The following is a 57,671-nucleotide window of genomic DNA, read 5'->3' on the forward strand; positions in this document are numbered from 1 at the left end:
ATCAGCAACATGGCCGGGATTGAGCCCGCCAGTAAGTCCAGAAACGGCTTCCACCAGACAGATATGCCGATAAGGCCCAAAACGGCCGCAATTGCCCCACCAATTAGCGTCTTCATAAAAAAAGTCCTCCTTTTAAGTATGTTCTCAATTCTATATGCGGCTTCAATGGAAATTCGTACCTTCGCCTGCTTTGTTTTAATTCAATGGTCCATACGGGAAAAAGCATCGGGTTTCAGCCCGCAACCGATCGTTCTAAAATGAAAAAACCGCCCCACCTTCATGGCGGCCTCCGCTTGATTTGAAGCTTTCTCCTCCTCGATTTGGGCGCATAAACACCAAATTTTCGAAACGGTATCATAACAACTATTGATGCGCAAGAATATTTTTACCCGAAGTGGTCCATCCGCATGAACCCATCGGCGACGCTTACGCATTTTTTGGTTTAACAGATTGAATTTTTTATTAAAAAAATGATGGCACCCCTCGGATTTAGCCGTTGCATTTGCCGTATATATCTGTTATCTCCGAGGCCGAAAAACAGTGAATTCATCGGAATTTGTTATGATGCATCTATTCAAAATCTGGCTTGAAAAAATTACTAATACTTACAACCGATGGGCAGGTTACGCCCTTCGGAACACCCATCACCATTATTTTTGCGAATTGCCCGCGCAAATCAGCTGGCCCGCCCATTTGCTCTTGAAACTGTTTTATCGCGGTCTGACCGTCAATACGGAACAAACGGCCGCGATTCAAAAGATCGAACCGAACGCTATTATTATCTATGCCAACAAGTTTCAGAGCAAATTCGAATACCTTTTCTATTATACGCGATATAAGGAACACAAGTTACCGATTCCTGAAATCGGGTTGGGATACAAAACAAGGCTGTGGCAGCCGCCAACACGCGTGTTTCGAATTTTCTTCTCCTATTTTGACTATTTTCTACGCCATCGCCGCCTGCAAGACCCCTATGAAACCGGCTATATACAAGAGGCTCTGATCTCCGGGAAAAGCGCCTTTTTAACTCTGATTGAAGAAAAGGGGTTTTACCGCCGTTTCGTGAAAGCGGAAACTGATCCGGTACAATACCTCATCGATGTGCAGCAGCAGATAGAACGTCCCATCTATATTGTTCCCCATCTGATGTTCTTTGACAGAAAACCACCGCGACAAACAACCGGAATAGTGGACATTTTTTTCGGAACGGAAGCCAAGCCCGGAAAACTTAGACGCTTTTTCACGCTGTTCAAAAACCCCGAAAAAATTTTTTTTGAAATTTCGACACCGCTCAATCTGAAGGAATTCATCAATGAACCGGGGAACCGGTCGCTTTCATCCTATCATCTGGCAATTCACTTGCGCCGCAAATTAATCGTTCAGTTCAACCGCCACCGTCAAAGCATCACCGGTCCGGTCCTGAAATCCAGGGAAGAGCTCAAGGAAAACATCCTTACCAACGAACGCCTCAGAAGTATCATGGTCCAACATGCTGAAAAGCGTGAAGTATCCATCCATGAAGTCTATAAAGAAGCATCGGATTACATTGATGAGATCGCCGCCAGATATAATAATTCCGTCTTGGCGGTAGGCGCTTTCGTGGTCAGACAAATCATTCGAATCATGTTCGACGGTATATCGGTAAACAGCGATATGCTCAAGCAGATTAAAAGCGCGGCCCGCCAAGGCCCTCTCATTCTGGTTCCCTGCCACAAAAGCCATATCGATTACCTGATTCTTTCCTATCTGTTCTACATGAACAATATGCCCGCTCCTCATGTGGTGGCCGGAAAGAATCTCTTTTTCTGGCCCCTCGGGCCTTTTTTCAGGGCTGCGGGCGCTTTTTCCATTCGCCGATCCTTCAAGGGCGCGGTTTTTTATTCCAAAGTATTTGCCGAATACATTCACAAACTTCTTGAAGAGGGGTTCAATATCGAGCTCTTTATCGAGGGCGGACGAAGCCGGACCGGTAAGCTGATCATGCCCCAGTTGGGGTTTTTATCAATCCTGCTCAATGCATATAAAAATAATGCCTGCGAAGATATGAATTTTGTACCGATTTTCGTTGGATATGACCGGGTTCCCGAAGAAAAATCGTACCTTTACGAAATCGAAGGCGGCAAAAAAAAGCCTGAAAACCTGCGACAGGTGTTGCGCGCCCGCAAGGCCCTGAAGAAAAAGTACGGTCGTATCTATGTGCGAATCGCAGAACCGATTCCCCTCAAATCACTCCTGGAACAAAAACAAATCGATCTGCAGGATGCCTCTCAAAAAACCTTCAATCATTTGTGTCGGTATATCGGCCAGCGACTCATTCATGCCATCGATCGCGCCTCAGTTGTCACGCCTCACGCCCTGGTTGCCGGCGCGGTCCTTCATTTCACGGAAAACGGCTTCACGAAGGCTCAGATGCTGGGGCATATCGAAACCTTTATGACTTATATTCTTTCCCAGCACGTCGCCATCGCGGACACGCTGCTGCTCAATCACACGCAGGCGGCAAAGCACGTATTCAACCTTTATCGAAACCGCCGATTTATCGAGCAGGTCACTCCCGAAAAAGACACTGCCGAAACAGCGCCGCTCTTTACCGTCAATGTGGCCAAGCGGCATAATCTTGAGTACTATAAGAACAACAGCATTTCCTTCTTCATTCCGGCGGCCTTTACCGCGCTGATCATTCTTGAAAAAGATGCCTTTCAGTTCTCGGCTGCCGATTTACGGGAAAATTATGTATTTCTTCAGACTCTGTTTAAAAACGAATTTAATTTCGACCCGGATCAATCCCCGGAAAGGTTCGTCCGAAAGACCCTAAAGGCCTTCATTGACGACGCGATCCTGATGCCCCACCCTATGTTGCCCGACACGTACAACCTGACATCGGTCGGTTATCGAAAGCTCGGGTTGTTTGCCCGGTTGATAAAACCATACCTTGAAGCCTATTGGGTGGTATTGAGCTTTCTGAAAGCCAACTCGAAAAACGCCATGAAGCCCAAGGATCGCCTGAAAAAAATACAGACGCTGGGACAACGCATGTACAAGGGCAAAGAAATCGAGAGGAGGGAAGCGCTCTCCAGAATATATTATGAAAACGCGCTGGACGCTTACAACGCCGAAGGCATAAAAGGCGGCGAAAACACGGAAGAAATTTCGACCTTCGCTGAAAAAATCAGACGGTATCTTGATGTGACGGCCTCATGAAAGCCTTGATTCTTGCCGCGGGATTCGGAACCCGATTGCGGCCCTATACCGTGAACACACCCAAGCCGCTGTTTACCATCGACGGCCAAGCACTTCTGGATAGAATCATATGTCAACTCTATCAAGCCGGTTGCAGCGATATTATCGTCAACACGCATCATCTTTCCCATCAAATCGAGGCGCATCTGGCCAATCGAACCTATCCGGTTCCGGTCGGCACGCGGTACGAACCTGTCGTATTGGGAACAGGCGGCGCCATTCGTAGTGCCGCCGATTTTTGGGACGACACCCCTTTCATGGTCATCAACAGCGACATCGTCACGGATATTGATCTTAGAGGCGTGTACGAATTTCATTGCCGCCATCACACACCGGCCACGCTGGTGTTGACCGATGCCCCCGCATTTAACACCGTGGTGATAGACGATCATGACCGGATTGTTGAATTTACCGAAAACGAGGATGGCGATCCGCCGATTGAAAAATACCGAAGGCTTACATTCACCGGCATCCAGGTGTTAGACTCGGCGGTTATTCAGTTGATCCCAAACGCGCCGTTTGTGAACAGTATTGATGTGTACCGGCGATTGATCTCCAGGAAAACACCCCCCAAAGCCTTTATCGCCGTGAATCAGCAATGGGAAGATATCGGCACGGTTGAGCGTTACCGAAAAATCGCCCGGAATGTAACCGCGGCACGGGCGTTTCAAACGGTATTCGGAGAAAAACCTAAGCCGCCGATTCAGCAAACGCTTCTGGCTGGAGACGGATCGGACCGCACCTGGCATCGCCTTCGGGCAGGCACACACAGCCTTGTCATGGCGGATCACGGCATTCGAAACCAGGCACCGCCAGCAGAAATCGATTCTTTCGTTTCCATCGGCTCGCATCTTTATGAAAAGAAAGTACCCGTTCCTAGAATTTTCCGGTACGATTCTTTTTCCGGCATGGTTTTCTTGGAGGACCTGGGGGATACACACTTACAGGCCTACATTCGAAATCTAGCGGCCCCTGAAAAAATCGAATCCGCCTACCGTACCGTGATCGATCATTTGATTCACCTCTCACTTGCGGGCAAGCAGGGGTTTGACACTTCCTGGACCTATCAAACCGCCGCCTATGACAAACCGCTTGTGCTGGAGCGGGAATGTCGGTACTTTGTGGAAGCGTTTCTAAACGGTCACATGCACCTGGACTGCCGGTTTGAGAACCTTCAATCCGAGTTTGCGTATCTGGCCGATAACGCCTTGCGCTATTCGGTTTCTGGCCTTCTGCACCGGGATTTTCAGTCCCGAAACATCATGGTTCATAATGGCCGGTTTTATATTATCGATTTTCAGGGCGCCCGCTTGGGACCGATTCAGTATGATCTAGCTTCCCTGCTGATCGATCCCTATGTGGAATTGTCGGTACCCCTGCAAAACGCCTTGCTGAATTATGCCGTTGAAGCGCTCAGCACCCGGGCATCCATTGAACCGGAAGCCTTTCGGCAGGGCTACCGCTTTTGCCGCATTACCCGAAACCTGCAAATCCTGGGGGCCTTTGGCTTTTTAAACGGTGTCAAACAGAAACCCTATTTTGCGCAATATATTCCCGCAGCCTTGCGGTCATTGAATCAGGGATTGAGTCAACTCGACCCGGCGCCCTTAATTCAATTGAACCAACTGATACAAACCATCATGTCCCGTGAACCTTCACGGGAGTAAATCAAGATAAGGGAGACAATGAAATGAGCGCGATCAACGTCATGGTAAACGGGCTGCCCGGAAACGTCGCTGTCACCGTGGCCAAACACATTCACGCAGATGACCGGCTGAATCTCATCCCTTTTTCTTTGACCGGCCCGGAAATCGAGTACCCCGAGCATGTCCTTGATGGCGTTATCGTCAAGCTGGTCCGACCGGATATCCGGGAAAAAGAAATCACAACCATCAAAGCCAGGTATCCCGGCCTCATATCGGTAGACTATACGCATCCCACCGCCGTTAACGATAATGCGGCGTTTTACTGCCGCCACGGGCTTCCCTTTGTGATGGGCACCACCGGCGGCGACCGGGCACTGCTGCTCGATACGGTCACCCGGGCGGCGCTTCCCGCAGTAATCGCCCCCAATATGGCAAAGCAGATTGTCGGCCTTCAAGCGATTATGGAATACGCCGCCAGAGAATTCCCGGGGCTTTTTTCCGGCTACTCTCTGGAAGTAAAGGAAAGCCATCAGCAGGGAAAAGCCGACACCAGCGGCACGGCAAAGGCGATGGTTCAGTATTTTAATAAGATGGGGATTTCCTTTTCAGCCAACGACATTATTATGGAAAGAGATCCGAAGAAGCAAAAAACCGAATGGGGCGTTCCCGAGGAATATATCAAGGGGCATGCCTGGCACACCTATACCCTCATTTCAAAAGACAAAACCGTCAAATTCGCCTTTACGCACAATGTAAACGGCAGGGACGTCTATGCGCTGGGCACCGTGGATGCCATCCTTTTCCTGCAACAAAAAATTAAGGCCTGCGCCGCCGGCAAGGTGTACAGTATGATTGACGTGCTCAGGGGAAAGTAACCGAAAACATGGCTATGGCCGTATTCCGAGGGATTTCACATAGGCGATGATCCGCCACCGATCATCCATCATAATGGTCGAGGCCAGCGCGGGTTGCCTGCCGCCGGGAATGCCGTAACTGATTTCCTTGAACAACACCCCATCGGGCATGCCCTGAACTTTTTCAGATCGGAGATCTCCGGGCAGTGGGGCAAAACTTTGTCCCACCGTGCCGTTGCCGTCATGGTTTTTCCCATGGCATTGAATGCAATAATGGACATACAATATATTGCCGTTTGCCGCCTCGGCTCCCCTATCTGCAGGTGCCAAGGGAGACAAGATCTCTTCTCCGTTCATTCGGCGATATTCGGCCTCACCACCCTCCACCGGCACGGACCCCGGCGCCATATAGGAAATGGCTTCCTCGTGCGGCCGAATAGCGGGCGTCTCCCACATGCGGCCGAAAGGAAAGCGGTTATCGTAGAAAACAAAGAGTTGATAAGCCCCAACCGCAACCAAACCCAAAACCAGCATGATCCCGATGGTTTTTTTCATTTATTCCCCTTTTTCGCCCCTGATGTGCTGCGAATACGGCAAAGGCTCATAAATAGCATAGGGGGATTCACCCGGCACATCCGGCACGGGCCGGTAATCCCATTCGGGCTGGCCCTGGTCACCCACAACAAAAAAAGAAAAAGCCCCCTGGCTCAAAATAATCAAAAACAGCAGCAGGATAATAATCCAGTCCGGAAATCCGCTCTTTTTTTCCGAAAGCAAACTCATTATATTTTTACTCCCAACAGGCCGTGCAATAGAATGTAAAAAAAAGCCCAGAGCACCGTCCCGGCGATGATCAGGATCATGGCCAGCGGAAACGGGGCAGCCCGGTCTTCGATGCCTTCCGGATACCGGTAAAGAATACGGTTTTTTCGGTCCTCGTCCTTCTCTCCTTTAAAATGACCAAACCTTAGCGCCAGGGCAAATACGAGAATAAACAGCAGGGTCGGCAGCAACGCCAAAACAAGATGCTGAAAATTGAGAAGTTCGAAAAACCGCATTCACGACTCCTTTTATGTTGCGCTCATCAGGGCAAAGATAAGCACCGCGCCGCTGGAAAGAAGCCCCGCGCCGGCCAGAAAAAAAAGCGCGTATATTTCCAGACGCTTCCATCGTGAAGCCCTTGCCGGTGCCGAGGGCATTCCTTCTTCCAGTGGAAGAAACCGCGCCCGCTGCTGATCCTGAAACTGCCCGTTTTTTAAGGCCCAGATAAAAACAATCAGGCTTAAGGCAAAACCGACGACGATATACGTGATGAAATACGGAAAATACATTCGATCCTTCTATGGTTCATACGCCGCATCGATACCGCGAGGCTTGGAGTTGGCATCGCTCCGGTCGATAAAATAAACCGCCACGAAATTACCCACATCCCAAATTTTTTCGGACTCTAGCTCCCGCTTGAAATAGGGCATGGCCGTTCCGGTGATGCCGTTCATAATTTGGTAATACAAAATGCCGCCTGAAATTTCACGATTTTTAAGCAGCGTGAAATTAAAGGGCGGTGGATAAAGATAAGGCTGGGCCGGGCCCATGCCATCTCCGATGGGGCTGTGGCACCCCATGCAGTTGTCCTGGTATATTTTATGCCCCCTGGCCAAACCGGCTGAACTGGTGGGATAGGGATTGGGAATATCCCGCCACCCTTGCGGAATATGGGTATTCAGCCAGGCCACGTTCGCATCGGGTCCCGCCTCATAGGCATCCACGCTTTTTTTCTTCCATTCCAACTGCCGCGTCACGCGATGATCTGCGTCCTTATAGCCCAGGCTTTGCACATAAGCAGTCAGCAGGTTGATTTTCTTCAGGCCCAACGGCGCAAAAGCCGGCATGATCGAAAGCGGGCGGGTATTTCTGGGGTTCATGAAATGCGCGACATGCCAGTCATCCGGATGCTCGCCCCCTTCCTGGCTTAAGTCCGGCCCGGTCCGGGCGGAGCCCAAAAGAATCGGCTGATCCAGCACGTAGTCGCCCGCCTGCGCGATCCGCTCCGCGCCAAGCCCCCAGTCGATCGTACGAATCGACTGGCTGTGACAATAAACGCATCCATTTTCAATATAAAGGAGGCGCCCCTTTTGCTCGTCGCTCGTCCGCACCCGAAAAATATCGGACGGTAAATCATTTCGCGTAGCATAGGGCAGCACCACCGCAATCAACACCACCGCCGCCAGAATGATCAGTGAACCGAACACAACGGATTTTGCGGTCATTTTCATCGGGAAACCTCACCGGGTCGAATGACAATGGAGCAGACGACATTATAGAGACCCACCAGCGCGCTCACAAAAAGGATCAGCCCCAAAGAGGCACGCAGGACATAATACATATGAATCTCGGCCAACACCCGGTACACGGTCTCGCCATTGATCCAGGCCTCACCCTGAATCAGTCCCGCGATGGTAAGCACCACGGTAAATCCGACCACGCCGATCAGCACCAGCCAATATTGCAAATCCGCCAGAAAGCGGCTGAACAGGGGACGGCCTGTGATTTTCGGCAGCACATAATACATACCGCCCAGGGCGATCATGCCGGCAAAGCCCAGCACGCCGATATGCGCGTGCGCGATGACCCAGTTATTGAAATGGGTCACCCGTTGCACCTGGGGCAGCGCCATCATCGATCCTTGAATGCTGACAAAAAAATACATGATCGTTCCGGTAAACGCAAATTTGGCGCCGATATCCGCATGAATCTCGCCGAGCTTTCCCTTTGCCGTAAACCAGATATTCAGCAAAAACGCCATAACCGGAATCACCATGGCGATACTGTCCACAATAGAAATGACCTTGAGCCAGGTCGGCACCGGAACTTGCAGCAAATGGTGGGTGCCGATATGCGTATAGATCACCAGCAGGGACCAGAACCCCAGCAGCGACAAAGTATGGCTGTAAAGGGGGGCACGACACGCCCGGGGAATAACGTAATACACCACGCCGGCACTTAAGGGCGTCAACAGCAGGCCAAAGATATTATGCCCGTAAAACCATAAGAGAATGGCATCCGGAATGCCCGCCAGCGCACCGGTGTGAGGCTGCCAGATCACATTACCGAGCGCGTAGGTAACGACTGTTAAAATAACACCCGCACAAACATACCAGACGGACACGTAGAGCAGCGGTTCGGTCCGCTGCTTGACCGTCATGATCAAATTAAAGAAGACCAGCCCGAAAGCGGCCACCACCAGAATATCCAGCGGCCAGATCAACTCGGCATATTCGCGGCCCTGCGTATACCCGGCGGACAGGGAAACCACCACGCCCACCAGCAGAATATTCCAGGCCACGACCGTGACGACACCCAAAGAATCACTATAAATTTGAGTCCGCAGCAGTTTCGGCAGGTAATAAAAAGCGGCCCCCAAGAGACCCGGCGTGACAAACCCGAACAGCACGATATTGATGTGAATGGGCCGAATCCGGCCAAAGGACAACCACACCAGGTGTTTGGTCAGATCCGGCGCAATGAGTGCCATGGCGCCCAAAAGCCCCATCAAGGTACCGACGCACATCCACACCGCCGAAGTAAGAATAAACCCCAGGGCCGTTCGGTGCGCTTCAGGCAAGGGATTCGAAGAGATGACTGCGTTCATTGGGTTCCTTGGGTTTTTTAAGTTTCCTTAACTGTGACACGCCAACCAGCAATCCACGTTGGCCTTTTTCTCCCGATGGCACTCCAGGCAAAAGCCCATCTCAAAGCGATTGGACGGCAACCGGTCCACCGTTTCCACCAGCCCGTGGCAGGACTGACAGTCAATCTCCTTTTTAATGTGCCGCTCGTGATTAAACAGCACATGCTCGGACAAGTAATTGACTTTCAGCCAGGGCGTGGGCATGCCGGCATTGAAATACCGATGCTCCTTTTGAATCTCAGGATGATTGGCAATGATGTAATTGTGGCAAAACAGACATTTTTCCACCGGCGGCAGACCGGGATGCACGGACCGGTTCACATAGGGATGGCAAAACCGGCAATCGATCTGTTTCACGCCGGCATGCACCCGATGGCTGAACGCAATGGGCTGCTTGGGTCCGAGTCGGCCGGCATAGGGCGTATAAAAGAGAAACAAAAAAGAGAGCACGAGAAAACAACAAGCCGCCATGAGGATCAGCAACCACTTGTTGACGCCGATAAATCGCCGGGTATTGGAAATAAAGGAAAACGGCATCAATGCGCCTCCTGATGCACCCCGGGGGCCTTCTTAAAAAGAACCAATTCCGGAAACCGATTGAGAAAACGGGTTACGGCCCCCGTCATCAGCCCCAAAAACCCCAGGGAAATAAGCACATCGCTCACCCCCAGCGGCAGCACCGCCGCATGGGGGAAAAGGGCCGGCCCCACCAGCAGCAGGTGCTCCAGCCAGATGCCCACCAAAATAACACTGCACAACACGCTCATGGCCACCGGTCGAGTTTTTATTTTTTTGTTCAACAGAATACAAAACGGCAGTACAAACGATATGATAAATACGGCCCAAGCCAGCGGCTGCCAGGGCGTCACCATGGTCCGCGCAATGACATAACCACTTTCCTCGGGAATATTGCCGTACCAGATCACGACCAATTGGCAATAGAAAAAGTCCGCCCACACCAGGCAAAAGCCGAAGAACAGCTTTCCCACGTCATGAAAATGCGCGGGCAGCAGCGCGACGGGACGATTCGCCTTTTGCTGCACGATAGCGGCCAAGATGATCAGGCCGGCCAGGCCGACATAAAACGCCTTTATAAAGGTATACGCGCCAAACAGGGTGGAATACCAGTGGGGATCCAGACTCATGACCAGATCAAAGCCGATCAGCGATAATACCAAAGCAAAGGAGATGATATACAGCACGGCGAAAAGGGTTTTCCGGGATGTACGGCTCACGCCGGCGCCGGAAGCCGCTTCATCTCGCTTTCCCTTCAGTGAGCAGAAGAGATACGCCAGTCCGATCCCGTATAAGAGTATAAGCCCCACCGCATTCCGCGTCATCAGAAAAGGCAGGTTCAGCCAGACCTCTTTTCCGTGCAAATCCGCGTGCATCCAGGGGAACACATGCTTTGCGCCGAACGCCAGTATCAGAAACAACAGAAACGAGACCGGGAAAAACCCGGCAAAGGCTTCGGCCAAACCGGCCATGGGGCCGCTCCAGCGGGCGCGGGTCACATGCATCAGCGCGGAAAATAAAAAAGCGCCCTGAGAAATCGCTGACCAGAGGAGAAAATTAATCAGATAGGCTTGCCAGGCCCGCTCCGGATGCGGGCCGGCGGCCTGAATCAAAAATGCAATTCCTCCCAGGACCGCCAGCAAGGCCGATACAAACCACACCGGCCGGAAGTGAATCACGGGCATGCCGGAAACATCAGGTGTCATAACACCTCGCTTCGCCGCCGTTTTGCTCCACAAAGGCCAACAGCGCCTCCTGCGCACCGGGCTCGCAGGAAGCCAGCAATCCATAATGGGCGCCGGATAAGCGCTCATCATAGTGGGTTAATGCCCCGCGCGCCGGCAAACGGGCCTGCGTCATCATGCCGATGATGTTGCCGAATACGGCAAAAAGCACCGTAAATTCGAACCCGACGATAAAAAACGGCACCAGGGCCACGACCGGCTTTCCGCCCACCAGCAGGTTCCAGCGCGTCGCCGTAAAGGCGGCCAGCAGAAATCCGACAAAAAAGCCGATGATGCCCCCGGCCAGGGTGAAATAGCCCACCGCGCTTTTTTTCAGTTTCAGGGCTGCTGCGATTTTTTCACTGGGTATCGGTGAATGCACACGGTCGATTCGCCAAGGCAGGGTTGCCATGGCCCGAATGGCTTCAGCGGCCCGGGCGTCGTCCTTAAAAAGCCCCATGACATATTTTCTATCCGCCATGTGTGCCTCCCTGATGCACCATCTCTTTGAGTTCCGTTGTGGACATGGACGGCATGTGTTTGACAAACAGGATAAAGAGCATGAAAAAAAGGCTGAAACTGCCCAGCATGATACCGATTTCAATCCATGTCGGCGCATAATGCCCCCAGGCATGGGGAATAAAATCATGCGCCACGCTGGTGATGATAATAACAAATCGCTCAAACCACATGCCGATATTGATCAAAATGGAAATGCCGAACAACCACCCCAAATGGGTTCGGATTTTTTTGAAGAAAAAGAGAAGCGGAACGACGGCATTGCACACGAACATGATCCAAAACCCAACCCGATAGGCACCGGTGGCCCGGTAGGTAAAGATGGCGGCCTCCATGTCGTTGTGACTGTACCAGGCGATGAAAAACTCGGTGGAATAGGCAAACCCCACGATCAAGCCGGTCAGAATAATGGTCTTGGCCACGTTTTCCAATACCTGCAGGCTGATAAAGCGTTCATAGCGAAAGATTTGGCGAAGCGGAATCATGAGGGTAATCACCATGGCAAGACCGGAGTGAATGGCGCCCGCGACAAAATACGGCGCAAAAATGGTCGTATGCCAGCCGGGCACCACGCCCAGGGCAAAATCCCAGGAGACCACGGAGTGCACCGAGATTACGAGCGGCGTCGCAAGGGCCGCGAAAAAAAGATAGGCCCTGGCATAATGGCGCCAGTGCTCGTGGCTGCCGGTCCAGCCCAGGGCAAGGATGCCATATATCTTTTTCCGCGTCCCCTGAGCCCGGTCCCGCACCGTGGCCAGATCGGGCAGCATGCCCGTGTACCAGAAAAGGGAACTGACAGTCAGATAGGTACTGATCGCCACCACGTCGAACATGAGGGGGGATTGAAAGTTGGGCCACAGGGTCCGTTGGGTCGGAACGGGCAGCATGTAATAAACCATCCATACCCGGCCCAGATGAATAAAGGGGAAAAGTCCTGCCGTGCAGACGGCGAACACGGTCATGGTTTCCGCAGCCCGCGCAATCGGGTTTCGCCAACCGGCCCGAAAGAGATGCAAAATCGCTGAAATCAGCGTCCCCGAATGCGCAATTCCAACCCAAAACACGAAATTGATCAGGTAGGTCCCCCAGGCCACCGGGTTGTTCTGGCCCCCAACGCCGATCCCTACGAAAATCTGATACGCCCAGCAGGCGCCGCCCAGTAAAACACCTCCGAACAACGCCGCCACGATCAGCCAGTACCCCCGGGTCGGCGGCTGCAAGGTATCGAGCACGGTCTGATCGATCTCGTCAAATGTGATTACAGCCTCATCCGTCATTGATCACCTTATGCAAGGTCCGCTTTATCGTGAACGTGAACGTACACGTGCTCGTGAACGTGAACGGTTCTTAACATCAACGCGCTCTCTTTCGAGATAGAACCATATGCTTCAACAAATCTTCGCCGCCATCATCCAAAAAAATCAAAAGTTCATTCCGCGGTCCAGTACACAGACCTCTTTCGTGCACGTGCACGTGCACGTGTACGTGTACGTGTACGTTTACGTTCACGAAACAGCCAACACCTTTTTCAAGTAAATAACCGCCGGCTTTGTATTCAGATACCCCATCACCTGATAGGCGCGGGGATCAGCCACCAGCCGGCGAACGCGGCTTTCGGGATCCATCAGGTTGCCGAAAACCAGCGCATCCGTGGGACAGGTCTGCACGCAGGCCGGCACGACCTCGCCGTCGCGAATACCCCGATTCTCATTTTTCGCGACCCCATGGGCGGCCTTGATCCGCTGAATGCAAAAGGAGCATTTTTCCATAACCCCCTTGGCGCGGACCGTGACATCGGGGTTTAATTGTTTTTCAAGCGGGTGGGGCCACTTCCAGTCAAACCAGTTGAACCGCCTCACCTTATACGGACAGTTTTGCGAACAGAACCGGGTGCCGATACACCGGTTGTACACCTGGTTGTTAAGCCCCTCCTTGGAATGGTGCGGCGCGTACACCGGGCAAACCGGCTCGCACGGCGCATTGTCACAGTGCTGGCACATCATGGGCAAAAAAATGATCCGGTGCGGATCTTCCATGTCGTGATATCGCTCCACGCGAAGCCAGGACATTTCCCTTCCTTCCAGAATACGTGCCTCGCCAACCACGCCGAGGTTGTTTTCCGCATAACAGGCCGCCATACAGGCGCCGCAGCCGATACACCGGTCCAGATCCACCACCATGGACCACCGGTACCCCTCGTGTCCATGGGGCGGGTAAAAATCCCGCTCCGGCGAATAGCCTTCGGGCAACGGCAAGGTCAGGGGAAAATCATTCATGGTCAGCCCGACCTTGTGCGTAGAAGCGCCGCCCTTTTCCGGATGAGCGGCGGCCCGGGGTTTTTCGGTATACAACGCAATTTTCCGGCCATGCTGAATTCGGCTGCCGTCCGTATGGGCAAGCACCGCGGACCGGCCGGTTGGTTTCACGCTGACCCGGCAACCGCTCAAAGCGGTCTCCTCGGTCGCAGCCTTTTCCGGCAGCAATACCGCCGGGTTAACCCCCGAGTGCCCCTGCCCCATGCTCATCACCAACGCTTGCGGATGGACCCCTTCCGTTTCATACACGATGGCATCCATTTCGCCAAAAGCCGATTGAATCCGCACCACCGATTCGTGGGCCAGCCCGTTTTGGGCCACCGCATGCGAGTGCATGAGCACCGGGCTTTGCCAGGCCACTTTGGTCAATGGGTCCGGCACCTCGCACAACCAGGGCTTATCGGCGCCACGGCCATCAAAAAACCGAATGGAAGGGGCGGTCATGAACACCAGTTGCGAAGCAGCGTCCGAATTGTCTTTCAAGCCGGAGATATCGGATAAGCGAGCCAACACCGTCTTCCAATCGGGCCTGATTGTGAAAACGCCTTCCGCACCGTTTTCACCGCGGTCAAATAGCCCTCCCTGCCGTACGGCTTGAACCCACTGCCTTTCATTTGACACCACTCCCGCAGCCTTGAACCGGGCCTTGATATAGGAGAGAAAATTTTCCGAGGGCTTTTCTTCCGGATAGGCCAGCTTTAAGAATAGATCACCCAATCCCGGCGCCCGTGTTTGGGGCGCCATAACCGGTTGAAGAATGCCCTGAATGCCGCGCCGGGCACCATACTCGTCCCAGGCTTCAAGAGAATGGGCAAGCGGAATGACCAGATCGGCCGATTGAGCGGTATCATTCATACAATCGGAAAAGCTGACCACAAAGATATCCTTCCGTTCCAGCGCCGCCGCGATTTTCGCGGATAGAGGCAGGGAACCCACCGGATTCACACGGTTCAGCAATAAAAGCGACGGTGGCTCCCGGTTCAGCCGTTCGAAAAACCCCATTGCCTTTTCAATCGGCGCCGCCATGCCAACCCGATGCGGATGATCGAAATCAATCAAGGTCAGTTCCGGATCAAGAATCAGGTTCAGCAGGTTTGCCGCTGAATGGACCAGCGACCCGCGCTTGGCGTCGGCGAGCGCCCCCGCCCCCAACACCAACGGGGTTCGCGATGTTAAAAGCGCGCGAACGAGTTTCGTATACGCTTCTTGTTCAAGATCGCATCTCGCACAGACGGTTTCAGAAGAAAAGGACGCCACGGCCGTTTCAAGCGCTTTTCGAATGTCGGTTTCCAGCAGGCCTTTTCCGTTTTGCAGCATTTCACGAAGCAATCCCAGGGCCACCACCGCCTCAGTGCCGGGTTTACAGCAGATCCACTTATCCGCATTGGCCGCAGTAAGGGATTGGTGCGGGCTGATATGAAAAAAACATCCTTTTTTATCACCGGTCAGGGCATGCATGTTTTTAAACCGGCGGGCATAGAATACGGGAGAGAGCCAGGTTTCCAGAAAATCCGCGCCAAAGGAAATCAGAAGGTCGGCCTCGGCCATTCGATAAGCGGCCAGTTCGGCATGCCCGAAAACCGTTTTATTGGCGTCAATGAGTGCGTCATAGGTCAACGGCTCGTACACCAGCGGTGGACCGGCGTGCCATCTTTCCATTCCTCCGGATAAAAGCTGATAGAGACTCTCCCCGACGGTTTCCGTCACCATCCGCACGCGATCCAGCCCGCTTTTGGCGGCCATTTTCACTTTTTCACGAAGCATTCCCGCCGCCGCCTCGAAGCTGACGGTACGCCGGGAATTGCCGTCTTTCACTTGCGGCGCGGAAAGCCGGTCCGGATGGTATACGCCTTGAAGCGCCGCCTGGCCCCGCATGCACAGCTTGCCCTGATTGACGGGATGCAAGGGATTGCCCTCAATTTTAATGGCCCGCCCTTCCCTGTTTTTCACCAGAATGCCGCACCCGGCCGGGCACTCCCGGCACACGGATGCATACCAGGCGGCCTTACCCGTCACAAGATCATCGGTCGACCGCACCAGGGAAAAAAGATGCTTTTCCGTTTCGGAACCACAGCCGGCCGCAAACGCAAGGCTGCCCAGCCCGGCCATCTTTAAAAAGGTTCTTCTTTTCATCAGGTCACCCGGCTTACCGGAATCTTTACCATTTCACAAACAGTTCAATCGATTCTCCATCGCCGGCAGCAAGGCTTGGCTGAAAATAAACGGGCCGCGACGGACCAATTAACAAAAGTTGAGCCTTGATCATCGTTTCAGCCAATTTTCCACGGCAGGGAGGCCACGCTGGGGTGTTTTTGGAAGAGCGGCAGGCTGTTTGAGCGACAGCGAGTCCTGCCGGTCTGGAAAAAATACCCTGGCGTGGCTGAAACCATGAGCATGGCCAAAAATTGGCTCTCAGGAAATTGAAAAATATGAAAGTTTCAGTTGTTTTGTCAAGGTACAAAGCAAATTCCCTTCCGGGCAATGGCATCTCTATATTAAAGCCGCGGCATTAGCGGCGCCGTGAAAAGGGGATCAGATTCCGGCTTGACATGCCAAAGTCCAAGAAAATATAGTGAAGGCAGAGCGGTATGTTCAAGCGGATCAACCCTCACTCATTTTAAGGAGCCCTTATGCTGACAGCCAAAGATATTATGACACCGGATATCATCACCTTGTCGCCCGATCTTGAAATCGGGTTGGCCGCCAAATACCTGCTGGAAAAGCGGATTAACGGTGCGCCGGTGGTGGACGCATCCGGGAGCCTGGTAGGTATCCTTTGTCAAAGCGATCTGATCGCGACGCAAAAAAAGCTCTCCCTGCCCTCTTTGTTTACCTTGCTGGACGGCTTTATCCCCCTTCGGTCCGCCAAACAAATCGAGAGTGAATTTAAAAAAATCGCCGCCCTCACGGTCGCACAAGCCATGACCAAAACGCCGACGACCGTTACCCTCGATACCCCCATCGATGAAATTGCCACCTTGATGGTGGAAAAAGGCTTTCACACCTTGCCCGTCCTCGATAAGGGAGCGCTTGTGGGCGTTATCGGGAAAGAAGATGTGCTCAAGACCCTCACCTCGACTTGATCCGGCGTTGCCTTTTTGTTTGCCATTCCCGTGCGCTGAGTATATGAAATCCATGAATTCACTATCTTCAGGGAGAAAAAGTATATGAAACTCGGCATTATCGGCTTATCGGGCTCGGGAAAAACCACGGTATTTGAAGCGCTCACGGGCAACCTATCCGAGAGCGGCCGAAAGGATGAGCCCCGCATCGGCACCATCCGCGTGCCGGACAGCCGAGTCGATGTGTTAAGCAAAATGTACCAACCCAGAAAGACCATCTTCGCGCAGGTGGAATATTTTCTTCCGGCAAAAACCGCGCAACAAAAGGAGAGCGGCAAGGGAGACGCCCTTTGGAATCAGGTTAGGGACTGCGATGCGCTCATTCATGTCATTCGAAATTTCAGCGGGTATGGTTTGGAAGCGCCCACGCCGGCCGCGGATCATTCGACCATCGAGCAGGATATGATTCTCACGGATCTCGTATCGGTGGAAAAGCGGCTGGAGCGACTGGGCCTGGATAAACAGCGGGGGAAAAAAACAAATCCCGAAGAGCTTTCCCTGCTCAATGAATGCCTCAAGCTGCTGGAATCTGAAAAACCGCTGCGAATCAACCCGGTCTTTGCGTCTTTACCGTTGCTAAGAGGCTTCACCTTCCTTTCCGCCAAACCGCTGCTCACTCTTTTCAACAATGCCGATGAAGATGATCGAATGCCGGACATCGAAAATAGCCTGCCCGAAGGAAGCTTACTGATCAAGGGAAAGCTGGAGCAGGAAATCTCCCAGATGACACCGGAGGAAGCAGCAGAATTTTTGGCCGAGTTCAACATCACGGCATCCGCCAGGGATCGGGTCATTCAGCGCTCCTATGAGCTGATGGGACTTATTTCTTTTTTTACGGTAGGAGAAGACGAGGTTCGCGCCTGGACCATTCGAAAGGAAACCGAAGCCGTGGAATCCGCCGAAGTAATCCATTCGGACATTAAAAAGGGGTTTATTCGGGCGGAGGTTGTGGCCTATGATGATCTCATGGCCGCCGGCACCTACGCGGAAGCCAGAAAAAGGGGCACCGTGCGCCTGGAAGGAAAAACCTATCTCGTGAAGGATGGCGACATCATCAATTTCCGGTTTAATGTGTAATAAAAGGCAACGCGTGAGGAAGGGTCCGTTTGCGCCATCTCGCCCGTCCATCATGTGAGGCTTTGGTAAATACGCTCAATCCGATCAAACACCCGCGGCCAGGTAAAGGGTTCCAGGAACCGGTTGATTTCATTTGCCGGGATGGCCGGTTCATTCAGAACAGCCTGAATCTGGAATTGAAGCAGTTCGGACAACCTATTCTCAAAGGCCTCTTCCGTTCCCGGAATCGGCCTATCCACCTGCCGCAATGGCGGCGTCGGTAGGGTCGTAACCCAAGGTGAAAAATCGGTTTGAAATAATTCCTGTACCCCGGGAACCTCGGTCGCAATCACCCGGCATCCGCAGGCCATGGCTTCCAGCAGCGCCAGGGGCAAGCCCTCAAAAAAGGAGGACAGGATGAACACATGGGCTTTTTGCATCGCGAAAGCCAGCTCGGGTTGCGACACGGCGCCGATAACAGTCACCCTATCCCCCAGCGTGAATGCCAGTTGCAGGCATTCCTCTTTTTCCGGGCCGGAACCGCCTCCGGCCAGGGTTAGATGCCAGGAATAATCTTTAATGGTGTGAAGCGCCCGAAGCAGATTCGGCAGACCCTTTGCCCGGCACAGTTTGCCGGCGTAAATCAGTTGCACCGGCGGCGGGACAGGTTTGTGGTCCGGCAGATTGAAAAGATCCCGGCAATAGCCAGCGCCGGTCACCAACACCCGTTCCGGTGGAAGACCGTGCATCGACAGGATTTCCTCCCGCTGAATCCGACTAAGCGCCAGGACCGCGTCCAGATGCTGAATAGCGGGACGGACCCACGCTTGAAGATGCGGACATGTTTCAAATTGCCGCAAATCCGTTCCATGGCAGGACGTAACCAACGGAAGATCCGGAAACAAACGCCGGACAAACGCCGTCATTAACCACAGGTGATGACTATGCAGGATATCGGGACGAAACCGGGCAACGGCGTTTTGAATCCGAAGTTCAAAACAGCGTTGATACCGGATTAATTCCGCCGGGGTTAAATCCCTGAAACGCCGATTGGGATACGGCATGACATCGCTCATGCCGGCAATGGGGAAAGGAAGATCCGCACCATTGAATTCCACAAATGAACAGGCGTCATCGTCGACATTCTCAGACACCCCCCGGTCGCCGGCATTGATTCCAGCGACCAGGAAATTCCCATGCCCCCTGGCGCGGGCTTCCCGCAACATCGCCTGCACATAGATCCCACTGCCCGTAGCGTCCGGCCGCTGACTCAAAAGATGTAAAATACGCATATTCGGATTGGCCTCCCGGCGGTTAGCTGTTCGCTTACGGCTTTTCCGGCTCAGGTCGTTGCGCCCTTTTCCCCCCATACGGCATACACCGGGTCGGCAAACCATATTTTCGGGAAGTATTTGTCATGCCGAGGGCGTGGCAATCCCCTTGCCGAAAAGGTTTGAATATCATGGAATACGCCTGATCGCAGGAAATATTCACTCACAAGGCCCATTCGTTCAAATTCGTGCAACATCGACCAGATACGAATCGCTTTCGGCGGAAACCACCGGTTTGAAAACGTCACAATGAATTTCCCGTTCGGTTTCAAAACGCGTCCGACTTCCTGAAAAACGGTGATCGGATCGATAAGATATTCCACGGAAACCGTGTTGATAACAGCATCAAAGCTCTCATCGGCATAGGGCAACCGGGGAGACTGATTTAAATTATGAACCGTAATATCCGTGAGAAGCGGGTTTTGATGCAACTCCAATTCATTGAGTCCAAGCCCAGAAAGCCGTTTTAACCGGACTTCGGGAATATGGGATTGCCAACTGCTCATCAGATCAAGCACCGCCATGTCATGCTTCAGAAACCGCCCGTAGGTGCTTTTAACCATATCAATGGCGGCATCGTCAAGGTGTTGCACCAACCGGGGGGTGGTGTAGAACAGCGCATCGTCCGTTTCATCCTCCCGTGCAAAGGGCCGTCCGAAGAAATAATCGGTCGCCATTCCCTCCCATCGTGCCTGCATTCCCGGACCATCGGCCAGGGTCTCCAACCAGTCGACACTGGCGCCGCCCCGCTCATCCTTTTTGGACTCAACCCGTCCGACCACCGCTGATACCATCAACTCTTTGCCGGCCAATGGATGGTTGAAATCCACGTCCATATGGCCGTTATCGACACCAACACAGCGAAACGGGGTGATGTTGGCCTTAAAAACACCGGGAATATCTTTTAAAAGCCCTTTTGGATAAAAACGTCCGGGCCGCGGCTCCGTATCCATCATCGAGTCGGCGGACCGGGCAAATTGCTCCTTGCCGATTTGAAAGATCTTCTTGGGATCCTTTGGCCAGGGTAAATCTCCGGACGGCAAAACCGCCTCCAGTCGATCCCCTGTTTGTTTTCCGGCCAGGTCCGCCGACAGGGCCGGGGGCAATATATCCCGCCACATGTTGACACGGCTTGCCATATACCACTCGGCGTGAGTCACAAAACGGCTTTTCCACTTCATGGTAAACACAAGATCGACCAGTTGATCTTCATATACTTTTTCCATTATACCCCCTTCTTTTCGATTACAGGCAACAAAACCAATTATGATCATTCGTTAAGCCGACCATCGGCGTCTTCAATTGATACTAACGATAGATACGAACGGGCGAATGACAATGCAGAAAAATCGGGTGGGTTATGTTAGGTTATTCCCCCCATTTTTTCTTTCTTGAACCCGTCGAAAATGGAATGTGCCACCCTCTCATGAGACATTATATGTATCATTTTCGTGATACATTTATATCTCATTAATATCGTTAATTATTTTCTATTCTCTCACATCAAATCGCCCATCGGCGCCCCTTGCTCTTTGATGCGGCAGCGATGGTTCAGCATTTGGTGGGTCACTCTTTTTGCTCTGAGTACAGTGGGTTCTACCGGTTGTGCCTTGAACCACAGCGGAATATGCCAGCGCCCGCGCTCCACCGTGAGACAATAATGTCTCATTAACATGCCCTATGACGATAGAATTTTTCCATTCAGCAATTTAACTAATTGTATTAACAATACTAATTTTTAAATAGGGGGTGCATGAAGAATTGGCATGACCTTTGATATTGATATAAAAGCAATAAAACATGATGATATGCGATAAGCCGTCGCAATAAGTGTGGACGATCGTGCATTACGCTTAATCACCCAAATTTAAAGGAGGAAATAACAAATGAGCCAATCTGAAGAGAACCTGCAGTCCGCTTTTGCCGGAGAGTCCCAGGCCAACCGGAAGTACCTCGCCTTTGCCCAACAAGCTGAGAAAGAAGGGTATAAACAGGTCGCCAAACTCTTCCGGGCCGCCGCTGAAGCCGAAACGGTGCACGCGCACGCCCATCTTCGGGTTCTTGGCGGCATCAAAACCACCGCCGAAAACCTCAAGGAAGCGATTGCGGGTGAAACCCATGAGTTTAAATCCATGTATCCCGAAATGATCGCACTGGCCAAAGCAGAAGGCGCCAAAGCAGCGGAGCGATCCTTCACCTTTGCCAATGAAGTCGAAAAAATACACGCCGCCCTCTATCAGAAGGCTCTCGACAATTTGGGCAAGACAGAGGACGTCGACTACTATGTCTGCTCGGTATGCGGTTACACCTGCGAGTCGGCAGCGCCGGACAAATGCCCGGTCTGCAACGCTGCTTCCAAAGCGTTTTCCAAAATCGCTTAGCGGCAGGGGAAAAACAGAGAGCCGCTCGATACCGGCATCTCGAACTGGACAATCCCGGTGTGGCGCACAAACTTTCGGGGCTTTTTTGAATGCCGTTCACAACGCGGTGAAAAATGAAAATAACCAAATCACGCTCAAGGAGGATAAATGAAAAAGATGCTGGTGGCTTATTACAGCAGAACCGGAAACACACAAAAAATGGCGGAGTTTATCGCCGAAGGAATCCGCTTCAGCGGAAACGAAGCCATATTGAAAAAGGTCTCAGAAATTAAGGACGCCAAGGAATTGGCGGGATATGACGGGTATGCCTTCGGATGCCCTACCTACCACAAAGATATGACGGCGGGAATGAAAACCTTCCTGTTTACAGCTGAAAGGGCCAATCTTCTCGGAAAGATGGGAGGCGCCTTCGGCTCTCACACCCATAGCGGGGAATCCGCGCCCATGATCTTCGATACCATGCTTTATGTGTTCAAGATGGATATGGTGGATCTTGGGCCGCTAAATTTGAAAGAAGCGGTGGTAGGGACTCAGGAGGGCAGCAAAGCTTGCCAGGAATACGGCAAAGCCATAGGCGAAAAATTCACCCGCTGATACACCGGTCGCAAAGCATGCGATCAACATCGGCAACCACCAAATAAATGAGGATGAAACGATGCCAACAGCTGAAGAAATGTATCAATGCCAAACCGTTAATTGCGGGTATATTTACAACCCGGAAAAGGGAGATCGAAAGGGGAAAATTCCAAAAAACACGAAATTTGAAGATTTGCCGGAAGATTGGAAGTGCCCGGTTTGCGGTGCAGGAAAACGAATGTTCAAACCCTTGGCGGGACCGGGTTCGGTAAGTGGCAGAGACCAGGGAATAGGCTCTTAAGCGGCAAATTTCGTTCCGTGCAACACTTCATTCATCACCCATCCCCATAAGAACGCAGCGGTATTCGGCATTGAAAAAACAAAAAGCGTCTGATGACGATTTGTCGACGTCAGACGCTTATTTTGGAATTCGGTAGTTATTTTACCACAACAATGGGGCACTCGCTGTTCAGAATAACAAATTGCGCGGTGGAGCCCATGAGAAATTTCCCCACTCGCGATCTTTTTCTGACCCCAAGTATCAACTCATCAATTTTGTGCTCCCGCACTAAATTGACCAAGTCCTCCCCTTGGGTCAGACTTCGGATAACCAAATGGGTTTCACAAACAAAGCCCGCATTCGTTAACCGCTCTTTAAGGCTTTTAAGCTCGCCTTCCGCCGCTTCAATCTCCGGCGTATTAAGCTCGGGGCTATGCGCGGTGAGCGTAAATACATGAATCTCGGCATTGAACGCTTTGGCATGAGCTTCGGCCACTTTCAACGCCTCTCTTGATCGATCGGAACCATTAAATCCAACGGCAATTCTCATGGCGGCACCTGATTCCCGCTTCGCGGGCATGCGTTAGGCTATCGGCTCAATAAAAAACCACTTCCCTATTATTTGTCATACGTAAGCGTTTCTGTTATCAAGTCCGTGCTAATTAAACAATTTCCTGTCCATATAAGAGGTTGCCCCCAGCAATGTCAAGCAAGAACTCCGCGGTTTATACCCCCGCTTTCATATTTTATTAGCCTTTGCATGACGCACCGTATTCGCCAAATCATCCTGAAAAATCGATTCATTGTTGATAATCAACACCTTGGCATCACCATAAGGTTCCCATGGCCGGCCCACCTTGCACCACCCGTGACCCCGTTGCAGCGCCATCTGCTTGAAATAAACGCCCGAACTACGCATTACTACCCAAACCGGATAGTGTTAAATGGCCTGTTGTGCCAATTGCCCACTGTGGCTCAATAGGCCTATATTGAAACATGTAGCCGATCCGGAATGGGAGAAACGGGCATTTCGCAACCACGACGAATCGGTTGGCTTCCGGTTTCATATTTTCCTTAAACATCGATAACACTCTATTAAGGAAAACGGCAATGGCAAAAAATTTTCGAATCGATACCAGAAATAGTGGTAAGCAATCTCTAAGCCTTCAATTATACGGCGATTTTGACGGGTCTTCCGCCTGGGATTTGCTGCAGGTGCTTCAAAAATACGCAAGGAAGTACGCCCGTGTGGCCATCAAAACCGATCAACTCCGGAATGTCAACAGCATCGGTTTCAAGATTGTCGCCTCCAAATTGGTTCGGCTGACCGCCGCCGGGACCCAAATTATCTTTACAGGAAAATACGAATCGGCTTTTTCCGGGGGGTGAACCTCATTACGGAAACACCCGCTCCGGAGTGCCACACCTACACACTACTGCCTATTAATTTTATAATAATTGGTTAATTGTACCGATTGCCCTATGGCGTATCAAAAGCGTATAAGTTAAAAGGCCTGTTTACCACCATGATCTCAACTCAGGGGAGCAAAATGAGCATTAAAAAACAGTATGTTAAAGATAAATCGACTTGCAAGGTAACCTTTCGGATTGATGAGCATATCAGCAACCGCGCGAAAACAGCCCATGTGGTCGGTGAGTTCAACAACTGGTCGACCTTGGCTACCCCGATGAAGCGTCTGAAAAACGGTGCATTTACCGTCACTCTGGACATGGAGAGTGGCAGGGAATATCAGTTTCGCTATTTGCTGGAAAAGAATCATTGGGAAAATGACCCGCAGGCCGATAAAGAGGTGGCAACGCCTTTTGGTGACAGCCGAAACTCGGTCATCATTCTTTAGAAACACCCGGGCAAAAGGTTAGTTCGGGGGACTGGATAAATACCGGCCCCCTTTCGCTTGCCATTCGAAAACACTCTCCGCTGCTACGGCACCCAACAAAAGCTAATCAGCGCCCTTGGTTTGATTGATTTTTTTACTTCCGTTTTTTTCTTCATTCGCTGAAGCATGCGCGCAAAGGAATTCTCCTTTCCCGCCGACATAACAACAAGCCGCTTTCAATCCTGTCGCCGGCCAGCACGTACCGAAATACGGAATCACGGTTGCCGGCGTGTCTCTTCGGCAAGTGGGTTAATCCGTTACACCCCATACCCGTTCGATGGTGCATACAATATGCTATCTTATTGATAATCATTGATTATAATTTGTTCATGATGCAATCAAATTGCATAATTTGCCCGACGCACGTATGATGATACCATTTCAGGGCTGAAACAGAACTCAACCAACCCAAACGGAGATTGCGATGATGAGAAAAATCAACCAGGCGGCCGTAATCGGCTCCGGCGCCATGGGCGGCGGCATCGCGGCACTGCTGGCCGATGCGGGAATTCAAACCTTGCTTCTCGATATCGTTCCCTTTGATTTGAAAGCAGAAGAAAAATCGGACCCGAAAGCCAGAAACAAAATCGTGAAGACCGGCCTGGACAACCTGCTTGCGGCCAAGCCGCCCGTCTTGATGCACCCACGGGATATCGAACGGATCACCATCGGCAACCTGGAAGACGATTTTGATAAGTTGGCCGCCTGCGACTGGATCATCGAAGTCGTGGTGGAAAACCTTAAAATAAAGCGGGCGCTGCTAAAGCGGATTGAAGCGGTTAAAAAACCCGGCGCCATTGTTTCCACCAACACCTCCGGAATTCCGTTGGCGGCCATGACAAAGGGACTCGGAAAGGCGTTTAAACAGCACTTTCTGGGCACCCACTTTTTCAATCCGGTGCGCTACATGCATCTTCTGGAAATCATTCCGGGAAAAGAAACGCGCGCCGAGGTTCTTCAGTTCATCTCCAATTTCGGCGAACACCGACTGGGCAAAGGGATTGTGCGGGCCAAGGACACGCCGAATTTCGTCGGAAACCGCATCGGCGTTCAGGGCGTCACCAGTGCCTTTCACCTGATGGCCGAAGAAGGGCTCACCATTCCCGAAGCGGACGCCCTGCTGGGCCCGGTACTCGGGCGCCCCAAAACCGCCACCTTCAAGACCGCCGATCTCGTGGGGCTCGATGTTCTGGGCCACGTCTGCCAAAACGCCTATGCGCTGCTCCCCGATGATGAGGCGCGCGCCTCTTTTTCGCTGCCGGAATTCATTCAAAAAATGATCGCCCAAAAGATGCTCGGCAACAAAACCGGGGGCGGATTCTATAAAACGGAAAAAGGGCCGGATGGCCGGAAAATCGCCCTGGTCGTCAACCCAAACACCCTGATCTATGAAGCCGTTGAAAAGCCGGAGTTCCCGTGTCTTCTCGCCGCCAAAAAGGCGGCATTACTGGCGGACAAAATAAAGGCCGTCGTTTACGGCGGCGATAAGGGCGCCCGGTTTGCCTGGCGCGTTCTGGCCGGATCACTGATCTATGCCGCCCGCCGAATACCCGAAATTGCCGGCACAATCGTTGAAATCGATAACGCCATGAAATGGGGGTATAATTTCATGCTGGGACCCTTTGAAGCCTGGGATGCCATCGGCGTGGCGGCGTCGGTGCGGAAAATGGAAAAAGAAGGGTTGGCCGTGCCGGATACGGTGAAGCAAATGCTCGCGGGTGGAAATGAGACCTTTTACAAAACTGAAAACGGCGTGATGTTCTATTTCGATTTTGCTTCCGGAGCATACAAAAAGGTACCGGCTGCCAAAGAGGCCCTTTCATTATTCCCGCTGAAAGCGGCGGGAAAAACCGCCCGAAGCTGCGCGTCCGCCTCTCTCATTGATCTGGGTGACGGCGTCTTTTGCTGCGAGTTTCATACGAAGATGAATGCCCTGAACGGGGAGTTGATCGAATTTATGCATGACGCGCTGGATTACACGGAAGAAAACGGCGTGGGCCTGGTGATCGGAAACCAGGCCGGCGGCACGCCGGGAGCCTTTTCCGCTGGCGCGGATCTGATGACGCTTGCCATGGCTGCACTGGCGGGAAAATTCGCCGACATCACGCACATGATTCGACGGCTTCAGAATATCGCACAACGCAGCCGATATGGCGCCTTTCCGGTAGTGGCGGCCCCGTATGGCATGGCGCTTGGCGGCGGATGCGAAGTGTGCCTGGGGGCCGACCGAATCGTGGCCCATACCGAACTATACATGGGCCTGGTGGAAATCGGCGTGGGACTGATTCCGGCCGGCGGTGGGTGCCTGAACCTGTGGAAAAAGTATTACCACAGCCTGCCCGAAAAAGTGACGGATACGGATTTAACCAAATTCGCAGTCCCCGCCTTGATGCAAATCACCACGGCCACCGTCTCCACCTCCGCAGCCGATGCCCGCGCCAATGGCTTTCTCGGGCCAACGGACCGAATCGTCTTTAATCGGGACCATCTGATCGGAGAGGCCAAAAAGGAAGTCCTTCGAATGGTGAGCGACGGATACGCGCCGCCAATTAAAAGGCCTATACGGGTTGCGGGAGAGGCCATTCAGGGCATGGTGAACGTTCAACTCTTCGATATGCTGCGCGCTGGTTTCGTGACGGAGTATGACGCGTTTCTCGCCCGTCGCATCGCCTATGTGATCGGCGGCGGAAATGTCCGCTCGGGCAGCGAGATTCACGAAGACGTCATTCTGAAACTGGAAGAAGAAGCCTTCCTTGATTTCCTGAAGGAAACCAGAACCCACCAACGCATCGAGCACATGCTGAAAACTGGAAAATCGCTGCGAAACTAAGCGAATAGGGAGGATACCGTCATGAGAGACGCCTATATTGTGACATCGGTACGGACCCCGGGGTGCAAGCAGGTAAAGGGAGCGTTTAAAGACACCCGCCCGGAAGACTTACTTTCCTTCATTTTGAGCGCCGTCGTGGAGAAAGCGGCCGGGCCGGCCCTCGCGGATGTGGAAGACATCATGGTGGGCTGCGCCTTTCCGGAAGCCGAGCAGGGAATGAATATCGGCCGGCTGGCCGCGCAGATCGCCGGTTTCCCGAACCAGGTCTCAGGGGCCACCGTTAACCGCTTTTGCGCCTCCGGCCTGGAAGCCATTGCGCTGGCCGCCCTTCGGGTTATGGCGGGCTGGTCGGACATCGTGATCGGAGGGGGTATCGAGTCCATGTCCTATATTCCCATCGGCGGGCTCGCACCGAGACCACATCCGGAATTTTCCCAAAAGCGAGCGGATCTGTATATGTCCATGGGGCTCACGGCCGAAAACGTGGCCAAGCGGTATGGAATTTCACGAGAAGCTCAGGATGCGTTCGCCTATGAATCCCAGATGAAGGCGGCCCACGCACAACAGAATCATCTTTTTACCGAGCTGATTCCCACACCCGCCACCCGGTTTACGGCCACGGAAACCGGCCCCTTTAAAAAAGAGACGGTTCTTCAATCCGTGGACGACGGGGTTCGGGCCGATACGACCCGGGAACGGCTGGCCGCATTAAAACCCGCCTTTGCCTCGGGCGGCACGGTCACTGCGGGAAACGCCTCTCAAATGACGGACGGCGCGGCCGCCACCCTGATGATGAGTGAAGCGAAGGTAACTCAATTCGGGCTCAAGCCGATCGCAACACTCAAAGGCTACACCACCATCGGGTGCAACCCCGACGAAATGGGGGTTGGGCCAAGATACGCCATTCCCAAGCTGCTGGATCAGGTCGGTTTGAAGATAGAAGATATCGGCCTGTTTGAAATCAACGAGGCCTTTGCCTCACAGGCACTTTACTGCATTCGGGAGCTGGGCATCGATTCCGCCAAGGTCAACCTTCACGGCGGCGCCATCGCGCTGGGTCATCCGCTCGGATGCACGGGCGCCAAGCTGTGCGCGACCTTGCTGTCCAATATGAAGCAAAAAGGGGTAAAATACGGGGTTGAGTCCATGTGCATCGGCATGGGCATGGGGGCTGCGGCCTTGTTTGAGCTGTGCGAATAAGGATTGAGGGGCCTGCCTTCACAGGCCCCATTAACCGGCTGCAACCAAGGCCGGGTTATAAAGCGTTTTTGTAAATCTGAATCACATCAGATAACGTGGGGCACCGGGGATTGGTCAAACCGCAGGCGTCTTTTTGCGCATTTTCCGCCATAATGAGCAGGTCTTTTTCCAGCACGCCCAATTCCTCAAGACCACCGGGTATTCCGACATCCTTGGAAAGGGTCTGAATGGCCTCGAGGGCCTTTTCCGCCGCCGCCCTGGCGGAGAACCCTTCTACTTTTTCGCCCATGGCTTTGGCGATATCCACAAACCGGTCTACCTTGGCGATCATATTATAGCGTTGCACATGGGGAAGCAAAATGGCATTGCAAACCCCGTGGGGCAGATCGTAAAAGCCGCCTAACTGGTGCGCCATGGCATGAACATGTCCCAAACTTGCGTTGTTAAAGGCCATGCCCGCCAGATACTGCGCGTAACACATCTTGTCCCGCGCCTCCATATCGCCGCCGTGCGCCACCGCCGCTCGCAGGTATTTCGCGATCAGTTCGATCGCTTTCAGCGCACAGGCATCGGTCACCGGCGTGGCAATGGTGGACACATAAGCCTCCACGGCATGGGTCAGCGCATCCATGCCGGTGGCCGCAGTCAACCCCGGCGGCATGCCCTTCATCAGCAACGGGTCATCAATGGCGACATTCGGGGTCACCCGCCAGTCCACAATCGCCATTTTCACCTTTCGACTCGTATCGGTAATGATGCAAAACCGCGTCATTTCACTGGCCGTACCGGCCGTGGTGTTGACGGCGATAAATGGGGGCATGGGGCGAGTGGAGCGATCCACGCCTTCATAATCCCGAATGTTGCCGCCGTTGGTGGCGACAATGCCAATCCCCTTGCCGCAATCATGGGAACTGCCACCCCCCAGAGAAATAATGAGATCACAGCCATGCTCTTGATACAACGCCAGCCCGGCATGGACGTTGTTGTCCGTGGGATTGGGATGGGTGTCCTCGAAAACCACCGGGGTTACCCCCACTTCCTTTTTGATCACATCGATGATCTGCGCCCCGATACCGGCCGCCATAATCCCTTTATCCGTGCAGATAAAGGGGTTGGTGCCGCCCAGCGTTTTGACCTGTTTTCCGATTTCCTTGTGCGCGCCGATGCCCATCAAGGTAACCGTCGGAATAAAAAAACCGAATACTTGTTCTCCTGTCGCCATAACGTCCCCCTTTTTAAAGTGCCCACCCGATTTGGGAGGAGCACAAGTTATGAGATGGTGAATGATTATCTACCCGCCATATTGCCACCCCTATAGCCGGAACAAAAAGCAAGATTGGGGCCAACCCCAAGGACAGGAGAAAAAATATTTTGGGTGAAAAACAATATTATAATTTGAATTCAGTATATTATCAGATTAATACCGTCCTGTTTTTTCAGCGTTATCATGGAGCAGTCGGCCGATGCGGGCAATGATACCGACCGCGGGTCGGGTCAGCATGACCCATTCGTTCGCGCACTTGGGTCAGCTTGATACGGTTGGGGTAGAGGTAACCACCCGAGGTCACAGGTAATCATTATCAAGCATAATCCATTGAAAATAAAGTAATCTTGACAATAAATACATGCAACTTCTATACAGAAGCATGGACGTCAGAAAATTCTCGATACCCGAAATCCTATTCGGCAGGGGAAGCCTGGCACTTGCCGCGCAGTGCGCCCGCCAACTCGGTGGGGAAAAGATATTTCTCGTCAGCGATGCCGGTCTGGAAAAAGCGGGCTGGGTACAACAGCTTTTCGATATTCTGAAGCGGGAAAACCTGGAATGGGTCTATTACGGCGATGTGGTCGCCAACCCGAGGGATTATCAGGTCAGCCGGGGGGCCAGGCTGTATCAAACCCACGGGTGTGACGTGGTCATGGCACTGGGCGGCGGCAGCCCCATGGACGCAGCCAAGGGCATTGCACTGGTGGCCAGCAATGGTGGTCGCGTCCATGATTACGAGGGCGCCAATCGCATTCAACAACCGCTGGCACCCATGGTATTTATTCCTTCCACGGCCGGCAGCGGCGCGGACATTTCCCAGTTCGCCATTATCAATGATATGCAACGGCACGTCAAAATGTCCATTATCAGCCGCACCCTGGTGCCCAATATTTCCATCATCGACCCCGGTTTACTCGAAACAAAGCCGAAACGGTTGATGATCGCTTCGGCCATCGATGCACTGGCGCATGCCGTAGAAAGCTATGTGTCACTCATTGCCAACAGCCTGACCGAAATTCATTCTTTAAAGGCTATCGACCTGATATTGGCCTGGCTTCCGGTAGCGCTGGAAACCCGCTCCCCGGAGGCATTGGAAAAACTCAGCCATGCCGCGACCTTCGCAGCCATGGCGTTTAGCAACGCCAGCCTGGGAATGCTTCATGCCCTGGCCCATTCCCTGGGGGGAAAACTCGATATCGTCCACGGATTGATCCACCCGGTATTGCTGCCGCATGTCATGCGCTATAATTTGCCCGCCTGCGAGCAAAAACTGGCGGACATCGGCGAAATCATTCTGGGAAAACGGTTGCGCAGTGACGCGCAAACCGCGCTTTCCGGCATTGAACGGCTCGAGACCTATTGCAAATCCCTGAATGTTTCGACCCGATTGCGGGAAATTGTTTCGGACCCGTCGGCACTGGAACCGGTTTGCCAAATGGCAACCCATGACACCTGTCTGCTGACAAACCCCCGGCCCGCTTCGTGGGAGGATCTGCTGGGCCTCTGTAAGGCTTCCTGGTAATGAAAGACTTACCCAATATCGAAGATTTGATCGGCATCGGCCATACCAAGCTCGGCTTTTTCAAGGAAGTGCAAGAGAAAATAAGTCAGCTCCGAGCCTCAAACCTGGCCCTGAACCGCGAACGGCAGCAAGTCCAGGCCATTCTGGACGGCATCGGGGATGTTATTGCGTTAGTCTCCCTTGATTTTACAGTCCGGGCGGTCAACCACAGCTACCATGGTATTTTTCCCCATTCCCATCCGGCCGACAAGACCTGCTACCAGATATTCCGCAACGGCTCATCCCCCTGCAAGGAGTGCCCGCTGGTCCTGGCAAGGCAAGAGAACCGTATTATCCGTCAAACCGCCATCATCCGCGTGGGTGAGCAAAACCGACAGTTTGAAATCACGGCCTCCCCGCTCAGAGACGCGAACCAGATACCAACAGATATCATTATCGTCAAACGCGATGTCACCCTCGAAAAAGCGTTTCAGGCAAAATTTTATCATGCTGAAAAGATGGCGACCATCGGGCTTCTGGCAGCCGGTGTCGCCCACGAAATCAACAATCCCCTGGCGGCCATCAGCGGATTCGCCGAAGGGCTTAAACGACGCATCGCAAAACTTGAATTTTGCACGGCGCAAGGCAAGGATATTCGCGAAGATTTTCAGGAAAATATCAACGTCATTCTGACCGAATGCAATCGTTGCCGGGACATCGTGCAGGGCTTATTAACCTTCAGTCCCCGGAAAAACACCGAATTTTCACCCGTCGATATTAACGATCTGGTGAAGGTGGTGTTGCGGTTGTTAAACCGCCAATTAAAGAAATTTTCCCGGGATTATGTGGTGCTGGCATTGAACGAGGCCCTTCCGGAAGTAAAGGGAGTCGCTGCGGAACTTGAACAGGTGATATTGAATCTGATGCTCAATGCCATGGATGCCACGCGGGAAAAAGGCCAAATCCTCATCCGTAGCGGATTTGACAAAGAAAATAGGGTGTTCCTGTCACTTGAAGACACCGGATGCGGCATTTCCGATGAAGATAAACCGAAATTATTTGAACCGTTTTTTACAACCAAGCCTGTCGGCAAGGGCATCGGCATCGGTCTTTCCACTTGTTATAACATCATTCAACAACACGGCGGGGAGATTCGCGTGAAAAGCAAATTGGGCAAGGGCGCCGTGTTCACGGTCCGGCTTCCCATTCCTCAGGGAGCGCCTTGACATGATGCACTCGCAGACAGACCCGATACAAGTTCTCATGGTGGACGATGAGCAGTCCATTCGAAGGCTTGCCGAAAAGGAACTGGCTGCCGGCCATCGCCGAATCATAACCGCCGGTACGGCACAAGACGCGCTTCATGCATTCAAAAAAGAAGCCTTTGACGTGGTCATACTGGATATGAGCCTGCCGGATGGAAACGGGCTTGATCTTATGGCTCAGTTTCAGGAAATGCGCGCGGAAATCCAGATCATCATCATTACGGGCTATGGCGATATCGACAGCGCGGTGCAGGCCATGAAAATGGGGGCTTATGATTTCATCACCAAACCCTTCAGCCTGGACCGGCTGGAGTTGGTCATTGAAAAGGCGTACCAGCGTGTCTGCCTGTACCGGGAAAACAGACAATTACGACAATTCCAATCCGCCCAACCCCACCGGAAACTCATCGGACACTCGGAGGGCATGGCGACCGTTCGGCATCTGATCGACAAAGTGGCGCCCACCCATGTGCCGGTTTTGATCACCGGTGAAAGCGGTACCGGAAAAAACGTGGTGGCCCAGCGCATCCATTCACTGAGTCTGCGTCGGGAACAACCGCTGATCACCAAAAATTGCGGCACCTTGCAAAGGGAGCTGATGAGAAGCGAGCTTTTCGGACACCGAAAAGGGGCTTTTACCGGTGCCGACGCCGCCCATGAAGGACTGCTCTCCATCGCACATAAGGGCAGTCTCTTTCTGGATGAAATCGGGGAGCTTTCTATGGAGGTTCAAAGTGCATTGCTTCGGGCACTTGAAACCCAAACATTTCGGCGTGTTGGAGATAAAGACGAAAAAAAAGTGGATATTCGCTTTATCTTTGCCACCAACCAGAATTTGAAGCAAGCCGTTGAATCCGGTCGCTTCAGTCAGGCGCTGTATTACCGCCTGAATGTGTTTACCATTCACCTGCCGCCGTTAAGGGAACGGCAGGAGGATATTCCGGCCATCGTAGAATATTTTCTCGGCAGACTCTCGACCACGGGTACTCATTTTAAAATTTCCGACCGTGCCATGCAGTGTTTGCTGAGCTACGACTGGCCCGGAAATGTTCGAGAACTTCAAAACGTCATGGAACGGGCCATGATTCTTTCGGACGGGGATTTGATTACTGATAAATACCTGCCGAAGGAAATGGTGGACAACACCCCGAGCACGTCAACGAATTATCCTTTTCTTCAATTAAAAACGCTGGAAAAGGCGCATATCGCCAAGGTTCTTGCCTATTGCCACGGCAGCCGTTCCCGAGCGGCTGAGGCGTTGGGGATCGGGCGCAAAACCCTTTACCGGAAACTGAAGGAATACGATATGGACATCTGATGGGGTTGTGCATGAAACCGGATTAGTCAACTGCGTCTATCTGGACCTCGTAAATATCGATTTCATTTTCCTTGCCTTTAAGCTTTCGGCTCGCAAGCTGGTTAAGACCTTTTAAATCCGCTATCTCGCACCGCCCGTCCCCGATTAAATTCCGAACCGAACCACTCATCAGAATCTGGTTCGATTCGGCAATTGATTGAATCCGTTGCGCCACGTTGACCGTATCGCCGATAACCGTATAGTTCATATGCTCTTCCGAGCCGATGTATCCGGCCACCACCTCCCCGGCATTGATACCGACGGTCAGCTTTAACTCGGGCCACCCCTTGTGCCGATGCGCCTTGTTAAGCCCCTGCAAGGCCTTAACCATTTCAATCGCGGTTTGTACGGCGCGGTAAGGATCATCCTCATGGCTCAACGGCGCGCCGAAAACCGCAAGCATGCCGTCCCCCATTAATTTATCCAATGTTCCGTTATGGCTGAAAATAATCGGGGTCATTCTGGAAAAATAGGCATTAAGGATATTCACAACCTGCTCGTGGTCTATTTTTTCAGACATGGAGGTAAAACCCTGTAAATCCGCAAAAAGGATGGTCACATACTTTCGCTCTCCACCAAGCCGAAGGTTTTCCTTCGTGTTCAGAATTTTTTCCTTCACCTGAGCCGGGAAAAACCGGCTGAGCGTTATCCGCTGCGTTTCTTCATTGACCAGTTGGCGATAAATTCGCGCCAGAATAATGCCGGTGGCAAAGCCATCCGCGACAAGATTTAAAAAGCGAAGCAAGTTCGGCTCAAAACCGCTGGCTTCCTTTCGATGCAACTTAAGAACGCCGATACACCCCTTATTATGCAATATCGGCAGGCAAGCCAAAGCGGCCTCAACAGTATCAAAAGCAACCCTGCCCGCGGAAGCCGGAATACCTGAAACCACCACGGGCTGCTTGGTTAAAAAAGCCTGTTGAGTCGCCTCCGTCTCCTGTTTTCGAAGGCTCTCCGATCGCTCCGGTTTTCCGGAAAAAGCCACTTCCTCAAGCAGTTGACTCCCCTGATTCAAGAGCATCAACGTCGCATTTTCAAAAGACAAATGCCGCACCAGGACGGACAATTGATTTTCCCAAAAGGCCTTGGTATCCAGATCATTGATAAATCTCAGCATTTCACCGAGTTCCTTGATGATGGACAACTCTTTTATCTTTTCCTCATACCCGGCCTGCATTTTCGCGACCTGAAATTTATATACATCCCGCTCCCGGGTTAACCGGGCGAGCAACGCTGTATCCGTTTGCTTTTTGGAAGCCATGTTAACGTGCTCCGCTATGAAATCGTGAAAAGATCATTGTTGTCCTCCAAAAGCGTCTTCATTTCCCGGGTGATAGCGTCAAGAGACGCTATGCTCATATCTCGGAAAAGTCTTTTCAACACCGTAAATTGACCGAAGGTTAGACAGGGGGGCGGCACCATTTCTTCGGCAGGCGCCGATAACGCCGTCACCTGGTGGTAAAGATAGTCTGAAAGCCCTACGACAGCCGCCGGAAACATGGCCTCGGAAGACGCCATGGGTTGGTGATGACATAAAATGGCCTGAGATAGGCTCTCCGGTAAATTCCAGCGGGTCGCAATGATTTTGCCGATCATCGCGTGATTGAGTTCATATTTTTCTTCTTCCGCTTCAACAACGGGAATCTTATGTTTTATCGCCGTAGCATAGACGTCATTGTATAATTTTGGAAACTGTTCCATTAAAAAAATTTTTCCCGTGTCGTGCAGCAATCCGGCAGTAAACGCGCCCATGTTTTTGCATTCCGGTATCCTTCGCCCCAGGGTCTCGGCGATAATGGCGGTACCGATCGCATGGCGCCACAGGGCATGGGGAGTTGTCATGCCTTTAAAATGGATGTTCTGAAATGTTTTGGCAGCCGATATGCCAAAGGCGAGATTCTTTATCTCGTCGGTTCCGAGGATAATCACCGCTTCCTTGACCGTATCAATCTTTCTTGCAAATCCGTAAAAGGCCGAATTGACAATTTTCAACAACCGCAGCGTCAGAGCGGTATCCGTTTCGATCACCTTTGCCAGTGCGCCCACCATCGCTTCCGGATCCGAAAGAATGTTAAACAGCTTGACCGCGATGCCGGGCAAAACCGGCAGCGACTCAACCGCCTTCAGTTTTAAGACAATACTATTGGCGTTTCTTTTCCGGTCAGCCAGGTTTTCTTCCAGGCCCATGGAAACAATCACTTCCGCCAAGTGTTTTTCCAACCGCGTGTCGGGTGCAACCTTCGGATTTGAATTAATGATCTTCTCGATTGCCGGAGCCAGCTTGTAGTCAAACGGAAGGCGGTATAAAAAATCTACCTGCTGCTTTCTGGTCAATTTGCTAAGGCCGTGCCACAACGCCTTGGCGTCCAACCCGAGAAGCCGCTTGATAAAACGACCTCTGGCGCGTGTGAAATACATCTGAATCGTATCAATTCTTCCCTGGTCACTGGCACCGATGACGCCGACGGGCAGCTGGCCTTTTGGTGCCGAACGAATGTCAATTCGCCCGACCGCATCGCTGACACACCGCTTTGGTTGCGCCTGCAAAAATAATTGGGGAAGGGTTCGGCCCTCATCCGGGAAAATGGCGCATCCGATTTTGACCGTATAGGGTACGGTCAGCAATTCCCGAAATGCCTGGTGAATCTTGTTCTGAACGAATGCAGCGCCTTTTCGATCCGTGGTAAACCCTATCAGTAATAGCTGGTTTTCGTCCATACCGATCACGGTATCGCTTTCACGAAAATACGCACTGAATAAATACAAAAAATCACCCAACATCGATGGCAGCGATTCCTCCGGATTTTCGGGTATCGGATGCATCCAGAAAAGGCCGAGACAGGTTCTGCTTCGCAAGGCTTTGCTCATCTCTTTTCTTAAGATAGCAAAATTCTTTTGCGGCATACTGACATGGCATTCCTCGTCCACCACGATCGGCTCTATCTCAGTGATACACCCCAGTTCGTCCAGGCTTGACTGAAGAATTTCCCCCTCTTTTTCGTTGGTGATGTTGCAAATAATCCGGGGCTGGTCGAGCATCAACTGCTTTATCTTCTGTTCGGGCAGGTAAATCCCCCGGCTGAAAATAGCCCGTATCTTCGAAAGATTGGCTTTCTTTGAAAATCTGCGGAGTATAAGCTGGTATGACATGTTCCATCTTTCAGGAATCGTGTTTGATAGGACTATTTCCCGGTTCGGTCTTGAATCGGGCAAACAGGGAAACACCATTCGGTGTGAACTGTCGCTTTTTTTAAACCAGTTGGCCGGCACAATCAATGCTAAAAAAAGGATCACGCCCCCTGAACTGAAACAATCCGACCAAATTACATAGGGTTCGAAGCAGGAACCCACACCCGGTCACGGCAGGAAAAAATATCGAAGAACCGCTCGCTGACGGAGAAACCCATCGCATCAGTCAACATGAAAAACAAAAAGGCCCACCCCGTTCCAAAAGGATCAAAGCAGGCCTTTTTTTATTTAATAACTTAATGAATCAAGCGCTTATTTAAGTTCTTTGACTTTTTCCGTCAATTCGGGAACAAATTCCAGTAAATTTTGAACCACACCCACATCGGCGATCTGGAAGATCGGGGCCTTGGCGTTTTTATTGACGGCGACGATGTAGGGATTACCCTTGATACCGCCCACATGCTGAAAAGAGCCGCTGATGCCGAGGGCCAGGTAAACCTTGGGCTTGACCGTCAGACCGCTGGTTCCCACCTGCCGGGACTTATCAAGCCACTTGGCGTCCACGATGGGTCGCGAACAGCAGACATCGCCGCCCATAGCCTTGGCCAGCTCATTAACGATTTCAAGGTTCTCCTCATCTTCAACCCCGCGGCCGACCGCCACGAGAATCTCGGACGCCGTAATATCAACATCTCCCTTTTCGGCTTCAACCATTTCGATAAATTTGCGGCCAACAGTCAAATCCCCTGCAGCCCCCGATTTATCAACCACCTGACCACCGCCCGCGGCTTCCGCCGCCACAAAGCTGCCGGGCCGAATGGTAATGACCGCGCCGGCCGACACATCGCAGGCCACATGGGTGCTTACCTGGCCGCTGTATTCCTGGCGAACCAGTTTAAGCGTGTCGCCATCCAGGCTGTCCACGCCGACCACATCGGCAACGTAGGTGGCATTCATGTTGACGGATAGGCCCGGCGCCACATCCATCCCCAGGTGCTCATGGGGAATCAGCACGATGGAACCCGCAGGCAGCAGGTTGGCAAGCGCTTTTTGAACCACTGCGCCATTGCGATCGGCCAGCGCCGCATTATCAATTTTCCATACCTCGGCAAATGCTCCGGCTGCTTCCTTGCACACTGCATCCAGATCTCCGCCATTACCGGTCAGCACCGCCGTTACCGCCGCACCGGCATCCATTTTTTTGGCCGCCGCCAGCAATTCCAACGCCGAGTCATCCACTTTGCCGTTATTATAGGTAATATAAGCAAAAAATTGTTTCGCCATTACTTGATCCCTCCTTTGGCTTTTAAGAGTTCAACCAGTTTCGTGGCGATCTCTTCCATGCTTCCTTCAAGAATTTCAGCGCCATCTCCCATCTGGGGGACAAAATAATCGATCCGTTTGACTTTGGCACCGGCCGCGCCAACGGCACCGGCGGAAAGGCCCAGATCCGCCGCTCCCTTTACCGGAATGTCCACGGAAGCCACTTTGCGAATTCCGCGAATCCCCACATAGCGCGGTTCATTGATACCGGTCTGAATCGAGAGCACGCAAGGCAGATCAATCTCATTCATCTCCTGGTTTCCGCCGGCAACTTCCCGTCCCACCTTGAGTTTCTTATCATTCAGCACTTCCACCGAGCTGACCAGAGAGGCATACGGTACATTCAACATCGCGGCCAGCATGCCGCCCACCTGGCCCGCGCCGTCATCCGCCTGAGCACCGGTCAGAATAAGATCATATTTACCTTTTTCCACCACCCCTTTGAGAATCGTGGCGACACCTTTTCCATCGGAACCTTCAAAGGCATTGTCGTTACAGTGAATACCGTTATCTGCACCCATGGCCATTTCTCGACGCAATACCTCGTCGGCCTCATCATCCCCCACGGTCACGACGGTGACAGAACCGCCGACATTGTCGCGAATCTGAATGGCTTCTTCCACTGCGTAGTTGTCCCACTCGTTGACCGAATAAACCAGGTCATCGCGCTGAATATCGGATCCGCTCGCGTTCACCGCTATTTCATTTTCCGAGGTATCCGGTACTCGCTTGACGCATACTAAGATTTCCATAAATGTTCCTCCCACATTCTTAAGTGTTCAAGACAATATGAGGCGTTTTCCCTCATGCCAAGTCCTTCATGGCGTTCCGGAACAACCCGGCCGGGGTGAGGCGCCCACAGTCAATTCGTTACATATCCGGCTATAGGTGGTTGTTCACCAATTGCACCAGGTCGATCACTTCCATCTTGCCTTCCAGGCCGCTGGTTTTGATGGCATCGGCAATATTGATCATGCAAAACGGGCATGCCGTCACAATGACGTCCGCCCCTGCTGCTTTGGCCATGGCTACCCGCAAGCTACCCATACGAGTTTCTTCAATCGGCTCATAAAACAGCATCAACCCGCCGCCGCCGCAGCAAAAGGAACGGTCCCGGTATTTTTCCATTTCCACGCGTTTAAGACCCGGAATGGCATCCAGCACGTCCCTGGGAATGTCATAGATGAGATTATGCCGTCCCAGGTAGCACGGGTCATGATAGGTGTAAACTTTGCCCGTCGATTCGCTCTTGAGTTTCAGTTTGCCTTCCTTGAGGGCACGAGCGATAAACTCGCTGATGTGCAGTACAGGCGGCAGATCTTTATAATCTTTTTTCAGCGCATTTAAGGCATGCGGATCAGCGGTCACGATTTCCTTGGCGCCGACTTCCATTATCGCTTCGGTGTTTTGCTCCCGAAGGTTCATGAACAGCATCTCTTCCCCGAAACGGCGCACTTCGTTGCCGGAATCCTTTTCCTGGGCTCCCAATATACCGAAATTGGCACCCGCCGTATGCAGCACCCGGGCCGTGGCGCGTGCAATATCGCAGATCTGATCATCATAGGAGGTCACGCTGTCTACAAAGAAAAGGGTCTCGATGCCCTCTTCCTCGCCGGCCACTTTCACAGGCACATCCGCTTCGATTTCCTTGGTCCACTCGGCCCGTTTCTTTTCCATCTTGCCATACGGGTTGCCGCGCTTTTCAAGCGCACTGAGCGGTTTTTGAAGCGACTGAGGCACCATGCCTGCATCCACCATACCGCGGCGTAAATCCACAATCTTATCAATATACTCAATTGTGACGGGGCACTCTTCCTCACACGCACCACAGGTCGTGCAGGACCAGATCTCATCTTCCTCGTACACATTGCCGATCAGCGGCGTGTCACTTCGTTCAAAATCCCCCTTCAACGGATAATTTTTGAACATGTATTCCCGGCCCTTGATCGAAATAAACCGCGGCGAAAGCGGCCGGCCCACGGCGTTGGCCGGGCAATGATCCGAGCAACGGCCACAGTCCGCGCAGGCATAAAAATCGAGCATGTGCTTCCAGGTGAAATCCTCAAACTTTTTGACCCCGAAAGATTCCAGATTCTCGACCTGATCGTCTGCAACCCCCCACTTCACGGGCTTTATTGTTCCTTTGGTCAGCTTCTTGAAAAACACATTGGGCGCGGCCGTAATCAGGTGAAACAACCGACCGAAGGGCAGCAGACAGATGAACCCGAACAGGAGCAGGGAAAACGCGTAATAGGAAAAAATATGAACGCCCTGAAGAAAAGATAACGATGTGCCGTTCAACATGACGGCGATAATCCACGGCGCCGTCGCCGGGGTCAGGAAATTGGCCGCAACCTCTTTCTGCCAGCCGGCCGCGGTAAGGCTGCCCTGGTATACCATCTCCATCAAAACAATCCCGGCCAGCAACACCGAGTACCCCACGGCCTCGGCCGTACGATCTTTCCCATAGCGCTCCGGCACATCATATCGGGCGGGCTTGAAAACCCCCCGTCGAACGGCGGCCACCACGCAAACACCGAACAGCACGGTTTCCCCGATGTCCTTAAGCACGCCGTATGCCGCACCAAGGCTTCCGCCCAACCCAGGAAAAGTAAAGCCTTCCGAAATTCCAGATAAAATCGAGGTGGCAAACTGAAGGGCCACGACAATCAAAGAAATCAATGTGGTAATATGAATCGCACCGGCAAGCTTATAGCGGGGCATGCGATGGTGCGGATATTCATACATATTCCACAATCGTTGCAGAATGTTGTCAAACCTGAAATCCGGGGCGGCCCGGAATAACGGCGGCATCCGTTTCGCCAGAATATAGGTTAACAACGCGACTCCGGCGACCGGAATCAGTATGGAAAACAAAGCGGAAGGAATCAACAAAATCGACGCCTTCGCCGGTGAAATCAAAGCAGGTTCCATCTTTTCTCTATTTAACTCCTTTCATACGGCTATAAGGGTAATTTCAAACAGACCCGCAAACGGCCATCAGCACTCCGGACCAAACGCCCTTGGCATGCTGCGCATATTTTGTAACAAGGTCAGGGAATTGGATGTCTTACGTTCGGCAAACTGCAACCCCGAAACAAAGAAAATGAATATTACAAACCCTTTTTGGGACTGTCAAGAAAATCATTTGGTTGAATCATCGGCAACGGGCATGTTTCCAGATGAAAGCGCCTTTCTTCGACTTCAGGAAATAACGGTTCCACTTGACAATTTTTGTTCAACATTTCAAAACAATTATATAAACACATCCCTGCTGATCCGCCGGTGGAAGGTTGGCAGCTTGCCCGGCTTCACCTGTGACCGCAACCAGAGAGGTTCCCGTGCCGAAACAAATATCCTATGAACACATGCCCTGGCTTCGCCATTATGAATCCGGCGTTCCGCAGGAAAAGGATTACGAAACGATTTGCCTTCCGGAAATCCTTGCCCGTCGCGTTGAGGAGTTTCCGGAAGCGCCCGCCCTTTTGTTTCAGGGCTATGAAGTGACCTATCGGGCGTTGGATGCGGCGGTTCGGAAAACGGCCGCATTTCTGGCTCACCTGGGCATTAAAAAGGGCGACCGAGTGGCGCTTTTGTTGCCCAACACGATTCCTTGCGTCATTGCCTTTTATGCGACGATGCGCATCGGCGCCATTGCCGTCATGAACAATCCGCTCTACACGGACCGGGAGCTGACTTACCAATTCAGTGATTCCGGCGCTGAAACGCTCATCACCCTCGATTTGCTGGCTAGGCGCATGATCGATCTGCGGCCGAACACAGCCATTCGTCACATCATTTATACCTGTTTGGGGGATTATCTTCCCTTTCTTAAAAAACTGCTTTTCCCCCTTGTGGCCAAGCGGAAAAATTTGGCCGCGACCGTACCGAAAGCAGACCATGTTTATTCCTGGAAGCAAGTGTCGCGCCATTCACTGCCCGACCCCGCGCCGCTTTCGCTCGAATTCGAAGACCCCGCCCTTTATCAATACACCGGCGGCACCACCGGCAGAACAAAGGGCGCAATCCTCACCCACGGAAATCTGAGTATGCAGGTTCAGCAAATTTCGGCATGGTTTCCGGGTTTGGAAAAGGCAAAAGAAGTCATGCTCGGTGCCTTGCCTTTTTTCCATGTGTTCGGGCTATCCACTTCCATGAATTTCGCTATTTACATGGCATGGGCCAACGTCCTGGTCCCCAAACCGAATCCCGATACGCTTATCGAAACCATTCAAACATATCGCCCCACTTTCGTGCCCATGGTGCCAACCATGTTTATCGGCATTTTAAACCATCCCGATGTTCATAACACCAATATGCGATCCATCAAAGGGTGCTTTTCAGGAAGCGCGCCGCTGCCGCAGGAGGTCATTCGGGCCTTTGAAAAAGAGACCGGCGCCATCATCGTGGAAGGTTATGGGCTCACCGAATCCTCGCCTGTCAGCCATATCAACCCCTTTGGAAACAATCGGCGAAAAATCGGCAGCATCGGACTACCGATCTCCGACACTCAGTGCCGCATCATCGACCTGCAAGAAGGGGAAACCGAGGTTCCGCCCGGAACCCCCGGCGAACTGCTGATAAAAGGCCCTCAGGTAATGAAAGGCTATCTGAACAAACCCGAGGAAACGGCGGCCGCCTTGAAGGACGGTTGGCTGCACACCGGGGATATCGCCCTCATGGACGAAGAGGGATATTTTTTCATTGTCGATCGCAAAAAGGACATGATCATTTCGAGCGGATATAATGTCTATCCGCGGGACATCGAAGAAGTGCTCTTTGATCATCCCAAAATCAAGGAGGCTGCGGCTGTGGGCATCCCTCACCCGAAACGGGGAGAAGCGATCAAGGTATATGTGGTCTTAAAAGACGATGCGCAGGCCACGAAAGCAGAACTCATGGCCTATTGCACGGAACGCCTTGCCAAATACAAGCATCCCTCTGACATTGAAATAAGAGAGGCATTGCCCAAGAGCAACATTGGAAAGGTCTTAAAGCGGGAATTGCGGGCCGAAGCCCTCGGCAAGACCCGAACACCATAACCGCAACGGAGCCATTACGAATAATCCGATACGGTTATATCGTATCTCCTAATCTTTTCATTCAGTGTTTTTCTAACAATACCAAGCTGTTGAGATGCTCGGCCGTGATGTCCGTTCGCAAGTTTGAGCGCCCGGATGATGCACAGCCGTTCCATCTCCCTGAGACTTAAGTCTTCGGATTCGATTTGTCCAGCTTCTTTAAAGGGCAGCAGGGACGTAGGAATTTGTTCTTCCCTGGTCGAAATAACCGCTCGTTCCACCACATTCACCAATTCCCGAACATTTCCGGGCCAATCATAAAATTTCATTCCCAACAACGCCCCTTCGGTAAACCCTTTTACTGCTTTGGAATAGGTCTTACTAAACCGGGCAAGATAATACTCCGCAAGAGGCGCAATATCATCCCTTCGCTCCCGCAAGGGCGGAATATTGATCGTGTAGACATTCAGCCGATAGAGTAAATCCGACCGGAACCGGCCCGCATCGACCTCCAGTTGAAGGTTCCGGTTGGTGGCGGCGATAATGCGAAAATCCGTGGGAATGTTTTTGACGCCACCGATGCGCTTGATCATTCGCGTCTCAAGCACCCGCAATAGCTTTGATTGAAGGGCTGCCGGCGCCTCGCTGATTTCATCGAGAAATAGCGTCCCCTTGTTCACCACTTCAAAAAGTCCTTTTTTCAGGGCAACGGCACCCGTAAACGATCCGCGCTCATGCCCAAACAATTCGCTTTCCAGCACGCCCGGCGATAACTCGGTACAGCTGATACCGAAAAACGGATAATCCCGCCGGCACCCCATCTCATGAATCGCTCTGGCCACCAGCTCTTTGCCCGTTCCGGTTTCCCCCTGAATCAGAACAGTGACCTTGAGATCCGCGACCTCCTGAATCTGATTCAACAGCTTCCAAATCGCTTTTGAACAACCAATGATCTGACGTTTTGATTCAGACTGAATCACCTCCCGGCGTTTGATCAACGTCATTCTATGTTGCGTATTCGGCTCACCGAGCGCTTCCCTGATGGCCGCCCAAAATAGTTGTATGTCCCGGTCCAAGGGCTTTTCAAAATAATGAAAGACACCCCGCTTCACCACATCCACGGCCTCGTCGGCGAATCCCCGGGCCGTAATAAGAATCACGGGCACTTCGGGTACCAGGTCACGAGCGCGTTCAAATAACTCAATGCCCCCCATTCCCGGCATCTGCACGTTGGCGATAAGCAAATCCACCGGTTGCGATTTCAAATGTGCAAGGGCGGCCTCTCCAGAAGTGGTCGCTATGACATCATAGGCATCGGTCTCCGGTAACGTTAAGAACAGATCAAGAAAGGACTGGTTCTCATTCACCAGCAAAATAATTTTACGGGCGTCCATAAGTGTACACAATTCCAATGAATTTACCTTCAAGAGGGGTAGCTGGAACGTTCACTGCGAATGGAGCGGGCTTTTACCGTAGGACTCGGACAGTACCAAATTTATTTTATAAAACAAAGAGAAAAACACAAAAAAACAGGGCGGCGTCAATTCAGCGCAGCGAATTGTAACAAAAAGGGAAAAATGTATACAGCTCAAAGGGAGGCTTTGTAACAATAAGTTACAGTGAACGCGTTCCGCGTGAGTTTGCCGCAGCTGGAATCCGATTTTTCTCAAGGCTGAAGCGGGTATGGGTTACATGCGAAATAGCCCTGGTTACCTTTAGCCTAACACCCATAGCCTTTGGCCACCCAGTAATGCCGGTTTACACTGTCCTATCCGAATACACCAGTTTGTATCGCATCACCCATACGATTTTATCACACGCAACAGATTGAATTCATAGCACAACGCGGCGGGCAGATTTTGTCGTGTTAATCCGCCGCCGATGGCGGATACCTATATTCCCCGGAAACTTGCCTTAAATAACGAAACAAGGCGCGTGACGCTTTTGAACCCTTAGCGGCCGCAGCCTCGTTTTTTGCGTTTCTGGCAAGCTGAGTGAGTTGCCCCCTGTCCGCATCAGGGCAGGCGGATAGGATTTCATCCACCAGGCTCAAATCACCCGTTTTAAGCGCATCCCGCCACAACCCAATTTTTTTAAAGGCCTGCGCTTTCAAATAGTCCCCGCGTTGAATAATACTCAGGGCTTGCGATAGGGGGGCCGTGTCGACTTGACGCAGTAACGTGCCGATATATTTGACCTGCCTTCGCCGTGCACCGTGTGATGGCGTGTTCCGGGCGAGAACAAGCGCCTCCCGAAGCTCATCCGGCATATCCATTTGATCTGTCCGCTCGGGCGGTAAATCCACCAGTTGCTCCCCGAGCTTTTGCAGCAGCTGATCCTCGTTCTTTTTTTGAGTTTTGCTCTTGAAATCGTTTTCCATGATTTGGTCATCCCCCATAATTAGCATCCGGGTGAACCCGTTTCGACATGCAATCCTTACATTTATATCATTTTCTTGCTGATTTTTAAGATATATTTCCCAATGAAGGCCGATTTGCTCATCTTGGCTTGACTTGTTCGCTCGCGAGCCTTACTTTTCGCCGCTAATATAAAAATCATTGTAACTGCTCAGTAGCCAGGAGACAGAATCCTGTATTCCTGAGTAGTTACAAATCATTTTGATATCAGAAGGTACCATCCATGTTAACCATTGGTAGCTATAATGCGCTCACGGTTGGAAGGGCAGTTGACTTCGGCCTCTATCTAAGGGCTGGAGAAGAAGAAGTTTTGCTGCCCTCAAAATATGTTCCCCAAAACACAGCCATAGGGGACACCCTGAGCGTTTTTGTTTACAACGATTCTCAGGACAGACCCGTGGCAACCACGCTTTGCCCGAAAGCCGTTGTCGGTGACTTTGCTTTCCTGAAAGTAACGGCTATCGCAAGCTTCGGGGCTTTCATGGACTGGGGCCTTGAAAAAGATCTGCTGGTTCCCAACAACGAGCAGCCTACCCGCATGAAGGCGGGCAGAAGCTATGTTGTCAAATTGTGTTTGGATGAAAAAACCCGGCGGGTCTTCGGTACCGGCAGAATTGCCCGGAACTGCGAAATACCCCCCAAAGATTTGATTGAAGGCAAAAAGGTCGATCTGCTCATCTACGGCCATACGAAAATCGGAATGATGGCGATTGTGGACAATCGGTATTCGGGTATGCTCACCAAGGAAAACACGCGGGAGCTGCTATTAATCGGCACAAAAACAGAAGGCTATATCAGCCGAATTCATGAAGACGGAAAAATCGACCTGACGTTGAAGCCGCCGGGGCATCGATCCATTCCGAATGCCAGCGTCGATATCATGGCCCTGCTTGTGCAAAGCGGAGGGTTTATCGCCTGTCATGACAAAAGCCCGCCCGATGAGATTTATCGAACCTTCGCCATGAGCAAAAAAGAGTTCAAAAAGGCGATCGGTTCCCTATATAAAGCAGGTAAAATCACTTTGACAAACCAAGGCATCAAGATCAAGCCATAACCCCGGCATCTATCGCGCCAATTGCTCCTTGGTCCAGCCCTGTTTCAGCAACAGGGGTGCCCCTCTGGTGAGCAAAAGGGGCACCCCCTCTCAGAATTTTACCAGTATAACCGATCTATCATGAATTAAGGTTTTCTGAGACCTTCTCAGGCGATGTGCAAATCCGGTTTGCCCTTCCGGCGGCGAATCACTCTCGCGCCGCTGACCGTGCTTTTGGCTGGTGACGTTTTGTCTTTGGTCTGACTATCCTGGGCAAACAGTTGGTGCAATTTAGCTTCAAGCTCTTTAATTTTATTCTGGTCCATTTTCTTTCTTCTATTCTACTGGTTCTATGGTGCTTTTTTTGTCCCCTTCATTCATTCTGCTGTGGCTTGCCGCAAAAAAGGCCCGTGGGGGTCTTTATCACTCTTTGGCTCCTCAGTTCATCTGCCAGTACAAATATTGCAAATACGAAACGCAAAAGGGATGTTATACCAAGTGGTGTTTATCGCTTTATGCGGGGGATGGCTGGCTTCCTGTTTTATGACGGTTTCATCCTGTCTTTTTTCCTCTATACGATAAAAACAGGCATTGCAAGTCTTAAATGAACCGGAGTAATCCGTTGCGTATTTTAAAAATCGGAATTATTATTCAACATAGATATTGGCGACAACGGGATGTTTTGAAACGGCAAAAGATAATACGCCCTAAGTTCGGTGATAGGCCCTTTAACCCCTTTATCAGAAACAGGCGCGCTTTTGCGTGTATATTCGCCGAAGGTGAACGATGGCTTTTATGCATCCCAGCATCCCAGCATTCCAGCATCCGGCTTTGCGGGATTAGGAGATTGGCTGATGGAACCTGACCGCATGAGGCCATGGTTTGGCTTCGGTACGAAATTAACGCCAATAGGAAAGCGGCTCTTAATTGGTTATGGGGTTATTTATGCGTTAGCACTTTTGTGCACCCACTGGATAAATATACAGTGGGTGCCATGGACTATGCTCTTCCCTCTTTTTTCCGACCACTTTTACATATGGCAGATTTTCACCCATCCATTTATTCACGACCCGCACGCCCCGATCGGCTTTATACTCAACTGCCTTGTGTTTTATTTTTTCGCGGCACCGATTGAATATGCTTTCGGTCCGAAGCGGTTTTTAAGACTGTTTTATTTTTCCGGCGCAGGGGGGGCTGTATGCGGGCTTCTCATGAGCACCATACCGGGTTTTAATCTGCCTTTTATGGGAATGATGCCCAGCCTGCTGGCCCTCATCATCGTATTCGGCCTTTTAAATCCCGAGGCGACTATCTTGTTAATGTTCATTTTGCCGATAAAGGCAAAGTATCTCAGTTACGGGACGGCACTTGTCACCCTGCTGACCCTGTTGGCAAAGGCCAACCCATATGGTGCCTATCACCTCGGCGGAATTCTTTTCGGGTATATCTACTTTAAAGGGCCGGGAACCCTTTTTACGCCCCAATTTTTTCATTTCAAGTACCTGGAGTGGAAAATGAAGCAAAAGCGGGCCAAATTCAAGGTGATTCAAGGAGATAAAGACAAAAACCATGGCGGGCCAACCTATCATTGACGGGTTACCCTTATAAATCTGCCAAGGGATTGTTCGGCCAGGGGGGCGTAACCAACTGATCCAACAGCTGCTCGGGCACCTCTTGAATCGTGGCAAATTTCCAATTCGGATTTTTGTCCTTTTGGATCAGCAGCGCACGAACCCCTTCTGAAAATTCGGAATAGCGCACCAGATTGGTGGAAAGCACCAATTCCGACTGAAAAACTTCTTTTAGCGAAAAAAGCCGCGTTCGCTGCATATGACCATGGATGATCCGTGAGCTCAGTGGCGAGCCATGGATCAGGTTATCCCTTGCCACGGCCAACCAGTTATCTTCTGTTTCAATCGCGGTAATGGCCTTAAAAACGGCGACAACATCCGCATCGCTGCAAAGCGCATTCAGCTCGTCTTGATGCGCTTCAATATTTCCCTTCGGTAACGCGACATGCGCACGCTGTGAAACTTTGTTCAGAAGGCCCCCAAGGATTTCATGATTCATTAATGTCGTCTCAGACCAGCTCTGAAGCCTAAGCGCTTTCATAACAGCATCCAATTGGTCGTGAGTTATGAAATAATCCGCAATACCGGCGGACAATGCATCCGCTGCATTGAAAGACGCACCGGTCATGGCCAGGAACATGCCCACATTTCCCGGCATTTTGTTAAAAAACCAGCCGGCGCCGACATCCGGGTACAAGGCAATCGTCACTTCCGGCATCGCCAATCTTGCTTTTTCCGTCACCACCCGGTGCGAGCATCCGGCCAGAATACCAAGACCTCCGCCCATGACAATGCCGTGCCCCCACGCGATGACCGGTTTGGGACATACATGAAACAGGTAATCCATTCGGTATTCATGCTCGAAAAAAGCTTCCGCATACGCGCATGGCCCACCGGGCGTTTCCATGGCGGAGCGATACAACGCCTGCACATCACCTCCGGCGCAAAACGCCCTGTCACCTGTCCCCTTGACCAGAATGCAGGCGATGGCCTTATCCGCTATCCATTGGGCCAGTTGACGGCGAAGCGTCAAGACCATTTCAAGGGTCAGAGAATTCAGTTTTTTTTCAACATTCAGGGTCATCACCCCGATACATTTACCATTCACAGCCCTGATCGTCTCAAATATAACAGGGATCTCTTTCATACGAAGGCCTTCCTTTCAATTTCATATTTTCAGCAATCCCATTCAGCCGGCAGGTGCTTGTCTTCCGGTTAAATAGTAATACAAAATCAAAAAGTCAAATTTCAGACCGTTCACTAAGAAGCTCCATTCAAAAAAAGAACTTGAATATACAGCGCATTCTTTTTAACATGAGAAAGTTGTCCCGGTCCGGATCACATGGCTCGATTAAATCGCTATGCCTTACCCCCCCCTTCTCAAAGGAGTCGTCATGCCGATGATGAACAAATGGGTAAACGCGCCGGCCCGCTTTTTCAGGGAAGATATCTGGCAAATTCAGATGGATAATTCCAAGAGAATCCGCGCTGCCGCGATTCGTTTTTTACGTGTTCTGACGTATGCCGTCTGGGGTTTTCAACGGAATGAATGCCACCTGAGAGCATCCGCGCTGACCTTTTATTCCCTGCTTTCGTTTGTCCCACTTGTTGCCATGGCATTTGCGGTCGCCAAAGGTTTCGGGTTTCGAAAACTGCTGGAAAAAGCCATGCTCGGAAAATTTCCGGGACATGAAGCGGTATTGCATCAGGTGATCATCAGTGCCGATTCTTTTCTTGAATCGACAAAGGGTGGACTAATCGCCGGTGTGGGCGTGGTGATTCTGTTTTGGACTATTATTAAGGTCTTGGGACAAATTGAGAAATCGTTCAACAACATTTGGCAAGTCAAAACAACGCGATCCATCGGCCGAAAATTCAGTGATTATATTTCCATGATGATATTCTGCCCCCTGCTCTTTATTGTGTCCAGCAGTTTTGCTATTTTTATCACCACGGAAATCCGAAGTATCACGGACCGGATTTCCTTATTGGGAATGCTGGCGCCTGTGATTTTTTTATCTGTTGATTATTTCCCTTATCTTATCATTTGGGCACTGTTCACCTTTTTGTATATGTTCATGCCCAACACCCGTGTCCGTTTTCTCTCTGCTTTGCCCGCCGGGATGCTGTCGGGAACCATTTTTCAGATGGTTCAATACCTTTATCTTCATTTCCAGTTCGGCGTGGCGCAATACAACGCCATCTACGGCAGTTTCGCCGCACTGCCCCTGTTTTTTGTATGGATGCAAATCAGCTGGCTGATTGTCCTGTTCGGCGCCGAGTTCTCATTTGCCCTTCAAACCGCCCATGCGAACAAGCTATTACCACCGGATGTGCAGTGGAGCGCAACCCACCAGCGGTTGATCGCGCTTAGAATTGTCCATTTGATTATCAAACGCTTTCAAAACGGGGAAGCGCCGTTGCAAATCGGCAACATTTCATCTCTATTGGGATTTTCCCCAACCATAACAGAAAAAATTATCTCGCTGCTATGCAATTCGGGTCTTATTTCTGCCGTGAAAGTTAACGGCATGGAAGAACCTGGATATCAACCGGGGCTGGATATCAGCGGTATCACCATCCTCCAGGTAATCGAGGCGATGGATCAACAAGGGGATACACACCCGACCGAGCCATTACCGGATCCCGAATCGAAGTTATTGGCACAGGCACTTGCAAACTTTAATGAAATCATCCGATCCGCGCCGTCCAACCTGTGTTTAAAGGATATATAGTGTACGGCACTACCGGGATTGAGAGTTGACATGACAAAGCACCTGGTACTTGCGGGTGGCGGGCATGCCCATATGGCTACCCTTGCAAACATAGACCGGTTTATTGAAAAGGGCCACAAGGTAAGCCTCATCGGGACTTCAGGCTATCATTATTACTCCGGCATGGGGCCCGGTATGTTGGGAAACACCTATAGCCCCGAAGAAATTAGGTTTGAAACCCGACAAATGGTTGAAAAAAAAGGCGGGCGTTTCTTACAGGGCAACATCGTCACCATCGATGCAGATGCCGGCACAGTACATCTTGCATCCGGTGAGACAGTGCCATACGATGTTCTCTCATGCAATTTGGGCAGCCATGTACCGCTTCACTTTATCCGGGGCGATTCAACCGACATTTATCCTGTCAAGCCGATAGAAAGCCTTTTAGCGGCCAAAAACCGGATTCTCGAAAAAAGCGCTATAAAACAAATCTCCATCGGTATCATTGGCGGAGGGCCGTCAGCGGTTGAAATAGCCGGCAACATTCACCGATTGACAAATACATCGGGGATGCGGCACGCCGACATCAAAATCCTCTGCAGCGGCCCAATCCTGCCCCGGTCTCCTGATAAGGTCAGAAAAAAAGTGTCCGCATCATTTCAAAAACGCGGGATTGACATTTTGATGGGGGAACGAGTGAAAGAAGTCCGTACCGGGCTTGTCACTGAGGTCTCCGGGAAAACTCGCGCTTTTGATATTATTTTGCTTGCCGTCGGAGTGAACCCCAGCCCGGTTTTTAAAGCATCGGGAATACCCATTGGTCCTGACGGCGGCATGCAGGTCAATCGCTTTCTGCAAAGTATTCAATATGACAATATTTTCGGCGGCGGCGATTGCATCTGGTTTCAAGAGGCGCCGCTGGATAAGGTGGGCGTTTATGCAGTTCGGCAGAATCCGGTTCTTTTTCACAATCTCACCGCAGCCCTTGATGGCTCGGAATTTCTACCATTTATTCCGCAGCGGGGCTATCTACTGATATTCAACCTGGGCGATGGCACCGGCATATTCTATAAGCGGCCCATTTGTTTTAACGGTCGCATCGCGTTTATCATCAAAGATTACATCGATCGCCATTTCATGCGGAAATTTAAGAGAGCCATGTAAGGGCACAACACAGGGTCTTCCCCGCCGTAAGGGCAAGCACATCGGTCCGCCCAAGCAAGCAAAATGCGCTAAATTTTAAACGCTTTTATTTTTTTTGCGGCCGGATCGGTTCAGGTGTCAATGGAGACGGTCCCCAGATCTGAACATCCAAATCCTTTACGAATGCTCTGAATTCCTCTGTCAATTCTTGCACCCCGGCCGCCTGGTCAAAGGCAGCCCAATCAGCCAAACTCTCCCAGACAGAAGTTCTTCGTACATGGGGAGAGCCAATCATGTTTCGGTGCGCTCGAAACTCAATAAATCCTTTTGCAGAAAGCATCAGAGCGGTCGCTCTTTTGGCAAGATTAGCGTATGCCTTCAAATCGATATTCGGAATAAAATTGTATGTAAATGTAACTTCAATCATGCGTCCCTCCTTTTAGGTATGAACGGCACCCTATTTTGTTACACCTGACACCGGCATCAACTGATACCTATCGATTTTATCAGCATATCAAAAAATGAAGTACGATAAAACCAAATTATGGTAGAGTTATATATTATTTATAACCATAACAAGAAGATATGAGTATACGGCACTCTCCGCCGGCGGAAAAACCGTTTCCGGATACCCTTAAACCCGAAGCGAACGGCTGGCAACCCGGCAGGGGCACGGACATGCCGCGCCCCTGCTTTCGGCCGAAATGATCAAAGCGGGAATGTCGAAATATTTTTTTGCTAATTTCGACAAGTATAATTGTTAAACACTAACGGGTGCTGGCCGGGGGAAAAAGGGTCGTCAAGCCAGGTGCTTTCCCGGCTTCAGGCAAACCGCGGGTTAACCAACCCGAACGTGCGGCTGTAAAAAGCCCCCATATTGAAATCCATGAAAGACCGAAAAACCAGAAAAACGAATACGGAACAGCCCACTTCCAACCGAACCAACCGCCATAGCGCAACTGATGAACAACGGCTGGCAAGACGGAAGCAACCGCACACCCAATCAATGAAGCCGTCAACGTGACCATCGGGAATAAGACCAACTGGACCACTAACGCCAGCTTAAATGCTTCGCCGATCGTCATACGCAATAGCTGTGTTGCCGTAAACAAACGAATCCACCCGCTGCCACCATGTTCTGTTCGAAACCGCTTCAAGAGAAAAGAGAGTATCACTAAATTTTCTCGCACGTTACTGCGCGCCCAACGCAGCAACATTCGCCGCAATCCCCCGAAAGAAACCGGCATTTTCGTCAAAACCACGGCATCTCGCTGATAAACCACCCTGAATCCACAACCCAAAACCAGATTGGTCAGCGCCCGGTCTTCACCGATGGTCGCATGTCCTCCCATAAAGGTTTGATTGGCCCAGTCCGTGAGATGAGGGGTTAAGACCCGCGCCCGATATGCTGAAAGCGCCCCTGGCGTGCAAAATACACCCCCATAGACACTCTGCCCACGGCGCAAAAAATCAAAAGCTGAGGTAAAGGAAACTTCCATCATTTTGGGAATCACGCCCTCATCTATATTCAACACGCGAACGTTTCCAGCCACCGCGCCAACACGTTTATCGCAAGCCATCGGGCTGACCAAATGGCGCAATGTATCTGGAAACACTTCTGAATCCGAATCAATGGTCACATACACTTGCCCTTCAGCCAACTTGAACCCGGCCAGCAACGCCTGTCGCTTGCCCCGGTTGACCGGTTGCCGAATCAGTTGAACCCGGCGGTCAAACTCTTTTTTGGCTTGCAGCATCCACCGCCAGGTATCATCCTGGGAGCCGTCATCCACGCATATCACCTGCATCTTTTTGTGGGGATAACTGCTCGCCATTACCGAACGAACGGTATAGAGAACCTGGGAGCCTTCATTATAAGCCGGAATGACCACGGTAATGGACGGCAATACATCGTCGGCCATTGGCGCATAGGGCCTATACAGCAAGGCAAACCAAATTCGAAACGCCAGCACTGCAAGCCCCATGAAGGCCAAACTCATCGCCAGAGGGTTCATAAATGCGAAACGCCGTGGAAAAGATTCGTCGAATACTTCGGTCAAAACATCTACCTGCCAAAGGGTTACGGCCACGGCCGAAACCGATACGACACCCAACACCCAAGGATAGTAAGAATCCGCCTTAAAACGGTAGGCAGCCATTTTTTTACCTCTAACTTTCTGTTATTTTATATAATATTATACTTTTAACACCTTAAAAAGCGACCCATATATCTACCTCTTTTATCTGCTTGTCAAGAGAAATCGTGGAAGTAATTTTGGGTCAAATTCACCTAATGGGAAAGCAAATAAAATTCAATTGCGAATTCAACACGATACAGAATTGACGCGGGATTACAACGAAAAAAGATACCAAACACCCCGGTGACTGAAATAACGCTGCGTTTTTCGAGCCTTTCGTAGCCTAACCAGTTATTTAATCAATATTTTTTTATTCTTGTTCGCGTTTCGCAAGAAAAGAGATCGGGCGATCCAAAGGGAATCAGGCGCATTTTTAGTGACACATGGGCCATTGATCGCAAAGGGGATGAATCAGGAGACCGCATTGAATGAACTTATCCACCCATCCAACTTACAAAGCGACCACCGGCAGGCGCTAACATCCCATGACTGAACGGCAAGGCGAGTCCGCCCCTTGAACTGGCCAACGGGCGGACTTTCATACCGGCTATCGGCACCGCACCATCACCTTTTACGGAGACAATCCAAATCAATGGCGATCGTGTTGAAAAGCTGTCGCATTACGCTCAAATCAATGCCGCGTCAAGCCGCAGTCGAATCTACCGCCTCGGCTTTGTTAATAATAACCGGTGTTACCGGCACATCATCGTGCATACCGCTTTTGCCGGTGGGCACAGCTTTAATTTTATTAACCACGCCATGGCCCTTAATCACCTTTCCAAAAACAGTATAGCCCCATCCTTGGGGGTTTTTACCGGTATGATTCAGAAAATCATTTTTTTTGACATTAATGAAAAATTGTGCCGTGGCACTGTGGGGATCCATCGTTCGTGCCATGGCTACGGCATACGCATCATTGATTAGGCCGTTGTCCGCCTCGTTTTCAATCGGCGCACCGACGGATTTTTCTTTCATATCTGCGGTCATTCCGCCCCCTTGAATCATAAATCCATTGATAACACGATGAAAAATAGTGCCATCATAATGGCCGGCATTCACATAGTCCAAAAAATTAGCTACTGTCTTGGGTGCTTTTTCCGCATTAAGTTCAATAACAATCTCTCCCATGCTGGTATCAAGCTTTACATTCATGTTAAATATCCTTTCCGTGTCGGTTTCGATGCAACTGCATAACTTGCATTAGCCATGATTTAAAAAAATTATTCTTATACCAAGCAGGCGGTTTGAGTCAATGGATGCTCGTCCGCAAAAACAATCTGCGTTCTTTTTATTGTTCAACTTTCGGAATGCCGTTTCAAGTCTGATTCTTCCCTTGACTTAGCCCATAAGTAAGGTAAAAGGGGCATTCGAAAACATTACCAAATAATACCGCTTTAAATACGGGATATAACCAGGAGGTTGTCACCATGGAAACATGCCCATGCGGCAGCAACTTAGCTTACGCCGATTGCTGCGCGCCCTTAATCCAAGGGCACCAACCCGCCCAAAGCGCTGAAGCGCTGATGCGATCGCGCTACAGCGCCTATGTTAAAACGGCCATTGATTATATTCACGACACGCTTCACCCTTCACGGCGCCAAAAACTTAATCGGGAAGAGGCCCTTGAATGGTCGAAAAAATCCGATTGGCAGGGCTTGGAAATTCTTAAAACCGTAGCGGGCGGACCAGATGATGAAACCGGTACGGTTGAATTTATTGCCAGATATGCCGAAAAAGGAAAAAATATGATTCATCATGAAATAGCCGAGTTCTCTAAACTTGATGGTCGATGGTATTTTGTAGACGGAAGCATGCCTAAACCAGCTCAGTCTATTCGCCAGGGACCGAAAATCGGTCGAAATGATCCCTGCATTTGCGGCTCCGGGAAAAAGTATAAGAAATGCTGCGGCACCTAATCGATTCAGCATCGGTTATTTGAAGGGCAAAACAAACCATATTCTTTCTAAGTGCAGGCAACGAATAGATGGGTAAAGTTGAAATATGTCCGGTTCAATCGCGTTAGAGGGGAATGCCGTATGTTTTCATTTTGCTCAGCAAAGACGGATGGCTGATCTCAAGTAACGCAGCAGCATGTGTGCGATTTCCACCGGTATGTTGGAGCGCCTTCGTTATTAATTGTTTTTCTATCATTTTTTGCGCAGTCTTTACGGAGTAGCCCCCAAAAAAACAATCCGTGCTCACTTCATCCCGCTTCCGGCGCAACTCAGGGGGGAAATGGTCCGGCAAAAGGGTAATCTGATCCGTTAACACCATCGCTCTTTCGATTTGATTTTCCAATTGCCTTACATTCCCCGGCCAATCATAGCTCAACAAAATAGCCATGGCCGGCGGCGTTATTCCTTTTATATCCGTTCCCAGCTTTCTATTGAAACGTTGAATAAAATTTTGAACCAGAAGGGGAATATCTTCCGTCCTATCCCTTAACGGCGGCACATGAATCGGAAGCACATTCAACCGGTAAAAAAGATCCTCTCGAAACGTACCGTTCTCGATGGCTTCGGCAAGATTTGTAGCCGTCGCAGCAATAACCCGAACATCAATTTTTTTCCCCCGAGTACCGCCCACCGGCAGAATCTCACGTTCTTGAAGCGCACGCAACAGCTTGACTTGCAAGGATTGCGGCATGTCTCCGATTTCATCAAGTAAAAGCGTACCGCCGTCAGCAGCTTCGATAAGGCCGATTTTATCTTTGTCGGCACCCGTAAAAGCTCCCTTTTTATAGCCGAATAATTCGCTTTCCAGCAGGTTTTCCGGAATCCCGCCACAGTTTACCGGAATAAAGGCCTTTTTCGCCCTGTCGCTGTTAAAATGAATGCCCTTTGCGACCAATTCTTTGCCCGTACCGCTTTCTCCGGTAATCAATACGGTTGTATTGTATTTGGACGCTTTCTCGGCAATCTTAAATACGGACAACATGCTTTTGCTCTTGGCCATCAGGTTGCCGAAGTTATAACTTGCTGATATTTTTTCAATTCGATCTTTTAGAACTATGTTTTCCCGCTTTAAATTCTCCCGCTCCTCGGCTTTTTTAAGCGC

General features: G+C 51.3%; 52 protein-coding genes (2 of these 52 cut by a window edge). 21 read left to right on the forward strand and 31 right to left on the reverse strand.

Features of this window, described 5'->3' with window-relative positions; genetic code table 11:
* Positions 1-116: the beginning of a hypothetical protein gene (locus RBT11_16020; protein MDX9788286.1), read on the reverse strand. It extends 163 nt beyond the left edge of the window; only the first 116 of its 279 coding nucleotides appear in the window; the start codon lies at positions 114-116; its stop codon lies off the left edge, out of view.
* 445 nt (positions 117-561) lie between these two features.
* On the opposite strand from RBT11_16020, the gene RBT11_16025 reads away from it, so the two are divergent.
* The 3 genes from RBT11_16025 to dapB are packed head-to-tail and all read left to right on the forward strand — an operon-like array spanning position 562 to position 5,761.
* On the forward strand, positions 562-3,201 hold the full coding sequence (locus tag RBT11_16025) for a 1-acyl-sn-glycerol-3-phosphate acyltransferase (protein MDX9788287.1): 2,640 nt from the start codon (positions 562-564) through the stop codon (positions 3,199-3,201).
* Positions 3,198-4,907 (forward strand): sugar phosphate nucleotidyltransferase, encoded by a 1,710-nt coding sequence (locus tag RBT11_16030; GenBank protein ID MDX9788288.1) that lies wholly within the window; start codon positions 3,198-3,200, stop codon positions 4,905-4,907. The genes RBT11_16025 and RBT11_16030 overlap by 4 nt, the downstream gene beginning before the upstream one ends.
* A gap of 23 nt (positions 4,908-4,930) precedes the next feature.
* Complete coding sequence (gene dapB, locus RBT11_16035) at positions 4,931-5,761, forward strand: dihydrodipicolinate reductase (protein ID MDX9788289.1); 831 nt, start codon at positions 4,931-4,933, stop codon at positions 5,759-5,761.
* 12 nt (positions 5,762-5,773) lie between these two features.
* On the opposite strand, the gene RBT11_16040 is transcribed toward dapB, so the two are convergent.
* From RBT11_16040 to RBT11_16090, 11 genes are all read right to left on the reverse strand, one after another.
* Complete coding sequence (locus RBT11_16040; protein ID MDX9788290.1) at positions 5,774-6,295, reverse strand: c-type cytochrome; 522 nt, start codon at positions 6,293-6,295, stop codon at positions 5,774-5,776.
* Positions 6,296-6,523 carry a hypothetical protein gene (locus RBT11_16045; protein MDX9788291.1) on the reverse strand — a complete coding sequence of 76 codons (228 nt, stop codon included), beginning with the start codon at positions 6,521-6,523 and terminating at the stop codon, positions 6,296-6,298.
* Complete coding sequence (locus RBT11_16050) at positions 6,523-6,798, reverse strand: hypothetical protein (GenBank protein MDX9788292.1); 276 nt, start codon at positions 6,796-6,798, stop codon at positions 6,523-6,525. Before RBT11_16050 ends, RBT11_16045 begins: the two co-directional genes overlap by 1 nt.
* A gap of 12 nt (positions 6,799-6,810) precedes the next feature.
* Complete coding sequence (gene ccoS / locus RBT11_16055) at positions 6,811-7,071, reverse strand: cbb3-type cytochrome oxidase assembly protein CcoS (protein ID MDX9788293.1); 261 nt, start codon at positions 7,069-7,071, stop codon at positions 6,811-6,813.
* A 9-nt stretch (positions 7,072-7,080) separates the two neighbouring features.
* On the reverse strand, positions 7,081-8,013 hold the full coding sequence (locus RBT11_16060) for a cbb3-type cytochrome c oxidase subunit II (protein MDX9788294.1): 933 nt from the start codon (positions 8,011-8,013) through the stop codon (positions 7,081-7,083).
* Entirely contained in the window at positions 8,010-9,389 is a 1,380-nt protein-coding gene (locus RBT11_16065) for a cbb3-type cytochrome c oxidase subunit I (protein MDX9788295.1), read from the reverse strand. Before RBT11_16065 ends, RBT11_16060 begins: the two co-directional genes overlap by 4 nt.
* 27 nt (positions 9,390-9,416) lie before the next feature.
* Positions 9,417-9,965: a cytochrome c3 family protein gene (locus tag RBT11_16070; GenBank protein ID MDX9788296.1), complete on the reverse strand. Its 549-nt coding sequence runs from the start codon at positions 9,963-9,965 to the stop codon at positions 9,417-9,419.
* Complete coding sequence (locus RBT11_16075) at positions 9,965-11,149, reverse strand: hypothetical protein (protein ID MDX9788297.1); 1,185 nt, start codon at positions 11,147-11,149, stop codon at positions 9,965-9,967. The genes RBT11_16070 and RBT11_16075 overlap by 1 nt, the downstream gene beginning before the upstream one ends.
* The gene (locus RBT11_16080; protein ID MDX9788298.1) at positions 11,139-11,648 is read right to left on the reverse strand and encodes a DUF3341 domain-containing protein; all 510 of its coding nucleotides are present in this window, start codon (positions 11,646-11,648) and stop codon (positions 11,139-11,141) included. Before RBT11_16080 ends, RBT11_16075 begins: the two co-directional genes overlap by 11 nt.
* Positions 11,638-12,963 (reverse strand): NrfD/PsrC family molybdoenzyme membrane anchor subunit, encoded by a 1,326-nt coding sequence (nrfD, locus tag RBT11_16085; GenBank protein MDX9788299.1) that lies wholly within the window; start codon positions 12,961-12,963, stop codon positions 11,638-11,640. Before nrfD ends, RBT11_16080 begins: the two co-directional genes overlap by 11 nt.
* A 228-nt stretch (positions 12,964-13,191) precedes the next feature.
* Positions 13,192-16,134: a 4Fe-4S dicluster domain-containing protein gene (locus tag RBT11_16090; protein ID MDX9788300.1), complete on the reverse strand. Its 2,943-nt coding sequence runs from the start codon at positions 16,132-16,134 to the stop codon at positions 13,192-13,194.
* A 497-nt stretch (positions 16,135-16,631) separates the two neighbouring features.
* On the opposite strand from RBT11_16090, the gene RBT11_16095 reads away from it, so the two are divergent.
* Positions 16,632-17,084 carry a CBS domain-containing protein gene (locus RBT11_16095; GenBank protein MDX9788301.1) on the forward strand — a complete coding sequence of 151 codons (453 nt, stop codon included), beginning with the start codon at positions 16,632-16,634 and terminating at the stop codon, positions 17,082-17,084.
* A gap of 84 nt (positions 17,085-17,168) precedes the next feature.
* A complete protein-coding gene (locus RBT11_16100) occupies positions 17,169-18,200 on the forward strand; it encodes a DUF933 domain-containing protein (GenBank protein MDX9788302.1) in 1,032 nt (343 codons plus the stop codon).
* A 50-nt stretch (positions 18,201-18,250) separates the two neighbouring features.
* Here the strand turns inward: RBT11_16100 and RBT11_16105 are convergent, their stop codons facing one another.
* The 3 genes from RBT11_16105 to RBT11_16115 all read right to left on the reverse strand — a co-directional run bounded on the left by RBT11_16105 (position 18,251) and on the right by RBT11_16115 (position 21,179).
* On the reverse strand, positions 18,251-19,471 hold the full coding sequence (locus RBT11_16105; GenBank protein MDX9788303.1) for a glycosyltransferase family 4 protein: 1,221 nt from the start codon (positions 19,469-19,471) through the stop codon (positions 18,251-18,253).
* A gap of 50 nt (positions 19,472-19,521) precedes the next feature.
* A complete protein-coding gene (locus tag RBT11_16110) occupies positions 19,522-20,736 on the reverse strand; it encodes a methyltransferase domain-containing protein (protein ID MDX9788304.1) in 1,215 nt (404 codons plus the stop codon).
* A 272-nt stretch (positions 20,737-21,008) separates the two neighbouring features.
* Positions 21,009-21,179, reverse strand: coding sequence for a hypothetical protein (locus tag RBT11_16115; GenBank protein MDX9788305.1), 171 nt, complete (start codon positions 21,177-21,179; stop codon positions 21,009-21,011).
* Between the two features lie 217 nt (positions 21,180-21,396).
* Here RBT11_16115 and RBT11_16120 point away from each other — a divergent pair, with 217 nt between their 5' ends.
* From RBT11_16120 to RBT11_16130, 3 genes are all read left to right on the forward strand, one after another.
* The gene (locus RBT11_16120; GenBank protein ID MDX9788306.1) at positions 21,397-21,891 is read left to right on the forward strand and encodes a rubrerythrin family protein; all 495 of its coding nucleotides are present in this window, start codon (positions 21,397-21,399) and stop codon (positions 21,889-21,891) included.
* 147 nt (positions 21,892-22,038) lie between these two features.
* Positions 22,039-22,485 (forward strand): flavodoxin domain-containing protein, encoded by a 447-nt coding sequence (locus RBT11_16125; GenBank protein MDX9788307.1) that lies wholly within the window; start codon positions 22,039-22,041, stop codon positions 22,483-22,485.
* A 61-nt stretch (positions 22,486-22,546) separates the two neighbouring features.
* Entirely contained in the window at positions 22,547-22,768 is a 222-nt protein-coding gene (locus tag RBT11_16130; protein ID MDX9788308.1) for a rubredoxin, read from the forward strand.
* Positions 22,769-22,904: 136 nt separating this feature from the next.
* On the opposite strand, the gene RBT11_16135 is transcribed toward RBT11_16130, so the two are convergent.
* Positions 22,905-23,297 carry a universal stress protein gene (locus RBT11_16135; protein MDX9788309.1) on the reverse strand — a complete coding sequence of 131 codons (393 nt, stop codon included), beginning with the start codon at positions 23,295-23,297 and terminating at the stop codon, positions 22,905-22,907.
* A gap of 189 nt (positions 23,298-23,486) precedes the next feature.
* Positions 23,487-23,666: a hypothetical protein gene (locus RBT11_16140; protein MDX9788310.1), complete on the reverse strand. Its 180-nt coding sequence runs from the start codon at positions 23,664-23,666 to the stop codon at positions 23,487-23,489.
* Positions 23,667-23,857: 191 nt separating this feature from the next.
* On the opposite strand from RBT11_16140, the gene RBT11_16145 reads away from it, so the two are divergent.
* From RBT11_16145 to RBT11_16160, 4 genes are all read left to right on the forward strand, one after another.
* Positions 23,858-24,136 (forward strand): hypothetical protein, encoded by a 279-nt coding sequence (locus RBT11_16145; protein MDX9788311.1) that lies wholly within the window; start codon positions 23,858-23,860, stop codon positions 24,134-24,136.
* A gap of 161 nt (positions 24,137-24,297) precedes the next feature.
* Positions 24,298-24,606: an isoamylase early set domain-containing protein gene (locus tag RBT11_16150; protein MDX9788312.1), complete on the forward strand. Its 309-nt coding sequence runs from the start codon at positions 24,298-24,300 to the stop codon at positions 24,604-24,606.
* A gap of 463 nt (positions 24,607-25,069) precedes the next feature.
* Entirely contained in the window at positions 25,070-27,475 is a 2,406-nt protein-coding gene (locus RBT11_16155; protein MDX9788313.1) for a 3-hydroxyacyl-CoA dehydrogenase/enoyl-CoA hydratase family protein, read from the forward strand.
* A 21-nt stretch (positions 27,476-27,496) separates the two neighbouring features.
* Positions 27,497-28,675, forward strand: a complete 1,179-nt coding sequence (locus tag RBT11_16160) for a thiolase family protein (protein ID MDX9788314.1) — start codon at positions 27,497-27,499, stop codon at positions 28,673-28,675.
* Positions 28,676-28,730: 55 nt separating this feature from the next.
* On the opposite strand, the gene RBT11_16165 is transcribed toward RBT11_16160, so the two are convergent.
* Positions 28,731-29,897: an iron-containing alcohol dehydrogenase gene (locus RBT11_16165; protein MDX9788315.1), complete on the reverse strand. Its 1,167-nt coding sequence runs from the start codon at positions 29,895-29,897 to the stop codon at positions 28,731-28,733.
* A 403-nt stretch (positions 29,898-30,300) separates the two neighbouring features.
* Between RBT11_16165 and RBT11_16170 the strand changes: the two genes are divergently transcribed.
* From RBT11_16170 to RBT11_16180, 3 genes are read left to right on the forward strand one after another with little or no spacing between them, the layout of a single operon-like run.
* Positions 30,301-31,464 carry an iron-containing alcohol dehydrogenase gene (locus RBT11_16170; GenBank protein ID MDX9788316.1) on the forward strand — a complete coding sequence of 388 codons (1,164 nt, stop codon included), beginning with the start codon at positions 30,301-30,303 and terminating at the stop codon, positions 31,462-31,464.
* Positions 31,464-32,669: an ATP-binding protein gene (locus RBT11_16175; GenBank protein MDX9788317.1), complete on the forward strand. Its 1,206-nt coding sequence runs from the start codon at positions 31,464-31,466 to the stop codon at positions 32,667-32,669. Before RBT11_16170 ends, RBT11_16175 begins: the two co-directional genes overlap by 1 nt.
* A gap of 1 nt (position 32,670) precedes the next feature.
* Positions 32,671-34,026 (forward strand): sigma-54 dependent transcriptional regulator, encoded by a 1,356-nt coding sequence (locus RBT11_16180; GenBank protein ID MDX9788318.1) that lies wholly within the window; start codon positions 32,671-32,673, stop codon positions 34,024-34,026.
* Between the two features lie 22 nt (positions 34,027-34,048).
* On the opposite strand, the gene RBT11_16185 is transcribed toward RBT11_16180, so the two are convergent.
* The 5 genes from RBT11_16185 to RBT11_16205 all read right to left on the reverse strand — a co-directional run bounded on the left by RBT11_16185 (position 34,049) and on the right by RBT11_16205 (position 41,511).
* Positions 34,049-35,326 carry an adenylate/guanylate cyclase domain-containing protein gene (locus RBT11_16185; protein MDX9788319.1) on the reverse strand — a complete coding sequence of 426 codons (1,278 nt, stop codon included), beginning with the start codon at positions 35,324-35,326 and terminating at the stop codon, positions 34,049-34,051.
* Positions 35,327-35,340: 14 nt separating this feature from the next.
* Complete coding sequence (locus tag RBT11_16190; GenBank protein MDX9788320.1) at positions 35,341-37,215, reverse strand: HDOD domain-containing protein; 1,875 nt, start codon at positions 37,213-37,215, stop codon at positions 35,341-35,343.
* A 351-nt stretch (positions 37,216-37,566) separates the two neighbouring features.
* Positions 37,567-38,538 carry an electron transfer flavoprotein subunit alpha/FixB family protein gene (locus RBT11_16195; protein ID MDX9788321.1) on the reverse strand — a complete coding sequence of 324 codons (972 nt, stop codon included), beginning with the start codon at positions 38,536-38,538 and terminating at the stop codon, positions 37,567-37,569.
* Complete coding sequence (locus RBT11_16200) at positions 38,538-39,329, reverse strand: electron transfer flavoprotein subunit beta/FixA family protein (protein MDX9788322.1); 792 nt, start codon at positions 39,327-39,329, stop codon at positions 38,538-38,540. Before RBT11_16200 ends, RBT11_16195 begins: the two co-directional genes overlap by 1 nt.
* Before the next feature lie 130 nt (positions 39,330-39,459).
* The gene (locus RBT11_16205) at positions 39,460-41,511 is read right to left on the reverse strand and encodes a (Fe-S)-binding protein (GenBank protein ID MDX9788323.1); all 2,052 of its coding nucleotides are present in this window, start codon (positions 41,509-41,511) and stop codon (positions 39,460-39,462) included.
* A 407-nt stretch (positions 41,512-41,918) separates the two neighbouring features.
* Here RBT11_16205 and RBT11_16210 point away from each other — a divergent pair, with 407 nt between their 5' ends.
* A complete protein-coding gene (locus RBT11_16210) occupies positions 41,919-43,619 on the forward strand; it encodes a long-chain fatty acid--CoA ligase (GenBank protein MDX9788324.1) in 1,701 nt (566 codons plus the stop codon).
* A 14-nt stretch (positions 43,620-43,633) separates the two neighbouring features.
* Here RBT11_16210 and RBT11_16215 read toward each other — a convergent pair whose 3' ends face one another.
* A complete protein-coding gene (locus RBT11_16215; protein ID MDX9788325.1) occupies positions 43,634-44,992 on the reverse strand; it encodes a sigma-54 dependent transcriptional regulator in 1,359 nt (452 codons plus the stop codon).
* 473 nt (positions 44,993-45,465) lie between these two features.
* On the reverse strand, positions 45,466-45,996 hold the full coding sequence (gene yjgA / locus RBT11_16220; protein MDX9788326.1) for a ribosome biogenesis factor YjgA: 531 nt from the start codon (positions 45,994-45,996) through the stop codon (positions 45,466-45,468).
* A gap of 242 nt (positions 45,997-46,238) precedes the next feature.
* Here yjgA and RBT11_16225 point away from each other — a divergent pair, with 242 nt between their 5' ends.
* Entirely contained in the window at positions 46,239-47,069 is an 831-nt protein-coding gene (locus RBT11_16225) for a S1-like domain-containing RNA-binding protein (GenBank protein MDX9788327.1), read from the forward strand.
* A 146-nt stretch (positions 47,070-47,215) separates the two neighbouring features.
* Here RBT11_16225 and RBT11_16230 read toward each other — a convergent pair whose 3' ends face one another.
* On the reverse strand, positions 47,216-47,374 hold the full coding sequence (locus tag RBT11_16230) for a hypothetical protein (protein ID MDX9788328.1): 159 nt from the start codon (positions 47,372-47,374) through the stop codon (positions 47,216-47,218).
* A 675-nt stretch (positions 47,375-48,049) separates the two neighbouring features.
* Between RBT11_16230 and RBT11_16235 the strand changes: the two genes are divergently transcribed.
* On the forward strand, positions 48,050-48,640 hold the full coding sequence (locus RBT11_16235; GenBank protein MDX9788329.1) for a rhomboid family intramembrane serine protease: 591 nt from the start codon (positions 48,050-48,052) through the stop codon (positions 48,638-48,640).
* Between the two features lie 10 nt (positions 48,641-48,650).
* On the opposite strand, the gene RBT11_16240 is transcribed toward RBT11_16235, so the two are convergent.
* Complete coding sequence (locus RBT11_16240) at positions 48,651-49,766, reverse strand: enoyl-CoA hydratase/isomerase family protein (GenBank protein ID MDX9788330.1); 1,116 nt, start codon at positions 49,764-49,766, stop codon at positions 48,651-48,653.
* A gap of 247 nt (positions 49,767-50,013) precedes the next feature.
* Here RBT11_16240 and RBT11_16245 point away from each other — a divergent pair, with 247 nt between their 5' ends.
* Together RBT11_16245 and RBT11_16250 are read left to right on the forward strand one after the other, a co-directional pair.
* The gene (locus RBT11_16245; GenBank protein MDX9788331.1) at positions 50,014-51,354 is read left to right on the forward strand and encodes a YhjD/YihY/BrkB family envelope integrity protein; all 1,341 of its coding nucleotides are present in this window, start codon (positions 50,014-50,016) and stop codon (positions 51,352-51,354) included.
* A 30-nt stretch (positions 51,355-51,384) separates the two neighbouring features.
* A complete protein-coding gene (locus RBT11_16250) occupies positions 51,385-52,497 on the forward strand; it encodes an FAD-dependent oxidoreductase (protein MDX9788332.1) in 1,113 nt (370 codons plus the stop codon).
* 85 nt (positions 52,498-52,582) lie between these two features.
* Here the strand turns inward: RBT11_16250 and RBT11_16255 are convergent, their stop codons facing one another.
* The 3 genes from RBT11_16255 to RBT11_16265 form a co-directional block, all read right to left on the reverse strand.
* The gene (locus RBT11_16255; GenBank protein MDX9788333.1) at positions 52,583-52,903 is read right to left on the reverse strand and encodes an antibiotic biosynthesis monooxygenase; all 321 of its coding nucleotides are present in this window, start codon (positions 52,901-52,903) and stop codon (positions 52,583-52,585) included.
* Positions 52,904-53,243: 340 nt separating this feature from the next.
* The gene (locus RBT11_16260; protein MDX9788334.1) at positions 53,244-54,635 is read right to left on the reverse strand and encodes a glycosyltransferase; all 1,392 of its coding nucleotides are present in this window, start codon (positions 54,633-54,635) and stop codon (positions 53,244-53,246) included.
* Positions 54,636-55,256: 621 nt separating this feature from the next.
* Positions 55,257-55,766 carry a peptidylprolyl isomerase gene (locus RBT11_16265; protein MDX9788335.1) on the reverse strand — a complete coding sequence of 170 codons (510 nt, stop codon included), beginning with the start codon at positions 55,764-55,766 and terminating at the stop codon, positions 55,257-55,259.
* Positions 55,767-56,041: 275 nt separating this feature from the next.
* On the opposite strand from RBT11_16265, the gene RBT11_16270 reads away from it, so the two are divergent.
* Entirely contained in the window at positions 56,042-56,530 is a 489-nt protein-coding gene (locus RBT11_16270; protein MDX9788336.1) for a YchJ family protein, read from the forward strand.
* A 103-nt stretch (positions 56,531-56,633) separates the two neighbouring features.
* Here RBT11_16270 and RBT11_16275 read toward each other — a convergent pair whose 3' ends face one another.
* Positions 56,634-57,671, reverse strand: partial view of a sigma-54 dependent transcriptional regulator gene (locus tag RBT11_16275; GenBank protein MDX9788337.1) — the 3' portion only. It continues 354 nt past the right edge of the window; 1,038 of the gene's 1,392 nt are visible here — the last part of the coding sequence; its start codon lies beyond the right edge, outside the window; its stop codon occupies positions 56,634-56,636.

The sequence above is a fragment of the Desulfobacterales bacterium genome, from assembly GCA_034003325.1.
Taxonomy (GTDB): Bacteria; Desulfobacterota; Desulfobacteria; order Desulfobacterales; family JAFDDL01; genus JAVEYW01.

Bases quoted from the DNA above. Each gene is read 5' to 3' on its own strand.
- RBT11_16235 (MDX9788329.1), top strand. From the start codon at position 48,050: ATGCTCTTCCCTCTTTTTTCCGACCACTTTTACATATGGCAGATTTTC.
- RBT11_16030 (MDX9788288.1), top strand. From the start codon at position 3,198: ATGAAAGCCTTGATTCTTGCCGCGGGATTCGGAACCCGATTGCGGCCC.
- RBT11_16075 (MDX9788297.1), bottom strand. From the start codon at position 11,149: ATGACACCTGATGTTTCCGGCATGCCCGTGATTCACTTCCGGCCGGTG.
- RBT11_16160 (MDX9788314.1), top strand. From the start codon at position 27,497: ATGAGAGACGCCTATATTGTGACATCGGTACGGACCCCGGGGTGCAAG.
- RBT11_16050 (MDX9788292.1), bottom strand. From the start codon at position 6,798: ATGCGGTTTTTCGAACTTCTCAATTTTCAGCATCTTGTTTTGGCGTTG.
- RBT11_16125 (MDX9788307.1), top strand. From the start codon at position 22,039: ATGAAAAAGATGCTGGTGGCTTATTACAGCAGAACCGGAAACACACAA.
- RBT11_16095 (MDX9788301.1), top strand. From the start codon at position 16,632: ATGCTGACAGCCAAAGATATTATGACACCGGATATCATCACCTTGTCG.
- RBT11_16190 (MDX9788320.1), bottom strand. From the start codon at position 37,215: ATGTCATACCAGCTTATACTCCGCAGATTTTCAAAGAAAGCCAATCTT.
- RBT11_16225 (MDX9788327.1), top strand. From the start codon at position 46,239: ATGTTAACCATTGGTAGCTATAATGCGCTCACGGTTGGAAGGGCAGTT.
- RBT11_16045 (MDX9788291.1), bottom strand. From the start codon at position 6,523: ATGAGTTTGCTTTCGGAAAAAAAGAGCGGATTTCCGGACTGGATTATT.
- yjgA (MDX9788326.1), bottom strand. From the start codon at position 45,996: ATGGGGGATGACCAAATCATGGAAAACGATTTCAAGAGCAAAACTCAA.
- RBT11_16115 (MDX9788305.1), bottom strand. From the start codon at position 21,179: ATGAGACATTATTGTCTCACGGTGGAGCGCGGGCGCTGGCATATTCCG.
- RBT11_16105 (MDX9788303.1), bottom strand. From the start codon at position 19,471: ATGCGTATTTTACATCTTTTGAGTCAGCGGCCGGACGCTACGGGCAGT.
- RBT11_16255 (MDX9788333.1), bottom strand. From the start codon at position 52,903: ATGATTGAAGTTACATTTACATACAATTTTATTCCGAATATCGATTTG.
- RBT11_16080 (MDX9788298.1), bottom strand. From the start codon at position 11,648: ATGGCGGATAGAAAATATGTCATGGGGCTTTTTAAGGACGACGCCCGG.
- ccoS (MDX9788293.1), bottom strand. From the start codon at position 7,071: ATGTATTTTCCGTATTTCATCACGTATATCGTCGTCGGTTTTGCCTTA.
- RBT11_16135 (MDX9788309.1), bottom strand. From the start codon at position 23,297: ATGAGAATTGCCGTTGGATTTAATGGTTCCGATCGATCAAGAGAGGCG.
- RBT11_16265 (MDX9788335.1), bottom strand. From the start codon at position 55,766: ATGAATGTAAAGCTTGATACCAGCATGGGAGAGATTGTTATTGAACTT.
- RBT11_16165 (MDX9788315.1), bottom strand. From the start codon at position 29,897: ATGGCGACAGGAGAACAAGTATTCGGTTTTTTTATTCCGACGGTTACC.
- RBT11_16025 (MDX9788287.1), top strand. From the start codon at position 562: ATGATGCATCTATTCAAAATCTGGCTTGAAAAAATTACTAATACTTAC.
- RBT11_16185 (MDX9788319.1), bottom strand. From the start codon at position 35,326: ATGGCTTCCAAAAAGCAAACGGATACAGCGTTGCTCGCCCGGTTAACC.
- dapB (MDX9788289.1), top strand. From the start codon at position 4,931: ATGAGCGCGATCAACGTCATGGTAAACGGGCTGCCCGGAAACGTCGCT.
- RBT11_16260 (MDX9788334.1), bottom strand. From the start codon at position 54,635: ATGGCTGCCTACCGTTTTAAGGCGGATTCTTACTATCCTTGGGTGTTG.
- RBT11_16140 (MDX9788310.1), bottom strand. From the start codon at position 23,666: ATGCGTAGTTCGGGCGTTTATTTCAAGCAGATGGCGCTGCAACGGGGT.
- RBT11_16145 (MDX9788311.1), top strand. From the start codon at position 23,858: ATGGCAAAAAATTTTCGAATCGATACCAGAAATAGTGGTAAGCAATCT.
- RBT11_16170 (MDX9788316.1), top strand. From the start codon at position 30,301: ATGCAACTTCTATACAGAAGCATGGACGTCAGAAAATTCTCGATACCC.
- RBT11_16250 (MDX9788332.1), top strand. From the start codon at position 51,385: ATGACAAAGCACCTGGTACTTGCGGGTGGCGGGCATGCCCATATGGCT.
- RBT11_16110 (MDX9788304.1), bottom strand. From the start codon at position 20,736: ATGGAAAAAGTATATGAAGATCAACTGGTCGATCTTGTGTTTACCATG.
- RBT11_16040 (MDX9788290.1), bottom strand. From the start codon at position 6,295: ATGAAAAAAACCATCGGGATCATGCTGGTTTTGGGTTTGGTTGCGGTT.
- RBT11_16155 (MDX9788313.1), top strand. From the start codon at position 25,070: ATGATGAGAAAAATCAACCAGGCGGCCGTAATCGGCTCCGGCGCCATG.
- RBT11_16100 (MDX9788302.1), top strand. From the start codon at position 17,169: ATGAAACTCGGCATTATCGGCTTATCGGGCTCGGGAAAAACCACGGTA.
- RBT11_16270 (MDX9788336.1), top strand. From the start codon at position 56,042: ATGGAAACATGCCCATGCGGCAGCAACTTAGCTTACGCCGATTGCTGC.
- RBT11_16060 (MDX9788294.1), bottom strand. From the start codon at position 8,013: ATGAAAATGACCGCAAAATCCGTTGTGTTCGGTTCACTGATCATTCTG.
- RBT11_16200 (MDX9788322.1), bottom strand. From the start codon at position 39,329: ATGGAAATCTTAGTATGCGTCAAGCGAGTACCGGATACCTCGGAAAAT.
- RBT11_16070 (MDX9788296.1), bottom strand. From the start codon at position 9,965: ATGCCGTTTTCCTTTATTTCCAATACCCGGCGATTTATCGGCGTCAAC.
- RBT11_16065 (MDX9788295.1), bottom strand. From the start codon at position 9,389: ATGAACGCAGTCATCTCTTCGAATCCCTTGCCTGAAGCGCACCGAACG.
- RBT11_16240 (MDX9788330.1), bottom strand. From the start codon at position 49,766: ATGAAAGAGATCCCTGTTATATTTGAGACGATCAGGGCTGTGAATGGT.
- RBT11_16130 (MDX9788308.1), top strand. From the start codon at position 22,547: ATGCCAACAGCTGAAGAAATGTATCAATGCCAAACCGTTAATTGCGGG.
- RBT11_16180 (MDX9788318.1), top strand. From the start codon at position 32,671: ATGATGCACTCGCAGACAGACCCGATACAAGTTCTCATGGTGGACGAT.
- RBT11_16230 (MDX9788328.1), bottom strand. From the start codon at position 47,374: ATGGACCAGAATAAAATTAAAGAGCTTGAAGCTAAATTGCACCAACTG.
- RBT11_16090 (MDX9788300.1), bottom strand. From the start codon at position 16,134: ATGAAAAGAAGAACCTTTTTAAAGATGGCCGGGCTGGGCAGCCTTGCG.
- RBT11_16245 (MDX9788331.1), top strand. From the start codon at position 50,014: ATGCCGATGATGAACAAATGGGTAAACGCGCCGGCCCGCTTTTTCAGG.
- RBT11_16205 (MDX9788323.1), bottom strand. From the start codon at position 41,511: ATGGAACCTGCTTTGATTTCACCGGCGAAGGCGTCGATTTTGTTGATT.
- RBT11_16120 (MDX9788306.1), top strand. From the start codon at position 21,397: ATGAGCCAATCTGAAGAGAACCTGCAGTCCGCTTTTGCCGGAGAGTCC.
- RBT11_16215 (MDX9788325.1), bottom strand. From the start codon at position 44,992: ATGGACGCCCGTAAAATTATTTTGCTGGTGAATGAGAACCAGTCCTTT.
- RBT11_16150 (MDX9788312.1), top strand. From the start codon at position 24,298: ATGAGCATTAAAAAACAGTATGTTAAAGATAAATCGACTTGCAAGGTA.
- RBT11_16175 (MDX9788317.1), top strand. From the start codon at position 31,464: ATGAAAGACTTACCCAATATCGAAGATTTGATCGGCATCGGCCATACC.
- nrfD (MDX9788299.1), bottom strand. From the start codon at position 12,963: ATGACGGATGAGGCTGTAATCACATTTGACGAGATCGATCAGACCGTG.
- RBT11_16195 (MDX9788321.1), bottom strand. From the start codon at position 38,538: ATGGCGAAACAATTTTTTGCTTATATTACCTATAATAACGGCAAAGTG.